Origin of the sequence: Legionella israelensis (genome assembly GCF_004571175.1) — a bacterium.
GTDB lineage: Bacteria > Pseudomonadota > Gammaproteobacteria > Legionellales > Legionellaceae > Legionella_D > Legionella_D israelensis.
The window spans coordinates 1787813-1845483 of record NZ_CP038273.1 but is presented as its reverse complement, the minus strand read 5'-3'; the positions used below and the strand labels follow the sequence as shown (position 1 = coordinate 1845483).

Here is a 57671-nt window from a genome sequence, read left to right as displayed (position 1 = left end):
ATTTCTATAGGCCCAATCGCTTATGGCATCCACCTCTTCCAGACAGCCAAAAAAATTCGGCTGGGCAATGATGATGGCAGTGATATCTTCGCCGGCAAATTGCTCCAAAGCCGATACTGAAGTTATGCCATGCGATGCATCAAAAGGAAGAGTAATGACCTCTATGTGCTGGTTTCGTACGATGGTTTCCAGCGTCGCTCGGTAATAAGGATGAACAGTTCCAGCCACTAAAATGCGATTGCTTTTGCTTTGTCGGTTAATTCTGATGGCCATTAATGCTGCCTCAGCCATGGCAGAAGCTCCATCATACAGCGATGCGTTAGCGACTTCCATACCGGTCAACTCGGCAATCATGGTCTGATATTCATACAACAATTGCAAAGTACCCTGGCTTGCCTCGGCCTGGTAAGGCGTATAAGCCGTTAAAAATTCTCCGCGAGAGGTCAAATCCCAAACTGCCGCAGGAATATGATGCTCATAACTGCCGGCTCCTGCGAAACAGAGTCCATTGCTGTTTTTATCAGCCAGAGCCTGTGCCTGCTTAAGCATATCCATTTCACTCAGCCCTTCAGGAATATGCCTAAATCCCTGATATTGCAAGGAGGCGGGAATTTCATCAAACAAATTTTCAATGTCCTTAACTCCGATGCTGTCAAGCATGGACTCTGTATCTTCTTGCGTGTGTGGAATATAAGGCATGTTAATGATCCTCAGCTATTTCATTTTGATATTGCTCCTCATTTAGCAGTGCACTGATTTCTCCTGTATCCGAAGGTTTGATTTTTACAAGCCAGCCTGCAGTGTATGGATCACTGTTTACCAAGGAAGGATTTTCCCTCACTTCCTCATTCACCGCCGTCACCACACCACTGATCGGAGCATAAAAATCAGAGGCAGCCTTGACCGATTCAACCACACCCAATTCATCACCGGCGCTCACTTCATCACCCACCTCTGGCAATTCTACAAAAACCATATCCCCTAACAACTGTTGTGCATGATCAGTAATTCCTACAGTGGCTTCTACTTCGCCAGCCTCAAGCCATTCATGCGTATCAGTGAATTTCAAATTTTTCATTCTCACATCCTCTTATTGTGTAAATTATAGTCAATTAACGGGGTGGAAAGTTATTCAATGGCCTTGCCGTATTTGACAAAACGAGGCTTTCTTACTCGAGCAGGAAAAAGCTTGCCGCGAATATCCACCATGACTTGCTCTGCTGTGCTCACAGGCACTCGTGCCAAAGCAATTGACTCTCCCAGGGTAGGAGAGTACCCACCGCTGGTAATGACACCATTAGCCTGACCATCAATGATGACCTGTTGGCCATGACGCATAATTCCCTTATCCTGAAGGACAAGACCAACCATTTTACGCTTTATGCCTTGCTGCTTCTGGGAAAGCAGAGCGCCCATACCGATAAAACCGCGATCTTCAGGTGTCCATTTCACCGTCCATCCTAGACCAACCTCAAGCGGCGTAACCGATTCATCCATATCCTGTCCATATAACAGCATTCCTGCCTCAAGACGCAATGTATCTCTCGCACCAAGCCCGCAAAGTTTCACACCGACTGATAACAGCTCAGACCATAGTTGAGTTATCGTATCATTAGGGACAATGATTTCAAGACCATCTTCTCCTGTATAACCAGTTCTTGCCACAAACCAGTTGTCAATATCCACACATTCAAAATGAGCCAATGTGGATACAGCATCCGCCTGTGCCGGATTTAATACTTCCAGTGTTTTAGCTATGGCTTCTGGGCCTTGAACAGCTATCATGGCCAGATCCTTTCTCTCCTGAAGTCCAACCGAAAAGCCTTCGCTTTTTTCACGAATCCAGGCAATATCACTATCATGAGTCGCAGAATTAAGGACGATGCGATAATTATCCGAAGCACGCTGATAGACGATTAAATCATCGATGATTCCACCGTGTTCGTTGCACATACAGCTGTATAAAGCGCGTCCAGTATGTTCCAATGTATCCACGTCATTGGTCAGTAATTTACGTAAAAACTGACGACCGCCGGCTCCTAAAACATCCACGATTGTCATATGTGAAACATCAAATACTCCGGAATGTTGGCGAACAGCGTGATGCTCCTCAATTTGGGAACCGTAGTGCAAAGGCATTTCCCAGCCATAAAAATTAACCATTTTAGCGTTACAATCCAGATGATTGGCATGAAGTGGTGTTTTTATTGTCATTGTGAATTCCTTTTATAGCGCTTTGGTTGTGAATAAGATTATACAGAGCAAATAAAATGGAGCAAGAAGCGAGCATATATTTAATTTCGCATAAAACTCTATCAATTTGCTTATTAATCAGCAAATAATTGCGGAGGCAAAAAACTCATTGTAGTTCATTAATTGAGATATTTTGCCTGGATCATTTGCCAAATCAATCGGATAGATTATATGCTTATTTTACAAAACGATTCAAAACGGTGAATCAAACATATCATCCAGAATATACCCCATATCAATCTTAGCAGTAAAAAGGCAAAAATGGGTGAGCTGGAATTATTACTGCGATCTTAACAACTCATAATGAGTTAACAACATGGATTAACAAATCAATATGCTGAAATGGTTAACCTCCTGGCAGGGTCTGCTCGATTTAAGCTGGTTGTTGTTTTTACTTCTTATCCTCAGGTATTTCTGGAAAGACCGGCAGGCTTTATTACAAACGAGAAACTGGCTTAAAACAAAAGGCAAAGTGACCCGTTGTGAATGGACACGACAGGAACATCGTGTCTGGCCTGAAATAGAATATCTTTATGAAGTCAATGAGCAGGAATTTATTGGGCAATATCTTTTTCTGGATACATCTCACAATGACCCTAACAGTGCTTATGCCAGGGGAATCGCCTATAAGGCAGCCATGTCCTATGAAAAAAATCAGGAAATTGATGTCTATTATGACCCTTTTCATCCACAGCGCTCTGCCCTGGATATTCGTATCCCCAGAAAATTAAATGTGGTGATTGCTCTTATTATAGGCTTTATCGTTTTGCATCTCTGTGTCATCGCCTATCAAATATTATTTTTGTTCGCTTCAGACTGATCCTCATCAGACTGACACACGCAGGGGTCTTTAGCCGTTTTTGCCTGCAAGCTGGTGATTACAAGTCCTCTGATCCCCTCTTTAGAAGATGCATTCTTAAACGTGACGGTCACATTTAATGTTTGTTTTTGTTTATATTGTGGATTTTCATACACAACCAAGACTGGCATTGTGGCTTGCCAGTTTTCACCATTAAGTTTTTTAACCTCTGGCGGCAAGGTGGCAACCGCACTCACATAATAGTTGTTTTTTTGTACTGTTTCCAGTAGTTTTGATGCCAGCAAAGCCTCGGAATAAGCTTTCCAAGCATCAGCTGTAAAATATCTGGCAATCTCTTTTTGCCGCTGCAGATAATTTTTATAATTAAAGGTATAAGTGGCAATGATGGCTTCATTCGCCCAGACAGACAGGCGTATATTATCTGCATCAGCCCGAATCAGCGTAGATATACATAAAAGGAATAGGAAAAGCATGGATTGACTTGTTTTTCTCATCTTTTTTCCTGTATTCATCTATTATCCATGTAACAAGTATAACGCCAAAATAGCGCAAGTCGATAAACGGGCATCATTCCCTGAAAAAGCAAAGCTTGTATGGCAAATAAAACAATGTAAAAAAAATCCCCGGCTGACAAGCCGGGGCTATGAATACCCGGATTGGGGATGTCCGGGCAAAATACCCCGTTTTTAGAGGGAATTACGGGGCAGAGCATTTGGGGAATGCTCGTTTCATTAGACACTTTCCAAGCATAAAAGTTCCATTTTACTTTATCTGCATTCCACAATCACAGCAAGCAGGCAGACTGCTTTTTTAAAGAAAAGATGTTACTATACCTTCCTTATGCTCATCTTTCTTTATGTGATTTTCTTAAGAATATCAAACACGGCTGTTTCAAATTTGACGAATGACTAACACGGGGAGGCTTTGTGCGCGAACATCGTTTTTACTTTGCCTATCGTGATGGTGTTAAGCGATATATCAATCGCTGGGATTTGCTGTTACTGCTTCTTGTTATCTCTATCCTCTTCTTTTTAGGTTGGGGCAGCAAGCAAATGGCAAGCCCTTATCAATTAGGTGAACCGCTTCCTATTTATCTGGATCCTTCCTGGCTGCCTTTTTATGCACTACGAACCGTATTAAGAATGTTCATTGCTTTAGCGATATCTCTTCTTTTCACCTTTATTGTTGGCACCCTTGCTGCAAAAAGCCGTCGTGCCGAACAAATTATCATTCCAGGCATTGATATTTTACAGTCCGTGCCGGTATTAAGTTTTTTATCCATTACCATCACAGGATTTATAGCTTTATTTCCTGGCAGTTTGTTAGGGCCTGAATGCGCTTCAATTTTTGCGATTTTTACCGCACAAGTATGGAACATCACGCTTGGGTTTTATCAATCGCTAAAGACCTTGCCGCATGACTTAATGGAAGCTGCGGCCATGTTTCAGTTATCACCCTGGCAGCGATTCTGGAAGGTTGAAGTGCCTTTTTCTATGTCCAGTTTATTATGGAACATGATGATGTCCATGTCGGCAAGCTGGTTTTTTGTGGTGTTATCGGAAGCCATCGTCGTCTCACATCAAAGCATTCGCTTGCCCGGTGTGGGTTCCTATATTGCTCTGGCAATCGCTGAGAGCAATCTTGCTGCTGTAGGTTATGCCATTCTTACCATGGTCATTGTCATTTTTCTTTATGATCAGATTCTATTTCGCCCATTAATTGCCTGGTCAGAAAAATTCAAGATGGAGCAATCTGCTGATGAAGAAGAATACCAATCCTGGTTAATTGATTTAATTCGTGGCAGTCGATTGGTAAAACGGATTGGTAATATGTTTGCCATTCTCAAGGATCAGTTTGTAAATATGCCCATTTTAATTCACTCACGGCCTAAAGCCATTAAGGAGATAAACTATAAATGGCGAAAACCGCTGGACTGGCTATGGAATACAGTTATTTTTACCTTTCTGGCTTTTGGCGGCTGGCTTTTAATTCGCTATATTCTTTCTGAAGTCAGTGCAGATGAAATTCTTCATGTCTTGTTATTGGGCAGTGCCACAGGAACAAGGGTCATCATCCTTATTATTTTAAGTTCCTTAATCTGGGTTCCCGTAGGCGTCTGGGTCGGCTTAAGGCCCAAACTTGCCCAGAAAATCCAGCCTGTTATTCAGTTTGTAGCCGCCATACCAGCTAATTTATTTTATCCTTTATTTGTTATTGCTATTGTTCATTTTCATTTAAACGTCGAAATCTGGGTCACTCCATTAATGATTTTAGGCACACAATGGTATATTTTATTTAATGTTATCGCCGGAGCCTCAACCATCCCCAGAGATCTGTACCTTGCTGCTGATAATTTTGGTGTAAAAGGCTGGCAATGGTGGAAACGTCTTGCTTTGCCCGGCATTTTCCCCTTTTACATCACAGGAGCCATCACCGCAGCGGGAGGCGCATGGAATGCAAGCATTGTAGCTGAGTGGGTCAGCTGGGGAAATGTGACACTCAGAGCTACCGGCTTAGGCGAATATATTCAGGCAAATACACTTGCCGGCGATTTTCCCAAAATTGCATTGGGGACGGCGATGATGTGTATTTATGTACTTATATTTAATCGCTTTATCTGGCGACCTTTATATCGATTGGCAGAAGAACGTTATAATATCAATTGAGAATCCTATGTCCGAAATTATTATTAATATTGAAAATCTGCGAAAATCGTTTAAAAAAGCAGCAACACAGGATCTGCTTGTCCTGGAAGATGTCAATTTTCAGCTTCATGAAGGCGAAATTGTCGCGCTTTTGGGAAAGTCCGGCTCGGGGAAATCCACTTTACTGCGCATCATCGCCGGCTTGGTTGCGCCCTCAAAAGGCAAAGTAACCTATCGCGGTAAACCTGTGACAGGACCTGTGCCAGGAATTGCTATGGTATTTCAATCCTTTGCCTTAATGCCCTGGCTAACCGTACTGGAAAATGTCGAACTGGGTTTAGAAGCACAAGGCATTGGCAGAGAAGAACGTCGCCGCAGAGCGATTGAAGCGATCGATATCATTGGTCTGGACGGTTTTGAATCCGCCTTTCCCAAAGAGCTTTCCGGTGGCATGAGGCAACGAGTGGGGTTTGCGCGGGCTTTGGTCATTAACCCTGATATTTTATTGATGGATGAGCCATTTTCGGCACTGGATGTGCTCACTGCTGAAAACCTTAAATCCGATTTACTTGAGTTATGGGGCGAGAAAAAAACCAACACCAAAGGAATTCTTCTGGTGACCCATAATATTGAAGAAGCAGCCATGCTGGCTGACCGCATCATCGTTTTTGGCAGCGATCCCGGTTATATTCGCGCTGAATTACCGGTTAATTTGAAACAGCCTCGGGCTCCTGAAACAGCAGAATTTCGCTCACTGGTAGATACCATTTACACCTTAATGACCACAGGACCGAAAGAAAAAGCAAAACGAGCTCAACGTGAACGACAGATTGGGCTGGGTTATCGTTTACCGGATGTAGAGCCTTCAGAGTTATCCGGCTTGATTGAGACCATGAAATCCTTTGAAGAACGCATTGATTTGCCGGAATTGGCCGATGAACTCATGATGAATATCGATGACTTGTTTCCTATTCTGGAAACGCTCGAAATCATGGGCTTTGCCAAGGTTTCACACGGCGATATTCAGTTAAGTGAACTGGGAAAGCAATTCTCCGAAGCCGATCTTCAGGAACGCAAACAGCTTTTCGCCCGCTGTTTGATTGAAAAAGTACCTTTAGCTCGCTACATTCTTAAAGTTCTGGACGATAAAATCAGTCATCGGGTATCTGAGGAGCGCTTTTTAAGTAAGCTTGAAGATTACTTAAGTGAAAAAGAAGCCGATCGTGTATTAAGGACGATGATTGATTGGGGACGATATGCCGAAATTTTTGCTTATGATTTTAATACAGGTATTTTAAGCCTGGAAAATCCCGGCACATCCGAGGATGAATCAGAAAATTAAGCCTTACTAAATATGACCGTTTCTCAAGCCGCTGAGCGCTTATTTAACAACTAATCGGACTTATGCAATAAATAATTTAATATCAAAAATAATCGTTCAGGACTTTTAGCCATTTGCAAATCCGTTTTATAACGCTTATCAATGACAAAGGCCGGCACGGCATTGATCTGGTATTGAGCCATAAGCTGCGTAGCGTTTTTTACATGCAAGTCAATGGATGGGGAGTGCTCAAATGCACTTTGAGCAACCTGTGGATTAACTCCATGTTTGACAAAAAAATCAATCATTTTTTGACGTGTGCTTAAATGTCTTTCCTCCTGTATAGCTTTAAACAATAAAGGGGTTAATTTATCCGTCATAGATAAAGCCTGTGCGGTATAATAGGCTTTGGCATAATTTTCCCACTCTTTATTGAAGACAACAGGTACTCGCTTGAAGGCAACCTTTTTTCCCTCACTTTTTAACCATTCATTGAGCGGTTTCTCAATGCGATAGCACCATGGACAGCCATAACTGAAAAATTCCACGACCTCAGGCTGTGCTCTCTTTCCACCGTGGCTTGAAATGACCTGATAATCCTTCCCAGCAATAAATGTTTCTGCAAATGTTAACGATGGAAATATTAGAAAAAACACTAACAATTTTTTTAGCATGATTCATCCTTATTAATGTAAACCTTGAATATAATAAGCCACAGCTTGCATATCTTCCTGGCTCATGCGAGCGCTGATGTCCTGCATGATATCGTTCAGATCATTGGTGCGTTTTTTATCTTTAAAAGCTTCTAACTGCGTCTGCGTATAAAGCGCATGCTGGCCCGATAAGAGTGGAAAATTTGCTTGTCCATTACCCAAACCCCGTGGTCCATGGCAGGCTATACAAGCGGTAATGTGATTTTTAAAATCACCACCTCGATAAAGCTGCTCGCCTCTGGAGACAAATTTTTCAGGTGTAGCAGCTTTTGCCAGAGGTTGTACAGAATAAAATGCAGCGAGATCTTCCATATCCTGTTCACTCAAGTTAGCTGCAATTGAATCCATATTAGGATCACTTCGTTTTTTTCCTTCTTTGTAGGCTTTTAACTGTTTGACCATATAATCTGCATGCTGACCGGCAAGATTAGGCCAGGCCGGATTAACGCTTATTCCTTTCGGTCCGTGGCAGGCAACACAAATGGTTGCCTTTTGCTGCCCTGCTTCAATATTTCCCGTGGCATAAACCGCAAAAGGAATACTTAACGCGAATGCCAATGCCAGTTTTTTCATTGAATCCTCACAAATTTAGTCTGATTTAATGGTACACTGCTTGCATTAAAATCCCAAAATGAAATTCACATTTATGTTAAATAACCCTTATTCTAAAACATTTTTTTTAAAAAGCGCAGCCAAGGTCAATCAATTACCGAAAGATGAAGGTTATGAAGTTGCTTTTGCCGGACGCTCCAATGCTGGTAAATCCAGCGCATTGAATGCATTAACAGGCAGCAGACAACTTGCAAGAACCAGTAAAACACCGGGGCGCACACAGCTTATGAATGTATTTTCGGTTGATGAGCATCGCCGTCTGGTGGACTTGCCAGGTTATGGTTACGCCAAAGTGGCTTTATCCATTAAACAGAACTGGCAGCGCCATCTGGCTCATTATCTTGAATGCCGGCAAAGCCTTAAGGGACTGGTATTGGTGATGGATATCCGCCATCCTTTAAAAGAATTGGATCAAATGATGATAAGCTGGGCTTTAAAGCGGGAGTTAGCCCTTCATGTTTTATTAACTAAAGCAGATAAATTAAGCCGGAGTGAGGGAAAAAATATTTGCATCAAGGCCCAGAAGCAGTATCAATCCTTTCAACACTTAGTCTCAGTACAAACATTTTCTGCCTTAAAAAAAGAAGGTCTTGAGCCCTTAATTGAACAATTAAATCAATGGTACGAGATAGAATAATCGATATTCCCGCACCACAGTATTTTTTAGCAAAAGACACCACTCGGATTTAAGCTTTGTTTTCAGACATTAATTCTTCCACCACATCGGGATTTGCCAGTGTAGACAAATCGCCAAGATCATTAAGCTCGCTGACTTCCTTGCTGGCTATTTTTCTGAGTATCCGTCGCATGATTTTTCCTGAACGTGTTTTTGGCAAATCAGCTGCGAACTGAATCACCTCAGGCTTAGCAATCGCGCCAATTTCCTTTTTCACCAATTCCGTTAATTCCTCTTTTAATTTTTCCTCAGGTTGACAACCTCTTTTAAGCTCAACAAAAGCATGAACCGCCTGTCCTTTAATATCATGGGGAATACCTACCACTGCAGCTTCAGCCACATGCGGATGACTGACCAGTGCACTTTCAATTTCGGCCGTTCCCAAGCGATGGCCTGAAACATTTAATACATCGTCTATGCGTCCTGTGATCCAATAGTCGCCATCAGCATCACGATATGCGCCATCACCAGTAATATAATAACCCTTAGAAAAATAAGTACTGAGATAGCGCTTGTGATCCCCTGCAATCGTTCGGGCAATCGATGGCCAGGGGGATTTGATAGCAAGTCTTCCTTCGCCTTCACCCAAAATTTCCTCACCTTGCTCATTTAGTAAAACAGGCTCGATGCCAGGTAGCGGCTGACTTGCCGATCCTGCCTTAAGTTGCTCACTGTTAGCCGTTGGACTAATCATTATCGCACCTGTTTCAGTCTGCCACCAGGTATCGACTATTTTGCACCGTTTCAAACCCACCTGCTCATGATACCAGTGCCAGACTTCTGGATTAATTGGTTCACCGACGCTCCCCAGCAAGCGCAAAGATTGGCGAGAACTTGTCTTAAGCCACTCATCACCTGCTCTTTGTAAAGCACGGATGGCCGTAGGGGCTGTATATAAAACATTGACCTGATGTTTATCCACAATATTCCAGATGCGGGAAGGATTAGGCCAATTGGGCACACCGGCGTACATTAAACTGGTGATGCCATTACATAAAGGTCCGTACACCACATAACTGTGCCCTGTAATCCAGCCGACATCGGCGGTACACCAAAAAATTTCATGTGAGCCGCAATCAAACACCTGTTGATGGCTGAAAGCTGTTTGCACCAGATACCCCCCCGTCGTATGCACCAGCCCTTTTGGTTTTCCTGTACTGCCGGAAGTGTAAAGAATAAAGAAAGGATCCTCTGCATCCATGATTTCAGGTGGACAGTCAGGGCTGACTTCCTGTTTTAGCTCATGCCACCAGTGATGTTTCTTCATATCAAACTGAACGGCATTATTGTTGTTTCTGACAACAAGCTGTTGGATATCCATGTTTTTTGTGGCTTCATCGGCTTTCTGCTTTAAGGCAATGGATTGTCCGCCGCGCTGATAGCCGTCAGCTGTAATCAATATTTTACATTCCGCATCATGAAGTCTTTGCTGTAAAGCGGGGGCTGAAAAGCCGGCAAAGACCACACTATGAACGGCTCCGATTCGCGCACAAGCCAGCATGGCAATAGCTGCTTCAGGAAGCATCGGTAAATAAATACCCACTTTATCGCCTTTTCCAATGCCTAGTTTTTTAAGCACATTCCCCATACGAGAGACTTCCTGGTGCAGCTCAGCAAAAGTCAGCGTCCGCTGCTGATGCTCTTCATCACCTTCCCAAAGAATGGCCGCCTGATTGGCCTTAGACGGCAAATGGCGGTCAATGCAGTTTGCGCTGACATTTAATTGTCCCCCGCAAAACCACTGTATACGGTCTTGTTCAAAATCACCTTTAAGAATAGTGTCCCAAGGTCTTATCCAGGAAACTGACTCTTTGGCTATTCTATTCCATAGCTTTATAGAATCCGCTGGTATTTCATTCATGGCAACTTCCTGTTTCGTGATATTCATTTGCTTAACTCCATGGATTGATCAATGGCTGTAATAATGGCAGAGAAATCGAGATGTCCTAGCCCTTTATCAATAAATTGTTGATAAATTTCCCTGGCTTTGGCAGCTAAAGGTGTATTTACTGTTACTGTTTGCGCTGAATCTTGGCTTAAGTTTAAATCCTTCAGCATCATCTGCGCGCTAAAACCAGGCTGATAATCTTTATTGGCGGGGACATTGTCCAAAAGATTGGGAAGCGGTGGATACTTTGACATAACCCAACATTGGCCAGAGGCATGATTTACCACCTCAAATAGTTTTTTCGCTGAAAGCCCCAGTTGTTGAGCTAAGGTAAAGGCTTCCGATACGGCGATCATCGAGATACCCAATATCATGTTATTGCAGATTTTTGCCGCCTGGCCACTTCCAGCTCCTCCGGTATGAATGATTGTTTTTCCTATTACTTTTAACCATTCTTCTGCCGTTTTAAAGGCCTCATCTTCTCCACCGACCATAAAGGTCAGCGTTGCTGCCTCTGCGCCGGCAACACCTCCAGATACCGGTGCATCAACGGCGAGCAATCCTCTTTCCCTTGCCTTAACATGAATTTCTCGCGAAGTCTGTACATCAATGGAAGAACAGTCGATATATAAAGCTGCTGTTTTAGCATGGGCAAATAAGCCTTTCTCGTCCAAACAGACTTGTTTAACTTGATGTCCAGTTTGTAACATCGTGATAAGCACATCCCTGTCACGGGCTACCTCAGCAAGGTTGTGACAAACCTCTCCCCCCGCCGCCTTAAAATGCGCCAGTGCTGGCGATTGTAAATCAAATCCGTAAACGTTATGGCCTGCTTTAAGAAGATTTCTGGCCATGGGTAAACCCATATGACCCAATCCGACAAAGGCAATTCCTGTCATAGCTTTCTCCTGAATAAATCCTTTCTGCTCCTGTTTTAATGATGAGATCAAGAAGGATGAGCAAAATTGCGTTTTCTGATTTTATTGATGCGTCGGCATGATAAAAGCGCTTTCTTCAATATCAGTGGCTGGCCATTTACTCGTTACCGTTTTACGCAAGGTGTAAAAATGAATGCTTTCTTTACCATGCATATTGGTATTTCCAAAAGAAGAGCGTTTCCAACCCCCAAAAGGATGATTGACAATAGGAACAGGAATAGGAATATTAATGCCCACCATGCCCACTTGCACACGTTGACTGTACTCTCTTGCCGTGTAACCATCGCGCGTAAAAATGGCTGTCCCATTCCCATATTGATTTCGATTGACCAGAGCCAAAGCCTCTTCAAAATGTTTGACACGGACAACAACTAATACCGGACCAAAAATTTCCTTTTGATAAATGGACATGTTTTCAGTGACTTCATCGAACAAACACGGACCAAGATAAAAACCCTGTGGCTGCTCAGTGTGTACAAACATTCTGCCGTCAATCAACAGCTTTGCACCTTCTTCCACCCCCTGATCCACATCTTTAATGACGCGTTCACGGTGGGTGCGGCTGATTAAAGGCCCCATGTCGACACCCGCTTCATCACCAGGGCCAATTTTCATGCTACGAATTTGTGGTGTCATTTTCTCAATTAAAGCATCGGCGGTTTGATCACCTACCACCACAACCACTGAAAGTGCCATACAACGCTCACCTGCAGAGCCGTAAGCAGCGCCTACAATGGCTTTTGCAGCCTGATCAAGATGAGCATCCGGCATCACGACACAATGGTTTTTCGCGCCACCAAAAGTGTGAGAACGTTTTCCATGAGCCGTCGCCGTGGTAAAAATGCGCTCGGCAACAGGCGTAGATGCAACGGCTGTAAAGGCAGCAATGTCAGGATGATGCAATAGAGTTTCCACCGTGTCGGCATCGCCTTGCAGGCAGTTAGCCACACCATCCGGAACACCGGCATCGGATAAAAGTTCCATGAGCCTTACCGACGCTGAGGGATCTTGCTCCGAAGGCTTCAGGATAAAGGTATTCCCGCAGGCAATAGCCGGTATCATCATCCACACAGGAACCATCACCGGAAAATTAAAAGGAGATACTCCCGCACAAACACCTATGGGTTGATGCAGCGTATAGCAATCAATGTGTGCAGAAACTTCTGAGGAAAAATGTCCTTGCAATTGGCTGAGAAGACCACAATGATATTCAACGACCTCAATGGCACGAGCTATCGAGCCCTTGGCATCCTCAAGTGTTTTTCCATGCTCTCTGGTCACAATTTTAGCCAGTTCAAGCTGATTCTTTTCTATCAACCCCCTGAATTTAAATAAAATTCTAGCTCTTTTAATCGCTGTGGTGTTGGCCCACTGTTGTCCAGCTTTTTTCGCAGCATTCACTGCCAGATGACATAATTTCTCAGAGGCAAAATGAACTTGTCCAATCGGCTCACCCACAGCGGGATTATAAACAGAACGGCTGATGGTTTCCGTTTCAGTCGCTATTTTCCCATCAATAAAATGTGGAACATGATATCCCATCAGTAAACTCCTTTTATAAATGATTGGCAAAAGCAGTGTGAATTAATGACACTGGCAAGAATACGGCATTTATTCCGTAAAGGTTTTTAGAGTCACCTGATAATGGCGTCGATCCATTTGATCCTGTGCGCCTAAAGTTTCTATAACCTCGAAACGTGCAGGTTCGCCGGCTTTTTCCAAGGCATTTTGGATAGCTTCCTCAATACCCGTTTCGGAGTATCCTGTATAATCACCTGTATTTTTCATAATCATCCTTAACCTCAATTCCAGAAAAACAAGTTTAGCATGAAGTCAGCTAATTAGGTATTTTTAATCAAATCCTGAGGCTGCGATCAATGACACCTCATTTTAACCTAATCATAGCGGGGAGTGTATCAATCAAAGAGGCAAAATCCGCAAAAAATTAATGCATTATTCACTCATGTTACGCACAATCGACTTTAACGAGCCATATTTTTTAACTCCTGCATAGCAATTTGGTTAGCCCTGAGTATTAATTTGTACTTGATGGCAAAGTGATTCAATTTTGTCTTTATTTTCATCATTTCCAGTTTGCAGTATGCAATGATTGCGGCAAAGATATGGTTGGATTGTGTTTTAACCGTACGGGTTGGAGACTTGTTCAGGCTTGCATTTTGTTTAATTGACTTGTGATACTCTTCAATCCGCCACCGTTTCTGGTACACTTCATAAAGACGTTCGGCACTGCTGGTCATGTCATTAGAAACGAGATAGAGAACCCCTGTAGAACCATTTTCGTTTTTGAAAATTTTCTTCAAAAGCCTCACTGGGAAGTCTAATCCCTTGAGATAGACTGTGTGGGCTATGTCCTCTTCAAGCTCTAATTCTCTGACTTTTGTGTACCGTCCGTTGTTGGCGTCGTTTTTGGATAAAGCTAAGGTTCGATTAGATTTAATCCCAATAATAAACGATTTTTGAAGGTCATTATGGATGTAAGCCATATTGGCCTTCGAGCCAAACCAATTGTCCGCAAGTACAAAGTCAAACAACACATGATTACTAACCGCTTGTGCGATAAGCTTGCGAAAAAGTTCATTTTTAGTCGTGGATGACTTTCTGCGAGCTTGCCTTGTTTCAATGTCACAAAAAGCAACGTCTTTTTTGATAACTTCATAACCAACAGGAACACTGAAGTCACCATACCGAACCATGCAGGTCAGGATATTAATCCCTTTGACCACATCACCTTTAGCATGGGAATAATGCCAACAATTAATTTCATTCTCATCCGTGTAAGGCTTCTCCTCAATCGAGTCATCCAATAAAAGAACACCGTCTGATGCTTCACTCTCCCTGACTGACTTCTTGACATAATTCCAGAGCGCTTTGGAACCAAAATCTTGTAGTCGTAAAAATCGTGTCACCTTGTCGTGAGCAAATTCACCATCCAACATCTCCGATAAACCTGTAGCTGTTGCATATTTATTCTGGCAAATCAAATAGTCACTATAAATATCAAGCATATCCATTAAATCTTCCTCCCTAAAAATCAGGGATGAAATTTTAATTAAATTTCAGGGAGCAGCAAGGTTTAGTGCGTAACATGAGTTATTCAGTAATATCAATATAATGAAAAATTGTTTCAATCCGTATTTTATTTAATAATAATGAGATAAATCTAAGGCAAGGAATTTGGCCATGGGAAAAGGAACTATAGTAAGAATTCGTGATGATATTCAGTTAGCACCCACTTTCTTTAAAAATCTTCACACCATTATCGGTGATTTTAAGATAGAAAATTACAGCGAAAAAAGGAATCTAAAAAGCATTTATCAAGATCGCATTAACAATCTTTTTGACGCTTTCTGTTTTATTCTCGAAGCATATCCTCCCAATAAATTCCCCCATGCTGCCAGTCCAGACATTTTACGACAATATGCCACACGATATAAAAATGAATGTCATTTAAGCGACGACATTGACAGCTTGCAGCAAACATTAAGCCGCTTTGCTGCAAGGCTGGTTGCTGAGTTGGTTGAAAACTGGACATGGACTGCGCCTGAAGTCAATGAAGCCATTGCCTGTCTGAATGAAGCCGATCAATACGTCTTGATGGGCAACGGCGCCGAAGATATTGCCACCATCATGCCTATGCAGTTTGGCCTGAAGACTTATCCTATTCTTCTATGGGACAAGCGCCTGCCTTCCCATAGCGAGCTCTTGGTATCTGAATTAGAAGAGATAAAAAAGCTCAACGCACCTGAAACACCTCATATAAGAGATCTTGAAGAATACCAGCAAGTCTATTTTCTCTATCTTGATAAATCACTTAACACTGGCGAAGCGATAAAAATTGACTTCAATACCTTTTATTTAAAATGGTTGGAGTTAATAAAAGAGCCGGAATTATTATCTCAGCAACTTAAGATGATAACCCAGGAAGGGATGAACGTGTCATGGTTTAGTGAGCTAAGTTTAAGCCAACAACACATGCTCTGTACTTTGGCTGATAAGCCAATAGATGAAATCAGCAGAATTTTAAAAAAATTTGACGGCTTTCTTTCTGAGCATCAAAAAAACGAGAAAACCATTCACGAGCTTCTTCAGATTGACTCACTGCCGCAATGGTATTGTCATCTTTCAGAAAGACAACAAAAATTTTTAGGGTATGTATTGAAAAAAGCGCCTTCTGTTCAGGATGCCATCTCGTTTTTACCAAGCCGGCTACGAACCTTACCTTTGTTACCTAACTTCAGGGCACACAAACTCTTGATGCTCGATAAAGAAGGACGGTTCATCAAGGATTTTGGCGGGGAACGTTATGCCTCAAGTCACATTGCTTCGAGAGAGGTGCGGCATCTGCCAGGAGAAATTCAAAAACGCCATGTCACGGAAAACCTTAAAACCGTTTTAAAATTAAAAGATAAGGAAAGTCAATTCATTCTTATTCAAACACTTATCAGTCCAGCCCCCTTGCTCAATTATATGCCACGCTCATTGGGTGAGATTCCTGATTATGAGCTTTCTGAAGCTTTGAGAGAGGCCATTGATTCAAAAGAGGATCCAAGCATTATCCATATCAATCATCCTATGAATATTGCCAAAAGGTATTATTACACTTCAAGCAATGAACCTAGATGCCTTGCTTTATTAGAAGAAGCTCAAAGTCGATTTGAGGAAAAAACTCCTGAGGGGTTTCTTGCTAAAAAATATGAAGAGGTCTTAAATTCAGGTATAGGCAGCGCCACGGTTTTTGACTGGAATGGCAGAGAGCTTTTTTTAACGTCTTATGAGCATCTGCTGATACTTGCTCTTAAGGGCAAAAGTTATGGCTCCTGCGTCAGTGCCAAGGATCGTAAAAGTATCGAGTTCATCCATACTAATGCTATGTTTCTTTACAGAGAAAAGTATGGCTGCTGGCCTGATTTCTACGATGGTTACGAAAAAAGGAAAAATTTTGTCAATATTGTCGTTGATGAATATGTAACCTGCCATTTTCATGAGCTGGCAAAACAGAACGGCGGCGGTGGTATTAAGACACCAGCCAAATACTGGCCTGCAGATATCGCTGAGGCCATTAAGGAAAGGTTAGGTGAAAATGGACTTGTTGAAGACGATAGAATGGCAACCAATGTTGAAGTCAGTCGGATAGGTTATGAACTTTATACTTATTATAAGAGCAAGGAAGCCTGCAGGGATGCCTGTAAAAACACCGCCATCCTGCTGGGTGAGAAAAACTGCCAAGATCTAATCGATACACTTGGAATATTACTCGATGAAAAAGAGCGCTTTTTGCTCAAAAAAAATCGTTATTATCTTCTTTCACCCACTCCCAACGAATCTACAGGAATAACGAATATACGTAACCTCATTAAAAATTCCAGGTTAGAAAAAACGAAATCAATTCATAGGAAAAATCATGCCTTGGAGTATCCGGTGAAAGCTTCGCCTATCGATATTACAGCCGATATTTTGTATGAGGTACGTCAACGTCCTCTTGAAAACAATATCCGAAGTGAAACCACTCAAAAGGTGTATGATTTATTACGTGATCTTTCCGATTTTCCGCATCTGGCACCTGAAAAAATAGCCAGCATCATGAAAGAGATTAAAAATTTAAGAGAAAGCTCATTTTTACTCAATCGGCGAAGCCATTCTGATCCCGAATTAACCAGTTTACCCGAGCATATAATTTAGGTGGTGCGCTTAAATCTAACCTTTACCAGATTTTAATAGGGCATCTTGAGTTATTTTATCCCGCCATATTATAAAATTGAGTAATGCCAGCTATAAATCCAGTAGCGTTTCCAATCCATAATGAAGGGTCTTTAAATCGCCCACTTTTTGACAAGCAAGAAGAAGACCAGGCATAAAAGATGTTCGATCAATACTGTCATGAGTTATGCTGAGTGTCTCTCCGGGATGGCCAAAAATTACCTGTTGTCGTGCAAGAACACCGGGTAAACGCAGAGAATGAATGTTAATATCTTCATGCCGTCCTCCGCGTACCGCAGGAATCAATTCCTTCAATGATAATTGTTTTCTAGGTGATTTTCTTGCAGCAGCAATGATCTCTGCTGTTTTAAGGGCAGTACCGGAAGGAGCATCAAGCTTTTGTTGATGATGCATCTCTATAATTTCAACTTCAGACATCCAGCTTGAAGCAATAGCAGCAAAATGCATCATTAAAACAGCGCTGATGGAAAAGTTAGGAACAACAAGCCCCCCCAGTTGCAATTGTTCGCAACGACTTTGCAATTCTTTAATCTGCTCATCCATTAGCCCGCTGGTGCCTATAACAGGATGAGCACCATGCTCTATAATGATTTTGCTGTTCACATAAACACTGTCAGCGTTTGTTAAATCGACTACAATCCCGGCTTTATTTTGCTCAATTGCTTCGCCAAGGTTATCCTCTCTACCAAGAGCTGCGACCAGGGTAAAATCAGGATGTCTGTCCAAAACATTACAAGCCAGTGAACCCATTTTACCTCTTGCTCCGTTAACAATAACGCGCATAACGCTCCTTACTTTTATCAGTAAACGACATCATTTATTTTCTTTTTTCCCAGGCTTCGGTTTTTTTTGCCGCTCCTCGCGCTCCACGCGTAACGCCCAGGCACTGGCAAAAGGCCATCCTATAATGGTAGCCTGCATAATTAAAGCAACGATTGCACCGCCAGGGTTATCATGAATCAATAAAGTCAGCCAGGGTATAAAAATAGCAAGAATGGATTTGAGTAAACGTATCATCAGTTCTTGTTTTAAGTTATTGTCAATATTGTTATTATAGCAAGCCGACCAATGTATAATAAATAGGGTAATTTCCAAAGAATTTTGAGGCTTCAGCCTTTATTTGTAGGCGAACAATATCAAGAGTATAATTCTTTACATATCTCTTGCAAAGCATCTCAAAACATTGTACATTGTGTACCCATTTTGTATGACAACAAATAATCTTTCAGATTTAAATGCCCAGGTATGGTAACCAACATCGCATCAGATTATTATATTCTGACTTCTTAAGATGGGTGCCTTTATTTGCAAATATGATGAGCTATAAAAAAAGGTAACAGCATGAGAAAACAGGAACTGCACCCCCGAACTGCAGTGATCAACCGAAGCCAAAAAAATAAATCAAAACAGGCTCGTTTAAACGCCTTGCGATGGCTTGCCGATCGGTTTCCCGAAGCATTTAACAATAAACTACGCATTCGCCCTCTTAAAAAAGGCATAATGAATGATCTGCTGGAATATGCAGAAGAAGCCGCTGAGGCGGGAATTTCCAAGAGCAAGTTACGCGAAGCGGTGATTCTTTTCACCCGCCGAATCGACTACTTAGCTTGCCTTAAAGCCCAAGAAACCCGTATTGATCTACATGGCAACGCTATAGATAAGGTGTCCAGTGAAGAAGCAGAACGTGCGGCGATAAAAATCAAAAGGCGTGTGGAGAAAAGTGCCAGAAATGCACGAAAAACAAATGCAAAAGCCCCAATGGAACCCTATTATTATAATAATTCCACAGACCATCACGACAGTTACAGATCTTCTGCTGAAGAACATGAATTTCCTGTCTATCCATCCCGTTCTTCCTACAACAACGCAGGACAAAACAGCAAAAACCCATCTGTTGTAATTAAACATAAAGCCAGCAAGTCATATGATCCTGAAGCCGTAGCAAGGCTTAAGGAAAAGTTGGGTTTATCAAAACGGGAATCCACCACCAAGTAGCTAAGGTGATTACTCAATTCCTGCTCCAAAAGCCAGGCTCTGTACACTTAGAACTTAGTGATGATTTTTAAAGACGAGGCGATATTAATAACTCCCTCCATGTGGAAGATTTCTCTAATCATCATAGAAGTGCAGGCAATGACCCCTGTATTTCTGAGCCGCAACATTTTAAAAATGTGGTGATTTATGAAGTGCTGCAGGTTTCCTATCAAATGTAGGCTTACACAACACACTTCAAAGCAATCTCCTTTTCTATTCTCAGATTTTGGTTCAGCCAGGTTAGCCATTACCTATATGTAATATAATAGACCAGACTGTGTATTTTTTACAGGACAGGCACTCTTAAAGCCAAATTTAATGCTATATATCTGCTGCCTTGAGGCCACATTCCAGGAATTTAGCAACCCCCGGGTTCGGGGCTTAGCAGGAATTAATCACGAAAATTTTCAAACTGTAAAGGTAAATCAATGGAAGCGTCTTTCACGAATGAAATGGTCTCTTGAAGATCATCGCGCTTTTTACCACTCACACGAATTTTATCCCCCTGAATTGAAGCCTGTACTTTAAGTTTACTGTCTTTAATCAGTTTGACAATTTTTTTGGCCGTTGGCTGATCAATACCTTGCTTAAAACGCATGTTTAAAATATAAAACTTTCCGCTGTGAATAGGTTTATCTTCCACTTCAGCTCCGGAAGCATCGAGATTGCGTTTGGTGCAATGATTGCGAAATAAATCTTCGAGCTGCCTCACCTGAAATTCTGATTCCGAACGCAGCGTTACGGTTAAATCATCCAGCTCAATGGAAGCTTCTACATTACGAAAATCAAAACGGCTTCTCACTTCACGTATGGCATTGTCTACAGCGTTGCGTAACTCAGATTCATTAATTTCTGAAACAATATCAAAAGACGGCATTTTCAAACCTCTTGTTCACTCTTATCGGATAAAGTTTAATAGAAAGAGACCATTATGGCAAAACAGATATAAGGCTCTGTGCAATTAGTCTTTATCTGAGCGGTATAGATGATTGGCAGAAGCCTGTGCTGTCGGCATAATGGTCATTTCAGCAATATCAACATGCTGAGGCCGGGTGGCACAATAGACAGCCGCATCGGCAATATCTTTGGCCACTAAAGACACAAAATCCTTATAAAATGCATGTGCTCTTTTTACATCTTTAAAACGGACAATACTAAATTCTGTCTCAACCGCACCGGGAGCAATTTCCGTGACTCTTATAGCCGTACCCAGTAAATCGAGACGAAGTGATTTGCTGATGGCCCTGACCGCATGTTTTGTAGCACTGTACACATTTCCGCCAGGGTAACATTCCTCACCCGCAATAGAACCAATATTAATAATATGTCCGCTATTTCTTGCCACCATCCCAGGTAAAACCTGGCGAGTTACGTATAAAAGGCCTTTGATGTTAGTGTCAATCATGGTATCCCAATTATCGACATCACCTTCTTGCAGAACATCTGTAGACAAAGCAAGTCCGGCGTTATTTATCAGGACATCAATGTTTTGCCCATCCGCCAGTAAATGATTTAATTCCCTGGCTACTTGCTCCTTATCGCGAACATCTAATACCAGCACACAACTTTCCGTTTCATAGCGTTGGTTTAATTCGCTGGCTATTTTTTCCAACTTGTCTTTGCGTCTTGCAGCAAGAATAAGTCTCGCACCTATTGCGGCGAATTCTTGCGCACAAGCTTCGCCGATTCCGCTGGAAGCACCAGTAATGAATACGGTTTTATTTTTAAAATTCATCATTATTTACTCATTTAATCGTTTAACATTTTTCAAAAATATGACAATCTAAAATCATTTATTCCCAAAAGAGGCACATATGAAAGTCATTATTATAGGAGGAACCGGAACCATTGGCCAGGCTGTCGCTGCTGAACTTAAGGGAAGACATGAAATCATTCTCGCCGGGCATCACAGCGGTGATATACGTGTGGATATAAGCGATAAGAACTCCATTGAAAAGATGTATAAAAAGATCAAAGACATCGATGCGGTGGTAATGACCGTCGGTAAAGTGCACTTTGCTTCCTTTGAAGACATGCACCAGGAACATTATGAAATCGGCCTTAAAAACAAACTTATGGGACAAGTCAATGTAGTCTTGCAAGGCAGACATATATTAAAACAACATGGCTCTTTTACTCTGACCAGCGGCATTTTAAATATAGATCCTATCCGCTACGGCAGTTCAGCAGCCATGGTGAACGGTGCCATTGATGGCTTTGTAAAAAGTGCGGCCCTGGAAATGCCCAATGCCCTTCGCATTAATAGCGTGAGCCCCACAGTCATAAAAGAATCCATGGAAAATTACGCAGCTTATTTTCGTGGCTACAAACCCGTCACGGCTGCGGAGGCAGCTTTAGCTTATAGTAAAAGTGTTGAAGGCTTACAGACGGGTCAAATCTACAAAGTCGGCTATTGAAGCTTTTTGTAAAACTTTCGCCCGTCAAGCAGCGGGCGGAAAGTCTGTTCGATAACAAATTGAAGAAAAATTATTTACAAATGAATTTAAGCTCAACCCGGTAATCATCGCTGGATGAGGCAGGGTTTGCCCGATCCGTTAAAATGGAACTTGCTAAACCTATAAGGGCTTTTTGTGACTTGTCGACACCTTGGTACAGGGATTTATGTTTCAGAACAACGAGTTCTTTTCCCTGCTTGCTACAATATTCACTGGCTTTTTTCTTTGCTGCGCTTTCCGCCATTCCTTCAGAGCTGGAAGTAGCTACCAGAGAAAACTTATTACCCCCTTCCGGAAAAACCGTGGTGCTGGCACAACTGGCGAGCAATAAAAAAGATAAGCTCATGATTAATATCTTAAAAATTTGGTTCATTTTTATTATTCCTTGAATAAAGTTTAAGCGAAGTGATTCTATTGTATTTTGTTGACCACTTCAATCAATAACTCATGTTACGCAGCACAGTATTTTTTAGAACATTTGGACGCATTTTGAAGTTTAAAAGCGCAGTTTACATGGAGTAAATGAGCACTTGAAATTCCAAAAAGCGTCCAAAGAGGCAAAAAAGACGAAGCTGCGTTACATGGGCCAATAATCTTTATGTATTTTGCTCGCTTCATTATTTCCATTGAACACTTAAAAATGACGTTTCTCTTTCCCCTGAGGAAAAATAAAAAATCAGGAAAAATGACAGGGTGTATTTTTAGGCTTCAAGATAATCAAGTTCTGGACCAACAGGAACAATCTGAGTAGGATTAATATGCTTGTGACTGAAATAATAATGTCGTTTGATATGATTCATATTCACCGTTTGACGAATACCAGGATAAAGATATAGTTTTTTTAAATATTGCGACAAATGCGAATAATCCTTAATGCGTTTTAAATTGGCTTTAAAATGCCCAAAGTAAACAGCGTCAAAACGAATCAATGTAGTAAACAGCCGCCAGTCAGCTTCTGTTAACTGTTTATCGATCAGATAAGGCTGTCGACCTAAACGCATCTCCACTTCATTCAATGCGTTAAACAGATTGGCAAAGGCTTCCTCATAGGCTTTCTGGGTAGTGGCAAAACCACATTTATAAACACCGTTGTTGATGTTGTGATACACGAGCTCATTGATCTCATCAATTTCCGATTGCAAGGCCTTGGGGTAAAAATCCTGTCTGTCTCCCGTCAGTTCATTAAATGCTTTATTAAACATTCTGATGATATAAGCAGAGTCATTATTAACGATCGTCTCCTGTTTTTTATCCCATAAAACAGGAACCGTCACTCGGCCTGAATAACTTGGGTCAGCCTTGCTGTAAAGCTGATGCAAATATTGAAATCCATATAGAGAATCTGTGCTTCTGCCCTTTTCATCCTTGAGCTCCCAGCCCTTTTCCAGCATATCTGTATGAACAATACTTACCGAAATAATATTTTGTAACCCTTTCAGTTCTCTGAAAATCAAAGTGCGGTGTGCCCACGGGCAGGCGAGAGAAACATAAAGATGATAACGATCTTTTTCGGCGGGGAATTGTTCATCTTCTCCAATCATGTTTTTAAATTGAGTCCCGCTTCTGACAAATCGTCCTTCCGAATCTCGTTCAAAATCCTTATCTTCTTTCCATTCTCCATTCACCAATATTCCCATAACACACTCCCAAAATGTCTCCATTCAAAATTTCAGCACTAAGAATGTAATTTTTTAGTAATTTTCGCCACGTGCTCGCCCTGAAAACGGGCAATGTCCAACTCCAAATCGGAAGGCATGCGTTTACCATCAACGCCTGCCACAGTCCCCGCGCCATAGGGAGAGCCGCCACGAAACTCCGATATGTTCTGCAAGGTTTCACAGGAATAAGGAACACCAACAATGATCATTCCCTGATGAGCCAAGGTATTCCAAAAAGAAGTGATGGTCGTTTCGTTTCCCCCTCCTGTCCCTGTGGAGGTAAAAACGCTGGCTACTTTCCCTATCAGTTTTCCTTGCAGCCACATTTGACCGGTCTGATCAAGAAAATTTCGCATTTGAGAGCACATATTACCAAAGCGGGTTGGTGTACCAAAAATAATGCCATGATAATCCATGAGATCTTCTGGGGAGGCAATTTCTGCATCCTGATCCAGCTTAAAATTTGACTTTTTGGCCACATCTTCAGGAACAAGCTCAGGTACTCTTTTTATTGCCGCCTCCACGCCGTCAATTTTTTTAACGCCTTTCATCACTTCATAAGCCATTTTTTCTATATGTCCATAACTGGAATAGTAAAGAAGAAGTATTTTTATGCTCATCATTGCATCTCCATTTGCAACCTTTATGGGCCGTCTTTTATAAAATACAAACGACGGCTTCTAAAAATCAACGACTTTTGGATAATATTAAATTAATAGTCTTAACAAATCATTTTTGCAAAATACTCATTAAAAAATAATTCTCGACTTTTGTGAAAAATATACGAATCCCCGTGGTTTGACCTCGGGGCCTATAAAAAGCCAATGCTATTTATCAAAGTCTTGGAAAACGCTGGATTTTGATAAATATACTGGTGATGGACATTGCGTCGATGCCGCGGTGATTCGTAAGCCGAAAAAATTCATAAAGTCGAGTGATTAATTCTTGGCTAAACAGCAAAATTATGGTTTAATTATGATCGCTTTGAGTTTATAGAGATCAATTATGAAAAAAATAGGTTTAATGATCATCCTGGTTTCTTTAGCAATGTCTTTCTCATACGCAAGTAAACTCAGTCGTTTTTTTCACGAGCATAAAGAACGAGAAAGAGCCAGAGAGCAGCAGCAATTGCGCCAGGATATGAATTTTGCGGATTTTTCTTTCCGTTTTGAAAAACGTTATGTTGACGAAAGAGGCGAGCAATGCCGTGATTATGTTTTCCGTAGCCGCAGCAATCCATATCGTCATGGTTATTTTACAGTATGTGAAGAACGATAAGCGCTCAGAAAGCTATAACTCATCTTCTGCAAAACTCACATATTGATGAATGCTGCCATCTGGGCAGCATTCTTTTTTGCGCAGCCTGGTATACACTCTGCAACTTCATTTGTTTTTAACTGTAGACTTTCATTCCTTTACCAAAAGGGCACTGAAACATATGGCTGGTTATTAAAGCATAATTTTCAGCATGCATGATATCCACTCTTAAAGAACCGTGGCCTTCTGCATCCAGATTCATTTTTGCATAACTGTAAATCGGAACACCTTTATAAGCGGGTTCGTCCATTGTAAAATGACGATCAGAAGCCGTAATTTTACTGTTACCCATTAATAATACTGCATTAGGTTTAACCGAGACCACATTACGGGGTAAAGTATAATCTGCCGTACATTGGTTTAGATGAAAAATAAAATGAATGGACTTACCTTTGGCAACCGCATTAGCGACCTGCGGAAAGCTGGTCAACTCATCTGCCTGAACAGATGATAAGGCCAGTGTAGCAAAAACAGAAAAGACAAGTCTTCTCATTACAGAACACTCCTTATGAAGAAAATAAAAAGAGAATTCCAGAGCATAAATCATTTGTCAATCAATAAATTGAAGGATAAAACAATGGGCTTTTGTGAATGGAGTTGAAATAGCCACAAAAATTTCATACATATAATTTATAATCAAACAAAAACATCCTTGAAGAAGGAATTTGTTTAATGCCAATAAATAAAGGCTACATCATCACAGAAAAAGAAGTGGAAAAATCTCTGTCCAAGCATGTTATTCGAATTGAAGACTCTAAGGAATTGCCTGACGATGGCTGTTTTTTTGTTGTTATCGATATTGAATATGTTTCTATAAATTGTCTTTATCAGCTAAGAGAAAAAATAAATTACCAACTGTTGCCCATTTTCTATATTGGTCATCCACCACAACATCATGAACAGATTCTTGATGGCTATTTTGATGAAGCAGCTGTTGAACGTGCAAAAAGTCTCCAATCACGTATGGAGTTGATTCAGGCAGAAAAAGGAAGAAAGATAGAAGATTTTGAAAAATTGCTCAGTCAATACCTATTTGTCAGGGATCCTTTTATACTGAAAGGATTTCTGGATTACCATTCTCATACAGGCATACAATATCCTTTGTTAGAAGTCATAGATTACCATAATGATCCCCAGCATTATGAGTATATGCTACACGGTATGGAAACCCGTAAATTACTTAAACATGAAAAATTGATTGATGAAATCCAGGCTTGTCCTTTCTGTAGTTCAGGATTGCTCAATTTTAAAAATTGCTGTCCAAACTGCCAATCCATACGTATCACGACACAATCTTTTATTCATTGTTTTACTTGTGGAAACGTCGGTCCTTTGCCGGAATTTCTGCAAGGAGAAGAACTCATTTGCAGCCGTTGCCGAACAAGGCTACGTCACGTGGGTATTGATTACGATAAGCCTATAGAAGATAAGATATGCCAAGAATGTCATCATTTTTTCTTTGAACCAGAGGTCAATGCGGTCTGCATGGTCTGCAACAAATTATCTGATCCAGCTGATTTACCCGCAAAAAAACTATATGAGTATCGACTGGCAAGACGTGGTGAGTCACTGGCCCAAGGCATTGATCAATATTTTATCGTTGAGCTGAGCCAGTTTTTAAAATTGATTGATTTGAGTATTTTTATGATGATTGTGCACTGGCAGACCTTATTAGCCAGACGTTATGAACAACTTTCATTTAGCTTGATGGCTTTAAGCATTCAAAACGAAGATGAATTGGTTGCCACTCATGGTGCACTGAAAACGGAAAGATTGTTTGCGGAATTTTTTGAACGAATCAGAACCCTTTTAAGAAGTACAGATCTGGTCTCCAGAGATAACAAAACCATTTTATTTTTCTTGCCCATGACACCTCTCGAAGGAACCACGACACTTTCTACGCGCATCAAAGCTTTTACTGAAGAACAGTCCATCAATGACAGTAAAATCAAACTTCGCACAGCAATGATGACTTCTTCGGAAATTCTTGAAAAGAGCATTGAAGAAGATTTGCTATTAGCCGAACTTTATAACCGGATTAAGGAAAATGACTGATTTTATATATCAGATTATTTATTATCTGATGTCCATCTTTGCATCCAACGATGTCATGATGTTTATTTTTATCTTTTTTCCTTTTATTGTACTCATAGAGCTGCCTTTTCATGCGCTAACCTTACTTTTTGCTATTAAAGGTTGGCTCAAGATGCAATACTCTCCCCCTTCGTTAAGAGTAAATTATTACCCTATCGTCACGGTGGTTATTACCGCTTACAATGAAACCTGGGAAGAATTATATATTTCAATGCAAGCAGTAGCCGAACAGCTCTATCCCGGCAAAATAGAAACACTGCTTATCATCGATAATGCTGTTGAAAATATGCAAACCGTAGCAAGTGCTCATCAAATTGCCAAAATATTTGACTCCATTCCTAATCGAACGTGCAAAGTCATTGAAAAAAAAGCGCGTGGTGGGCATGCCAGCTCAATGAATCTTGGTCTGAAATTAGCGAAGGGGGAAGTTTTAATCATGCTCGATGCCGATACTTCTATTGATAATCAGACCGTTACGAAAGCGGCAGCCCATTTCCGCAATCCAAACGTGATCGCTGTATCTGGAGCACTTCGAGTCAGAAACATCAGGTCTTCCATTCTTACCCGTCTTCAGTCTATTGAATACATGATTGGTATTCAGCTGGGACGATTTGGCTTAACGGAACTGCATGTAACCAACAATATTTCGGGTGCTTTCGGTATATTCAGAACCGGTTTTTTAAAACAAATTGGTGGATGGTTGAACGGTACGGCGGAAGATCTCGACCTTACTTTGCGTATTCATGTTTACGCCAGTCGTTACCCACATCTTAAAATCATTCATGAGCCATATGCTATTGCCTGGACCACAGTACCTGTCAGTCTACGACGATTATTGAAACAACGACTGCGTTGGGATGGCGATTTATTTTATATCTATGTGAGAAGGCACTGGCGAAAATTCAGCTCCTCGCTGATGAGCCGAGCCAGATTGTTCTTTTTCAGTTGGTATGGTTTATATTATCAACTGGTCTTACCGTTTGTTCTCGTTTTTTATACGGTTTTACTCATTTTCACCATAGATCTGGCTAAAATCATTGCCGTGTTTTTGTTGGTTTACAGTTATTATCTGATCATGAGTGGTTTATTGTATATCTTTTTCCTGCTTTTAGTCTCTGAGCGCTCGCGACAGGACTTTACACTCATAGGCTGGCTATTATTAATGCCTTTATATCAGTTGTTTTTACGGTTTATGGCCATGTTTTTTATCCTGAATGAGATCATGTTCAAAGGTCATCAGGAAACCAGCATGGCCCCGTGGTGGGTCATTCGAAAAACAAAATAGATGATATACTAACAACATGGGAATTCAACTGACAAAAAAACGGACAAAGGACACTTTGCCCGTCAAATACCATCCAAGTCTACGAACACCACCCAAACTTCGTTGGATTATGCTCGTTCTGCTTTTGAGTATTCCTTTGCTTATTCTTATTTACCAGGTAGTGAATGAATACATCCTGGTTCGGTTTTCAGGTTTGATCACTTATGACACGATAACTCTGAGGGCACCTGATGACGGTTATATTAAAAGCCTGAATGTGCAGGCAGGTGAAAACATAAGAGCCCATCAAGTCATATTGATATTTAATTCCCCTACCACACAAGCGCAATTACAATATCTTAGAGCGGAAAAAAAACGGCTTATTGATTTAATGAATTCACTGCAGCAAAGTCAAATCACTCCCAACCTGGAACATTTGCTTGACGTAACAAATCTTATTTTAATCACGATATTCGCGGGCTTTTTTACTGGCTTGATATGAGCCATCGAATAAATGTGGCAGAAATATTTGAAGAAAATCTCGCCTACGGCGATATTAATCAGCAGACATCCTTTCCTTCAAGCTTAAGAACATTAGAAGCATGCCAGCTTTGTTATTTAGATGATCCGGTAAGCCCCGAGGCTCTATTAGCGTTGCCTGATGCCAATGAGGCTTATATAGCAGCCAGTAACTACAGACTGTATTATATCAATAAGAACAATCAGACCTGTGTTTTAATTTATCAAGGTTGCTCCACTCTTTTTGATATTTTTCCTCAGTTCTACAACAGTGACAAAATCAAATCCGCAACTTCAAGAGATATAGAAAGAATCATCCAAGCCCTACAGAAACCGATTCATCCTTTACCAGTTAAAAATGCCACTGATTATCATCCTAGATATATTGTCAATGTAAGCAATTGCACCGTTTTACACCATGCGGTGCTTATCAACGGCATTCAACAAGTCAAATCCTTGTTAAAATATCAGCCTCAGCTCGAATTAAAAGCCAGATATCAAATTCAACCCACAGGAGAAATTTTAGAATTAACGGCCAAGGAGCTGGCAGATTATTTAAAACATGATGAAATTGCGGCTTTATTAGCCAGTCTTACCGAAACAAAAGAAAAAAATAGCAGCTTGATTAAAGCAAACCGCCATGTCATTTGGTTTGCATCCAGCAAGGATAACACGACCATCGATACACAGAATAAAGCAGCCAAAGCTTCAAAAGAAGTCGATGAACCTTGCTCTGAAAAAAGCCATCCCATTGGTTCTGGCCCTGCTAAGGAGTGTGATTTCATTCCAAGAGATAAAGCATTATCAACGCAAATGTGAAAGAGAACGTTTAATAAAATTGTTTTTATTGGAGATTAATGATTCATTTTGATGACATTACCAGCAAGACGGTAGATTTATACTCTATTTTATCCAAATCACTGCGAAAATCTTTAGCTAGAACGGAGTTTACCATTCAAGTCATAGAGGAAGCAGACAGTGAAATCCAGGAAGCTAATCTATTGATTGAGGAGGTATTCCCTTCGGGGGAAGCAGAGGAGTATAAACCCAGTTATGTGCTTGGCAGCAATGAAAATGGATTGTGTCTTGCCTGTTTAAAACGAGGCTTCCTTCTTGGTTGTATTTCAGTCAGCTTTGATTTAGAAGAAAAGGCTGTTGCTATACATTCATTGGCCATCGATCCCAAATATCGTGCGCAGAAACTGGGCTCTGCGCTCCTCTTATCATTGCATGATGTATGTCACGAATTAGGCATTCAATCCATGTCTTTGATTTCCTCTGAGCAAGGGAAAGGATTTTATCAAAGCTTTGGATTTAAAGAAATGGCCCTTCAGTCTTATGAGACCCAGTTACCTTTTTCCAAAAGAGTCGTTCGCAAAAAAATATCGGATTTTAACCATATTCATGGAAAAGACAAAGCTCTTCCCGAGGATGAAAGAATCCGCAAAAAACATACAAGAGAGGACAAGTCTGAGTATTCAACCACCTTTTTTAACCGCCATAAACGACACAAACAAAGCAAAAAGGAAGCTAATACATCCTCTGCCGTTGAAATTGTAAATCCGTTTTACTGACAAACCTATCATCCGTTGCTTATAAAATGGTTTAACATTTCTTTCTTAACAACAAGCCTGCTACAATATTTGTGTTAACAACACTTCTTTTTCAGTCTTGATAGGTTTTTCATGTCAGAGGCATTAACGCACTATTATCTGCAAGCCATGGGAATTGATGTCTGGATGGAACGCCAGCCTGTTTTATCCTGTGAAAAGCATTTGTCCGCCTTAGCGACCGAAGTGGCATCCTGTACACGCTGTTCGCTGCATAAAGCACGTCGGCAAACCGTTTTTTCTCGCGGCAATCCAAAAGCAAAACTCATGATCATCGGCGAGGCTCCTGGTTTTTATGAGGATCAACAAGGAAAACCTTTTGTGGGTAAGGCGGGAATCCTGCTAAACAAAATGTTGCAGAGCATTGGAATGACAGAAGATGATTTTTACATTGCCAATGTTTTAAAATGCAGACCTCCAAATAACCGTGATCCTGACATGGAAGAAATTTCCCAATGCAGCCCTTTTTTAATTTGTCAAATCCAGCTGGTTAAACCCCGGCTAATTCTTGCTTTAGGGCGTTTTGCCGGACAATTTTTACTGGATAAGCCGCTTCCGCTTAAGCAGTTGCGTAATCATCTTCATCACTATGAAGAAATTCCTTTTATGGTCAGTTATCATCCAGCTTATCTCTTGCGAAACCCAGCTGACAAAAAAAAGGCTTACATTGATCTATTGGCCGTAAAAGATTTTTTGCAAACTTCCAAAGTTTTGAATGTTTGAGGTTATTAAATTAAACGACGGACAAAACAACAAATTTTTATGACAAAAGGATTAAAAGGTTTTCCAACGGCTCATTTAGGCGTAAAATTCCTTCTTCTGAAAATCACAAGAGTTTAAGAAATAATGCGAATAAAAAAGATCAATATTCTATATGCTGGATTATTCTTTTTGATTTTTAATCATGCCTTAGCTGCTGGTTCCGCTCAGGAAGCCTCAACAGATCCCTTTATTCAAGTTTGGAAATATTTTGACGGCGTTAATACCTACACTTTAAATATTACCAACAGCCATGCTCCAGGACAGGACTACTATATTAACTATACTTTTCCTGGTGGAAGTGCATCTACGGACATGTGTCAAGTTTCCTCCAATACCTCATTTACCTGTATGAGCGGTGAAACCGTGACCCGCAATGATGCCACTCATTCAGTGACTTTGACCACTCGCAACACCTCTTATGTGTTTTATGATCCAGCGCACATGCCGACGCCCGGCAAGCTTCTTGGTAACTGGAGCATGGTGCGTTCCGGTGGAGCCCGTTTCAATATTTCCATCATGCGTGGACCAGGCGAGAACGATTACAATGTTATTACAAGTTATAATGATGACAGGGGAAATAAATGCTATATTGGCGTGCCTGATGTTTACCATGCAAGCATCCATACGGATGGCAGCCAAATTCTTTCTTATTATAGATACAGTTTTAAGTATGATCCAAAGAAGAATCAAATTGTTAATCCAAATCCCGGTAAAGATTTTCATGCAGGACTCTGTATTCAGTTGATGGATGACGGCGATATCGCCTTCACAAAAAATTAAAATGTTCTGATGCTGGAAAATGAATATTAAAAAGGATGTATTCTGTATCAGAATGAAGTTACCCTGAAAAGTATATTTTATTACTTCCTTAAGGAAAAAAATGGAATCATTTTTAGCTTTTATCCTGGCCAATTTTACCTTGACGTTATTTGCCTTAAGTATCATTTTTGCCGGTATCTCCCTGGCTCTGCAAGCAAAACCGATATCGAAGGCAAAGTGCATCGATATTTTGTTTTCTTACTTTTTAATATTTAATATCGGCATCAGCTATATTTACAATTTTGTCGTACATGTTTTCTTTGGTGACATGGCTGCAGCCTTTATCGGCTGGAGCCAAAGCCCCTTCCAACTTGAAGTCGGCTTTGCCAGTTTAGGGTTTGGGGTATTAGGGATTTTAAGTTTTTGGTCGGGTTTAGGTTTTCGCACTGCCACAATGATAGCCCCCTCGATGTTCTTATGGGGCGCAGCAGGAGGCCATATCTATCAAATGATCGTTGCCGGGAATTTTGCCCCTGGAAATGCCGGTATTATTTTTTGGTCTGATATCTTCATTCCTGTGATTGGGCTTAGCCTGTTATATCTGCAATATAAACATCCTCCCAATGATAGGGATTAAATTTTCATAGACAAGAGTCGCGCCACCTCATGAAAGATTTTGGGACATCCAAGTCCCCAAAATCGACTCGCCAACGCGCGAAGTGTTTGTGCCGCGAGCGTCCTGTTTACGGCACGTTTGCTCTGAACGAGCAAAGCGTACGCCTTCACCAATGACTTAACGGCTGCAGAAAGATTTTTTTAACATCCCTTCGGGCTGTTTAAAAAAATCGCAGCCTATCGCGGACTACGCGCCTCGGCTTTCAGCCTTCCATGGCGCGTAGTGGAAGATTTTATTTGAAGAGAACAGCATACCAGATACGGTTACATTCTATGGCGCTGATATCACTCTTGATTTCATAAAAGACATTGCTGCAAAAAACCATCTTGATGACGAAGCAGCCGCTCTTGTCATGACGCTTTTAGCTCATAATTTCAACAATAATTCACAACACTTTATCAAAAATGGGGTTAGTATTACTCACCCAGATATATTTATTTTAGCCTTACTCAAAGTCGTGGCTTCTGGATATAAAAAATGTCAGGACAAGTATGTTTTTTCAGGTTCATTAAAAACTTTTAATTTCGATTCAGCAGACTATAAAGAGCTGCATAAAAAATTTATTATGGACATACAATATATACTCAATTTCGGGAATGACACAAATGCAGAACGTCAATCAGACACGAGGACAACGCTTTTTAAAAGGGCGTTTGCATGGAGTGTTATCATGTTTTTTAAAAGTAAAAGCGTTGACGGATTTCCTCTTGAGTTTTATAAGCCAACCCTGACCGAAGCGAATAAATCATTTGACAAGCTTTTACGAAAAGCTGAGACTCTTTTTAAAGAAACAAAAAAACCTAATACAAAGCTGACTCCGCCGGATATAAGCGATATCGAGACATATACAGAACCAACTTCCCCAACTAATTTTCATGCTTCTCCAGCGGGCCAAAAAACATCGGGTTTTTTCACTACAGACCAACGTAGTGCTACAGCTAAAGAAAAATACTCTCCAAAAGACAGATGGCAAAAAGCCCCGCAACATTTTACCATATGGCTTAGTAAGGAAATTGAGCTTGATAAAAATCTGCAACCTTCTGACATCAAGAGAGCCCTTTCAAGAAACGCATTCGTTTGCCAACTCGACCCATATTGCGTCATAGAAGCAGCCAATCTATTAGTAAAAAACGGATATGTTTCTTCAGTAAAAAGGATATTCGATCCTATTGGCGGCTGGGGCGATCGTTTAGTGGGGGCATTAGCTTACTTTCTTGGAAATGGCAGCCCAAACCCCTCCGTTATTGTTTCTAATGATGCTAATCCTGTATTGAAAGAAAATTATGTACAGATATTTGAGCATATGAAAAACCAATATCCTTTAGACAAGGTTACCTTCAAAGCATTTAATTCAGCGATTGAAAATTTAGACCTGGACGATATATTTAAAATCACCGGGAATATGCGTTTCGATATGGCGATTACATCACCTCCATATTATGATACCGATAAAGGATGTGTAATCGAAAATTACCCACGACATGACAGTGAATCAAAAACACAACAATCATCGCAGTATCCCAATGCGACTGATTGGACTAATAAGTTTTATCATCCGTTCATTCGGAAAGTCTTGGCAAGTTCATGGCATTTCTTTTTAAATGTACCTATGGATTCAGATCTTCATAAACAATATGGTTTTTTAGCGGATTCAATTGGAGCTAAACCGAAAAAACAGAAAAACCCGGAAAAACCAGAAAAATCTCATGACAATCACAAACCAGATAAATACTTCTATTTTAAGGAAACGACAAAAGCGATGGAGGGATATGAAACCCAGACAGGATATATGCCTCGTATAATTTTTATTGGTAGTTATCCCGTTGGGACGACATATCATGAAGCCATGTATGGTATAAAAGTTTACGTACCTTTGACTTTACCAAGACAGCCGCAGCTCCAGGATTCATCAGAAGAGCAGCATACGGATGATTCAAAGAAAAAGACCACTGGACCTCATGCAAACGGATTTTTTAATAGAAGAGATATAAATAATAACAATTCTAATAATCATGAGAAATCATATAAAACCAGTTTTATCTAATGTGATGATGAACTTTTAATAACTCGTGTTACGCGGCACAGTATAGTGACCTTGGCTTTAGCCAGTTTAGTGCGCGAGATTGCATCGTACGCTTCTGGCTCAATATTTGACAATAATGATAGAATTTTAAACGCCAATGATTCGCCCACATAAAAAATTTATACTTAATTTTATCTTAATGTAAAGCAGGTAAAGTATGTTCTGCTCTCTAATGATAAGTACAAAAAGGTGATTCAAATCATGCCAAAATTTAAGCCCATTCATCTTCTACCACAATCTGATTTTTATACCATTATCAGCAATCAAGTGAAAGCGCATGGTAAAAAAGAGCATGGCGGTCATTTTTTCACCAAGCAAGATAATATGATTAAGGCGGTGACACAACTTAAGAAACATAAGAATCCCGCCCTGGAGGCCCAATTACGTGACATGCTGCTGGCCCGGGCAAATTATTATCTGGCCGTTTTTAATTATTCAGGCCAAAGCATTTCCAGCGATCAACAAATTCAAACCTACAAAGAAAACTATCTGAGGCAACAGAGAGCGTTTTTAATTTATTTAAAAAGCCTTGATGCAGAATTAGCAAGCACCATTAAAAGAGCTCTGTCGGAAGGTAATATCGCTCTGGATAATTACAAAAATTTAAATAATGAATACCTGACCACCTTGTTAACCTTCGGCATGACAACGGGTCATAAGGACAAGCCAAATATCATCCATTTATCCCATGAAGCGGTTAAGATACAGGAGGAAAAGCCTCTCGTAACAACACCTCTACAGCCTAAAGAACAGGTTATTGCTCAATTAAGACAAATGAACATTGAACCCAAAGAAACCTACACTGATCCTTTTCAGAATAAAATAATAGAATTGAATGAAGATGAATTGGAAAACCTAAAAAAAGTTACGAAAACAAGTAAGTCTTCCTCTCTTGTTGAGGAAACAAAACCTGATTCAGTCCTATTAAAAGAAACATTGCTCAAGAGCGACTCTGAAAATAAGCGTACATCCCCCTCTACTCAGGAAGCGCAAAAAATTATTTCAGATAGTCATGTCAATGTAAAAGGGCGCATCAGACAATTTGAAGTCGCCAAAGAATTACAAGATGCCAATGTGAATGTAAAAAAGCGCATCCAGGATTTCGAAAAAAAGACTGATGAAACAAGGAGCAATGTTCAAGCTCGTAAAAGAGCCATTGAAGCTCAGGAGATGATACGTGCCAATCGTGGTGAAGGTTTCGTTAAAAAGATAGCGGAGCAGTTTCCTCTTTCAAATTCAAAGAAGCCAGCCGCCTCAACTCGCGAGACTGAAGCACAACCCCTTAAACTGCATGTTAGTGAAAACGATAAAGCCCTGGCCATACGTCTTCAAATCGAAGAAGCGGCAGGGAATTTGGGCATTCATGTTAATGAGCTTAAAGAGATTTATTATCCCGGATTAACGGAGGCTGAAATCGCCAAACATATTCAAGAACAAAAATTGCAGGAAAACGATTATCATCTTGCCCTTCGTTTGCAAGCCAATGAACTACCAAAGCCTGAAATGAAGACAAGCCCAAAGACAGATGAGGAGCTTGCGAAAGAGTTACAGGAGCAAGAATTTGATGCTCAACAAAAACATGAAAAGGTGCATATGCACTTTTATGCTTTTCACGCCTTACAACGGATCAATCAAGTCTCCATTCAAATGATGTATGATGCTGCATCAAACCGGTTCTTGTTCAATTTTGCGATAAGCCAAAGTATAAATGTATTACAATGCTATGGGATGTCCATTAACGGACAAATATTAGGCAGCACCTATCAACAATACAACGAAGTGAGCTCAGTGCATGGCAGCATAACGGGAACTTTGACTCAAAAAGATCTTGAAGTGGATGGCTTACAAATTGGCGCTTTGACCGCCGGTTTAGCTGACACAAACGGCCTGCTTAAAGGTTATGGTCAATTGGGATTGTTTGCTGCGAAAGCAGAGTTTGACTTATCTGCCAAATCCTCTGTTCAGCAATCACCTACAGAACCTGTAAGAAGGGTTCCCGTCAAATAATTTAAGTTGCAGCCGGTTGCTTACCTGAATTTAATTTTATATATAATTTTTTGCTCAAACCGTACGGGAATTTTTTATGCCGATAGATAAGAACAAACCTTCAATGGAAATTTTGCCTGAGGAAACTATCTTACATATAACCTCATTTATTCCATTTCAATTTTTCAAAAAAACGGCCCAGGTAAATGCCTCGCTTGATCGATGTATACATACAACCACTCAACAATTAGCCAAAACCAATAGGGATGTGAAAGATAAATTAACACTGTCTCTTCAGAGCTCTTTCAATCAAAATAATGTGAAGTCAATACAAACGGCTATCATCAAGGGCGCTGATATTAATACTGAGATAACCTATCAAGAAAAAGAAGAAGCACAAACCACGGAAATTAAAGGCACCATTGTGTCTTTTGCAACAAAAATCGTCTGCACTTCCTCGGATAATAGTCAAATGGATAGACTTGATTTCTTGTTAGCCCATGGAGCAAATCTGGATATTTTTGATAGCGAAAACGAATCACCGTTAATGATTGCCATTAGATTAGAGCGGTTAGACATAGCCCGACAATTGATTCAGGCCGGCGCAACTATAGATATAGCGAATAAAGATGGGTTTACAGCTTTTCATATGGCGGCTTACGTTGGTATAGACTATGTAAAATTGCTTTATGAAGAGAAACAAAAGCAAGGTCAATGTATCGATATCCATAAACAAGGTAAAGACAATGGGTTCACTCCTTTACATGCTGCTGTTGAAGGTGATCAAATAGAAGTGGTTCAATTTTTGTTAGGTTTAAACTGTGATACAAGTATAACGAACAGTAAGGGTCAAACTGCTTTACAACTGGCTGAAGAAAAAGGTTTACATCATATCGTTGAACTTCTGCCAACTTCTCCATTAACCATTAAATTTTAAAAACTTTAGATGTAAGGTTTTTTACAAGAACAATTTGTTTGTTTTTAAATCTATGTGTATAATTAAGTCGTAGCCACTAACGCAAGGAAGCTATAAATGGGAACAAACCAGTTTGTATTCCTGGTTCTGCAACCATAACTTGTCGTTGGGGTCTGAGATGTACTGAAAATGACTAACTACAATTTAAAATAAGGAAGGCTATTATGAAAACAATAGCATTATTATTAGTACTTGTTGGTTCCACTGCTATGGTAACCAGTTGTGGTTTGTTTTGTCCGGAGTGTCCTAGCTACACTAGCACCAAATAAGTAAGAAACCTGATATAACCACAGCTCTTTTGCAAAGCTGTGGTTATGATAGACAGCATTTTTTCATTTATTACTTCAGATAAAATTTTATCAAACATATAGGTGGTTTTATTTTGTTCCACTTAGTGTCTTTTATTACTCTCATATTACTTAAAAGAGCTCGTGACTTATTCCTTGATTGTTTTTATTATTGCTCGTGATCAAAGTCAGATTTTCCAAGGAGCAAATGTGATAATCAATGCAAAAGAATTAATTGAATTTAGTTTTAGACTGATTGATATACAGATTAAAAAATATAAACAATTGGCCACAGCTGGCGTTGGCCCGGACGCAAAAATTAGTGCGGCGTTAATTCAGGCGCAAGTAGGCGAGCTTTTAACTCACTTAAATCATGTGTTGTCGTTAGACGAAGTGGATGATAAAGAATTGCTGGCTTTTGCACAAAACCTTAAATTTTATTTAAATTGTGAATATTTACGTGGACGTGCCGGATGGTTATTGGATGATAATAAAATTCATAATACCGTTTATGAGCGAGTCTCCAGCCAGTTGGAGGAGTTGAAAGGGATTTGCAGCAATGAACCTTTGCCTGACATTAATGAAACATTACTTTCCCCATTTCAGAAACAATACTTGCAGGATAGTCATGAAATTGCATTTCTTATTTTAGATTTAGCGACCAAGCTTAAAGAAAACCCAAACAGAAAGGATTTTGGCTCAAATTACAACTTAGGTCATGGTTTAAAAATTATGCAAACACATGCCGCTCCCAATGGAAGATACCACAACCCAGAAATTGGAAATGAAATTAAGCAGAAATATGAATTGTCAAAAGATTTTTTAGAAAACTCTCCACTGCAAAAAAGTACCAGGCAATTGAATAAAGATACAGCAAGAGAATATGAGAAAAAAGATAAAAAGGAATTTAAGCAATTATTAGAACAATTCTTGCAAAAATACCCTGAGAGTAAGCTTGCAAAGGAGGATTTTAAATGGTTCAACGTAGCGACTTTAGATAAAACGAACAAAGCCAACTCCTCAAAAGCACTGCGCAATTGGGGTATATTTACCATCGGGGTGATAACAACAGGAATTGCAGCAACGTGGGCGATGCAAAACATGTGTGCCCAAGAAGAAAGCAGCCAAAACTCTTGGTGGTCTGGCTTGTAAATAACACAATACGGACAAATTTTTGTAATAGCTCAACCCGCTATGTTGGCGACGACACAAACAGATAATTCAAGTTATGGCCGTTCCCCGAAACAGGGCTGAGCACTTATCTTATTTCAGCAATTTACACTCGAAGGGAATTGTCTTCCTCTTCTGTTTCCTCCTCATCTTCGTCTTGGCTTTTATCTGCCATTTTTTCACCATGTTTTGCCTCGGGAGTTAAATAAGGATCTTTCGAGAATTCGCTGGGCACCCAGCCTGTTGCGAGAGTACCGGCATACAGGAGATCCATTAAAAATGCTGCGGTGCAGATAAATTCCTCCTCTTCATTACAATCCAAATCTTGAAATAACAAAATAGCGGCAAGACTCAGCTGTGTTAATGCAATTAGTCCTTGCAAAACATGTAATGTTTTTTCACTTGCATGCGTATCACTCCGAAAAATGGTATAAAAAGAGATTAAGCTCTGGGCAAATTTGGCCGGAACGAGTGTGGCTGGTGAAAGGGATTGAACGCTGGAAGCAATAACCTGGGTAGCACCACAGGCACGCTCAGCATTGCGATGCGGGCTTGATGAAGAAAATGCTCGGATAGAAAGATGTTTGGAAATGGTTTCAAAAAAACCGGTCATGAAAAACTCCTTTTAAGAAAATTACCTCGGTTGTTTCCAAGTCTATGACAAACACTTAAATAACTCATGTTACGCAGCTTCGTCTTTTTTGCCTTTTTGGACGCATTTTGGAATTTCAAATGCTCATTTACTCCATGTAAATTGCGCTTTAAAATTCCAAAAAGCGTCCAAATGTTCTAAAAAATGCTGTGCGCATAACATGAGTTAAAAAAGTAAAAAATTATGTATCATGAAAGCGTCCTCAAGGTCAATTTGAGACAAAAATCAACCACAACCTTGTTATCTTGAAAAAGCTAACTGCTCCTATGACAAAATCCGCTCCAGCACCTGAGCGACCCATAATCAAATTTATCAAAAGACAGTTCACAAATATCTTCTGTTGCATAATAAAATCACTCATCGAGAACGGCAGTTAACATGACTCTCTATTTTTGTGGATAAGTGTATTCATCATTCATCCTGATTTTCATTGAACCATGCTTAAAGCTCAGGGCCACCATGGCCTTACTTTTCATTTTAATTGCCCTTTGTTATTCACAAATTCAGTGGATAACTCTGTGAATATTTCGTGAAATGAACATTGCTTTTACATCACCAGACTGCTTTTTATACCCCACTCGGGAAAAAAAGAAATATGCGGCAATAAGGATTCTAGTTCCTCATCCTGTAAATATTCTGATCGTTAGGCTAGGCAGCGAAAAAGGTGGAAACAGAGTCCTGTACTGCCATTGTATCGTTAAAGCCCAGTTTGATTAGCTCGCGGGTGAATTCTTTTTCAAATAAGAGAAAACTCAGTAAATCACCGGAATGACGTTTAGCACCAAGAAAATTAAGCAAAAGACGTAATAACATTGGAATACTGTTGTAATGCGACTGAGCAATGGCCGCTATATCCACACTTGGCCGTAAATGTAAAATTTCAACGATTCGCCAGGGCGATTGCTGTTGTTTTTCCCTCGGTAACAAGCGGGCAATATTGTTCATGTGGTTAATCATCTCAATGTCTCGATCGAGATTATCTAAAAACAAGCCGTTTATCATGCCACTTAAAACACGTGAAAAATCAATGTCACCGTCGCGTAATTTGTCTGCTTCATCTTTCTTTAATTGCCGATTTCCAATAACTAAAACTTTATCAACTTGACAATGGATTGCTCCACGAAGTGGCGCCTCTAACCCTAAATGACCATCTCCATAATGAAAACCATCTATTTTTGAAGGCGGAAAGAACAAAGGCAAAGCAGTAGAGGCCAGAAAATACTCCATTTCCAGGTTAACCCGTTGACTACTATGAAGTGGATGGTTCCAATCCGCAAAATCTTCTGCATGATGTTGGTAGAAGGATATGGTTTTTTGAGTTTCATAACAACTGCTGATGATTTCAATCATTTCTAAGTGCTTATTTTTAATGGCACTTCCCACATTCACAAAATCAATGACGTTATTAAGAAATACACGTAAAGGCGAGGTATCAAGAATATGCCCTAATAACCGTTGCTTAAAAAGCATACTGCTCATGTTACGTATGACCGTCTTACTGAGTGCATAATTACTGGTCTTAAAAATTTGCGGACAAGTAATATCACCCCATAACTCAGTTAACTTATTAACACCGGCGAAAAAATCCAGTGCATTTTCAGCTAACACGGCGGTATTAATGCTGCCGACACTGGCTCCTGTGAGTATATTAAAAGGAATTTGCTTTGAGCTTAGAATTGTACTGATTGCTTTAAGAACCCCAGCCTGATAGGCTCCTCGGGCTCCACCTCCAGCCAGGTAAAGCGCTATTTTAGTCATTTCTAATATTTTAGAGTGGAAGATTAAGAATATAATCTGCTTGCAGGCCATTGGCAAGCAACGGCTTAACTTAAGAAACATGAAAGGCTTGTCGAAAATCCACCGCTATTTGCCATTTGAAAAAAGTCTTTTGATAAGCTACGTTCAGAATGGACGGTTTGATAATCCGTTTTAATTAATCAAAAATATTAAGGAAAACAATTCATGAAAAAAATAATACTGCTTTTATCATTTATAACAGGATTTTCATTTTCAATATTGGCTGCTGCTGATACCAACACCATGCAGCAAACTGCGCCATCCAATCCATCTGCTACAAAAATCAGTGAAGGAGATCTGAACAAATTTGTTAAAACTTATAAAGAGCTCGTGCAAATTCAACAAAAATATCAGCAAAAACTTCAAGCTAATCAAGGAAAAGATGCTCAACAGCTGGAGCAAAAAGCTTATAAAGAGATGAATGAAGCCGTTAAAAACAATGGGTTAACCCCTCAACAATACAATCAAATTGCACAACAGATACAACAAAATCCCCAGTTACGGAAAAAAATTCAAAGCATGCAATAAATGCTCTCCTCTGACCGGTCTTATGACGGCTTCAAAACCTCGTAAGGCCATAGGCGAAAACAAATGGATGCGATAGATAGGCATTCTTTATGTGATATCTCATATATCGACATGCATCCCCTGGCATCAGGGTAAACGCATCCAGTGGCACAATATAAAATCAACATGTTCAATTCATCGCTTTATGCAAGGAATCCAACACAGCACTTGATATGAGTTCGTTTGGATGTCGCGCATAAAGCACAGCAGATAGGGCTTTTTGTGATCAAAAATTAGATGCGCTTGTTCTGCCCTAGCCTTAGTTTTAGTTTTAGTCAAATTGATATATTTGCAGCACCAAGATTCATATACACAATGTTCGAATAATAAGAGAAACCAAGGAAAATACATAGGGCAATGAAAAATTTTATAGCCATATTTCTCTAATGAAGTTCAAACCATCAATAAAGCGATGTTACGTAAAATTATTCCAAGAGCGATTGGGTCTTTATCTTGGAATAATGTATTACAAAGAAGATGATTATAAGGTGTTAAGTATCTGTATCGATGGTGTTATTCGATATCTATTATTGGTACCAATACAAGTTAACTTATCTGATAGAGAAATTTGGCAGAGAAAAATTGAAACATTTAATAAAAAGACTGCAATTCAATCTTTTTTATTGAAAACTCACATTGAAATTAAAGGCAAGATCAATAATAAATTAGGGGCATTGCTTTGATCACTTTTAGCCTTTGTTTAATTTTCGTTGGCGTCCTTTTTTCATCGAATAATACACAACCATTAAAAATGTAATAATAACAGCAATTCCATAGCTATAAAGACGTCGAGGAGAAGTAATCGGCATCACATCCTGGAAAATTATAGAAAAGATGATTGGTCCAATTAATACAAGATCATAAGCAATTAGCGCTCCAAATAGCGGCCAGACATTTTCCCAACAAGAGTCGCGCTACCTCATGAAAGATTTTGGGACATCCAAGTCACCAAAATCGACTCGCCAACGCGCGAAGTGTTTGGGCCGCGAGCGTCCTGTTACGGCACGTTTGCTCTGAACGAGCAAAGCGTACGCCTTCACCAATGACTTAACGGCTGCAGAAAGATTTTTTTAACATCCCTTCGGGCTGTTTAAAAAAATCGCAGCCTATCGCGGACTACGCGCCTCGGCTTTCAGCCTTCCATGGCGCGCAGCGTTTGAAAAAAATGCTCAACAATGTTTCACTCTTTATAAGTATGATAATCATATATACTATAAACTATTGGAAAAATTTCAATGAAAAAAATTCTGTTTGGATGTCGGCTCGTTTCTTGTTTAATGGTTTTAACACTGGTCATTCACTGGAAAGTACCTGTAATACCATTTCAGCTGATACTTCAGCAGCCTGATATATTGAACGGATGGATGGGTTGGACCCTATATTTTGTTATAATGGGTGCTTTATTTTTCATCTTAAATCTGATAGCAGCAATCGGACTATTTGCAGTTAGGAAATGGGGTTTTAAAATTGGTTATTTAGCTATCATTTGTTCGAATCTTTCTGGAATTAGTTACCTGCCCATTAAGTTTTTTCTATCACAACCATCTATTATCCCAATGATTATTATAAACTTAGTCCTTTTATCGTATGTCATATATTTAGATATTTCATCCCGAAAATTTCTCAGATCATCTCAATCTCCGAAAAAATATTTTAAAAAAATAGCTTGTTAGGAACATTCGGGATAAAGTATCAATTGACAATTGCTCTTGCCATATCCTATAAAAACTAATGGACATTTGAAGTTATGGATAGCTCAGAACAGGTTGATTTTCCTGGAGCTCCTTTACTTTTTTTTCATTTTTCTTTAATTGTTTCTCTGAGAAATTATCTAAAGGCCGCAGAAGATATTCATACGCACAAGCCAGGCAAAACATAAACAATACCCCTCCCCCACAGCCGCCAAAAGCACCCACCAGTGAGAATAAAACAGCGGATTCCACTCCCCCAAGGGCACCTCCTGTCGCTGCACCGGTGCATCCACCAACCACGCTGAATCACCCAATGATAACTCCTGGGGCAGGATTGCAATTTTCTGGTTCTTCGTTATAAAAAAGACTTTCACAACAAGTGTCTGTTCTGTCAATGCCGTTTGCCAGAGGTTTCCAACATGTTTTTTCGGCGGAGTCGAGTGTTTCCTGGTACTGTCGAAACTGAGCAATTACTTGCTTATAAGTGCTTTTCTCAGGGTTTTTTCCTTTAAATTGGAATGCAAATTGCCTGTTGCTTTCTTTAAAAAAACGATTCAATGTCGAATTGCATTGAGCAAGTCTGCCTATATCTTTCAGATTCAGATAATCAAAAATCTGATCTCTTATCGGCAAGCCAAGATCATCAAACAAGGGATCGGACGGTAGTTTTTCTTGTTCTGAATTAAACAGGATATAGAGCCATTCAAACATCTTCCCCGCCCCTTCTTTATCTCAGCAAAATGGTGGTTCAGAGTATACAAAAATAATTTGGCATAGCATAATAAAAAAGCCCGTTCGGAGTTTTAATGCTTTATAAACGAGTAAAATCGAGAAGTACGAGGCAAAATCAAACAAAAAGCGTAATACTAGCAGCCTATTTCTTTGGCTGAGATGATATGAACTCTTTTTTCTGCATATTTTCGTGTTTTTTGGCCTCCTGAGGTATTCTTATCTATCCTAGCGCCTTCTAAAAAATTAATCCATTTTTTTCGTATTAGTATCCTCATATGTCTGCTCAATATCCTCTTTGAGACTTTGGGACTTTGTCTCTGCAAAAAATAAAAAATTATTGAAAGAGGGTTGTTTATTCTCTTTCACCGCACAATGCTTAAATTTAATATAAAATTTAATGAGAAAATTATCCATCAAAAGCTATTTTGCTGATTGTTTTCATGGTGATGAAAAGCTTGTCTTTTTTATCTACATACGGGATAAAACCCAACTTTTCATAAAATGATTTTGCTTTATCATTTTTAGCCTCAACCACAACAGCCATTGAGGCGATTTCCTTGCTCTTGATAAAACATTTTTTTAAAGCATTTACCAATAAAATTTGCCCCAAACCTTTAAACTGATATTTTTTATCCAAAGCTAAACGACCTATTAAAGTAGCAGGAATTAGAGGGTAGCCTGGCAACTTTCTCGATATACTTCCTGGCAGCTCATCTAATGGAATAATTGTGGACGAAAGAGTATAAAATCCTAATACAACATCCGATTGCTCCTCAGTTAAAACATAGACAGCCGCTATCCTTCGTTTTATATCCTGGCTTGCTGTATGTTTTAAATAGTTATCCAGCTCTTCTATACCACAAGAAAAATCAGATTTTATATGACTTTTCTCTAAGAGAGTTATCTTATAAACTTGCATTATGACGCATTTATTCTTTGACTATTTTGTTGTGATGTTTTACTGCAGTTATTAACCTGCTATTTGGTTTTGAATCCTCAATTAAGCTTTTCACGAAAAGATCCTGATCCGTTTTGGTTAGCTCGATAATCTTATGCTCTTTGATAATTTTTTGTGCCGCATCCTTTAGTGTTTGAATAACAAAATCTGATAAACTACTACGCCCTGATAAGGTGGCTGCTTTTCTAAATAGCTGCTTATCTTCGGGAAGGACCCGCGCTTCAATTCTTGCTGTTTTGTTTAATTCCATATCTGAATATTTCATAATACTTTCCAAATCTATCTATTTAATAAATTGTACGTCATTATTCCGTACAAATCAAATGCATCTATTAATTCACTCATGTTACACACAGTATTTCTTAGAAGACTTGAACGCAAGCTATGTAACATGAATAATTCATAGAATTGTAGATATACAAATAGATAGTCACACCTGGTGTTAAATATCGTTTTAGTAGATGGGTAGGCAAAATCACCTGTTCATCAATAAAAGATAAATTTTAAAAGAAGGCTTTCTAAGTCTTAGCAGCGTTAGATTGGAGCAAAGAAAATGGGGCAGGCTTTAAACAGACATGATTTCCATACAATTGGTGCCACCAGATTTGCCGATAGTTGTTCCTCTGGTTACCAGCACCTGACTATCTTTTTTTAATCGCCCACTTTCCACCAAATATTGAATGACATCCTGATTGAGTTGTGCAAGCTTAAATGAACGAAAATCAAGATAAATAGGAAAAACATTGTTTACCAGGCTTAAGCGGGCGACGGTCCTTTCATTGGCGGTTATGGCAAAAATAGGTATGGCACTTTGTAGCCTTGACATCCACACGGCTGTTGCGCCAGATTCGGTTAAAGCAATAATGGCGTTCACCGGAAAATGATTAGCGGTGTACATGGCTGCCATGGCAATGGCATGATCAGTACTCTGGTAATGAAAGGAATCCATGTTCGCCTGATAAAGAAATTCGGCATGTTTTTCCGCGCTCATGCAAATTTTGTCCACCATTTGAATAACTTTAACGGGGTATTCGCCGGTTGCTGTTTCAGCCGAAAGCATGACCGCATCTGTGCCATCAAGGATGGCATTCGCTACATCCGAAGCTTCGGCGCGAGTAGGCTGTGGGCTATGTATCATTGACTCCATCATTTGAGTGGCAGTAATGACCACTTTGTCCATTTGCCGTGTTTGGCTGATGATTCGCTTCTGAATAGCCGGCACTTCTGCAGCTCCAATTTCCACACCTAAATCACCCCTTGCTACCATGATGGCATCGGCTTCCTGAATAATTTCATTTAAGTGTTCCAGCGCTTCACTGCGTTCAATTTTGGCAATGATGAGTGTTGGCTCCGCCTGTAGTTGACATAAAAGCTCACGGGCATGGCGAATATCCTGAGCATCCTTCACAAAGGATAATCCTAAATAATCGACTTTGGCATTCACGGCAATTTCCATGTCAGCCTTGTCCTTATCGGTTAAGGTTCGAGCGGCCAGGCCACCCCCTTTACGGTTTAATCCTTTCAAATCCGATAAAACGCCGCCGTCTATGACACGGCAATGGACTTCAGTCTGCTGAACCGACTCTACTTCCAGCTCGATCAATCCATCACTCAGTAATAGCCGATCGCCAATATTGACCTCCTGACAGAGGTCGGGATAAGTCACAAACACCTGTTTGCTGTCTCCTAACAGGTGCTTATTCTGGCAATTGAGGGTGAATTTTTGTCCGTTGACCAAGGTTACTGATTGGTGTTTAAATCGGCCGATTCGGATTTTTGGACCCTGCAAATCAGCCATGACAGCTAAAGGATGCTTCAGTTCTTTAGCTATTTTGCGGGCAGATTGGATTAAACCGAGAGCCGATTCGCTGGCATGAGAAAAGTTAATGCGCAGTACATCCACGCCGGCTGACAGCATTTCGCGCAAAATCGACTCTGATGCTGATGAAGGGCCAACGGTAGCAATGATTTTAGTTCGACGAAGCATATTCCTGTGCTCTTTCTTGTAAAATGGCCACAGCGGGTAAAGTCTTTCCTTCGAGATAACTTAAAAAAGCCCCGCCGCCAGTAGATATATAGGAAATTTGTTGATTAAGATCATAAAGATCAATGGCTGCCAGCGTATCTCCTCCACCGGCGATGGAGAAAGCATTACTTTGAGCAATAGAGATGGCCAGCGCGCGTGTTCCATAGGCAAACTGCGGGTATTCAAACACCCCCACCGGACCATTCCAAATAATGGTTTTTGCTTCATTGATGAGATCTATATAATGACTGACAGTATCTGGGCCTATATCCAATATCATGTCATCCGAAGCTACATTGGCAAGTGATTTATTAAAGGCAGGGCAGCTTTCGCTGACTGTTTTACCCACCACCACATCGGTAGGCAGATAGATTTGGCATCCATTGCGCTCAGCTATCGACAGAATCTCTCGTGCTTCCTCAAGTAAATCTTCTTCGCAGAGGGAGTTGCCGATTTCATGTCCTTTGGCTTTAAGAAAAGTATTGGCAATACCTCCACCAGGAATTAAATAGTCCACCATACTGACCATTTGTTTTAGCAGGCTGAGTTTCGATGAGACTTTGGCTCCACCTACAACGGCAACAATTGGTTTTTCCGGATCTTTAAGTACATGCTGTAAAGCTTCGATCTCGCGCAATAACAACGGGCCGGCAACGGCAATAGGCGCATATTTAGCCACACCATAGGTCGAGGCTTGTTTTCTGTGGGCGGTTCCAAAAGCATCCATGACAAAAACATCACAAAGATTAGCCAATTGCCTGGCTAAAATTTCATTGTTTTCCTTTTCTCCCCGATTAAAGCGAACGTTTTCGCAAACCACTAGTTCTCCTGGATTGACATCCAGCCCCTGTATATATTCACTCACAAAGCGAACGGGATAATCAAGATGAGATTGTAGGTAATCTGCAACAGCTTGCAAGCTGAATCGTTTTTCAAACTTGCCTTCCTCCGGTCGCCCCAGATGGGATAAAACCATAACCGCAGCCCCTGCATCCAAGGCTGTTTTTAAAGTAGGAAGAGCGGCTTGTAAGCGCTGATCGCTGGTGATGAAGCCATCTTTAACCGGAACATTCAAATCTTCACGAATCAAGACTCGCTTATCCGTCAGATCAATATCGCTCATTTTTATTAAATTCATGCCTTATCCTTAACAGTGCATTATGTATTTGGCAGTATCAAGCATTCGGTTTGAAAAACCCCATTCATTATCATACCAGGCGACCACTTTCACCAGATTAGCCAATACTTTGGTCTGTGTACAATCAAAAATCGCAGAAGCCGGATTATGATTAAAATCGCAGGACACCAAAGGGTCTTCATTGATTTTCAATATATCGCTCTGCGCCTGCCTGATAATATCATTGACTTCTGAAACAGAAGTTTCACGTTTTGCCACAAATGTTAAATCCACGACAGAAACATTCAAGGTAGGGACACGCATGGCAAAGCCATCCAATTTGCCGGCAAGTTCAGGCAGAACAAGGCCGACTGCCGCAGCAGCACCAGTTTTGGTGGGAATGATGGATTGCGTGGCAGAACGAGCACGTCTTAAATCACTATGACTTCCATCCAGCAACATTTGATCCTTGGTATAGGCGTGAACCGTGTTGACTAGACCGTGCTCAATCCCCAGTGAATCCGCCAAAGGTTTCACAATCGGTGCCAGACAATTGGTCGTGCAGGAAGCATTGGAGACGATTAGATCCGATGCACTCAGAGTCTGGTGGTTAACTCCGTAGACGATGGTGGCATCGGTATTTTTAGCCGGAGCCGAAACCAATACTTTTTTAGCGCCCGCACGAATATGCTTCATGGCCTGTTCTTTTTGGGTAAAAAATCCTGTGCATTCAAGAACAATGTCTATATCCAAATCTTTCCAGGGTAATTGTTCGGGGTCACGCTCAGCAATAATTTCAATGGATTGACCGTCCACTATCATCTTAGAGTCAGCTACCTCAACCTGGCTGGTAAAAGGACCATGTGTGCTGTCATAACGCGTTAAATGGGCTGCAACTTCTACACCTGACAAGTCATTAATTGCGACTATTTTAAAATCATTTTGGCGCTTGTACTCAAACAGAGCACGTAAAATACAACGTCCAATTCGCCCATATCCGTTTATTGCCACTCGTATTGCCATAGCTACTTCTCCGAATTACATAAAAAATTATCTGCTTTTTTAAATAAATATAGTCAATTCTTCATTTCCTCGACTTTGTGAATTTTTTCCGCTTACGAATCACCGTGACATCGACCGCGGTCCATCACCAGTATATTTATCAAATATCCAGTATTTTCCAAGACTTGATAGGATTGGCCTTTTTACGGAGCTCATATCAAGCCACGGGGATTGGTAAATTTTTCACAAAGTTAACATTGCAACATTTGATTTAATTGTTCAACGATGTGCTCCGTCGTCAAGCCTAGAAATTCATAGGCTTTATCTCCTGGAGCAGAAACCCCAAACCGATCCAGGCCAATGACGGCACCATCCAGGCCAACAAATCGATACCAATATGCACTGCTACCGGCTTCTATAGCTACCCGCTTACGAACGGTTTTAGGCAGCAGTTGTTCCTGATATAGTTCATCTTGTGTGAGAAAGCGTTCAGCACAAGGCATGGAAATGACCCTGATTTGCTTGCTTTTCTCCTTTTCCAGCTGAGTGGCTGCTTTAATGGCTAAATGAACTTCTGAACCAGTGGCAATCAAAATGGCATCAGGTTGTCCTTTGCATTCCTTAATGACATAGCCTCCTTTTTTAATTTTCTCTGCTGAATCAGAAAGATGGGATAAGGCAGGCAGAGTCTGACGCGACAGCAGGAGTGAGGAAGGTCCGTTGTGATGCTCCAGTGCCTGTTGCCAGGCAACGGCCGTTTCCACTAAATCCGCCGGACGCCATACTTGCATGTGCGGGGTCATACGCAGCATGGAGGCATGTTCAATCGGTTGATGGGTAGGACCATCTTCACCTAATCCAATAGAATCGTGAGAAAAAACATAAATTACCCGTTGTTTCATCAAGGCACTAAGTCTTACGGCATTACGTGCATAGTCAGCAAACACCAGAAACGTGCCCCCATAAGGAATAAAACCACCGTGTAAGGCAAATCCGTTCATGATGGCCGCCATGGCAAATTCTCTTACGCCATAGTATAAATAATTTCCAGAGAAATTCTGATGATTGACAGATTGACTTCCAGACCAGTCTGTATTGTTAGAACCGGTAAGATCAGCTGAGCCGCCCAGCATTTCCGGTAAGGTATCCGCATAAAAATTAAGACAATGCTGAGAGGCTTTACGAGTTGCCATGTCTTTATTATCGGTTCGGCATTGTTCAATAAACTGGCTTGAAGAACTGAGCCAGCCATCCGGTAAATCACCGTTGATCCGCCTTAAAAATTCATTGTATTCTTCAGGATAATATTCTTTATATTGCTGATTTTTCACCAGCCACTCCTGTTCATCTTTTCTTCCTTGTTCAATATGATTCCATTGAGCATAAATTGAATCTGGAATAACAAAAGGCTCATAAGACCAATTCAGGTATTCGCGTACTTTTTGTACGTCTTCTGCACCTAAAGGAGCGCCGTGTGATTTTTCACTTCCAGCCTTTGAAGAACCAAGACCAATAATGGTTTTACAGATGATAAGAGTGGGTTGATGTGGGTTGCTTCTTGCAGCAAGAATCGCTTTCTCAATGGCTTCCATATCATGACCGTCCACAGCATCTATGACTTGCCAATTGTAGGCTTCAAAGCGTTTGGCCGTATTGTCGGTAAACCAGTTTTCCACTTTTCCGTCAATGGAAATGCCATTATCATCATAAAAAACAATGAGCTTTCCTAATTTTAAAGTACCTGCCAATGAACAAGCCTCATGAGAAATGCCTTCCATCAGACAGCCGTCACCAGCAAAAGCATAGGTGTAGTGGTTCACAAGTTCACATTTATCACGATTGAATTGATGAGCCAGTACTTTTTCAGCAATGGCCATGCCCACGGCATTGGCGAGGCCCTGGCCCAGAGGACCTGTGGTGGTTTCTACGCCTGGCGTATGATCATGTTCGGGATGGCCGGGGGTTTTTGAATGGAGTTGACGAAAATGTTTTAGCTCATTGAGTTCAAGTGAATAGCCGGTAAGATGAAGCAGAGAATAAAGCAGCATTGAGCCATGGCCATTGGACAGAACAAAACGGTCCCTGTCAAACCACAAGGGGTTTTCAGGATTATGTCTTAAGAATTTTTTCCACAACACAGTAGCGATATCCGCCATCCCCAAAGGCATGCCGGGATGTCCTGACTGAGCTTTTTCTACTGCATCGATACTTAATATGCGAATGGCATTGGCTAATTCTCTTGAAAAACTCATGCGATCTCTTCTTGTATTTAACAGAGGCACTATTGTCTCTCAGAAGACAGAAATCAGCAAGTTTATCCGAAACACGATCTTATTCAATTTTTATAGCCCCCGTTCAGAGTTTTTATATATCAAAACTCATTGTGGCTATTATTTGATGTGGAGCAAAAGCAGGAAGCAGCAGGTTGTTAAACCAACAGGAACATGCTATTGATAAGAGCACAAAAATACTGACCAGGTTAGGGCCTGCTTTTTTATTATTTTATGTCGGCGGCGTATCATGATTGATGCATTTTTACAAGGAAGCCCGAAAGCCTGCCAGGGCAAGATCACGAGTGCCTTTAAATTAAACTGATTATGTGATCTCATAGCTCCTTTATTTATAAAGGAGCAAAAATGTCATCATTAGTAGAATGTTTTTCAATAATTCGCGATCCACGTCAAGAAAGCAAAATTGATCATGAACTGATCGATATCCTTATTCTGTGTGTTTTAGCAGTTATTTGTGGAGCTGAAGGCTGGCAGGATATAGAAGAAGTTGGACATGCTCGTTTAAATTGGCTTCAAGAACGCGGTTTTTTTAAGAAAGGCATTCCAGTTGATGACACGATCGCCAGGATAGTGTCCAGTCTCAATCCAGAAGAATTACAAAGCTGCTTCATTAAATGGATGGCAGCAGTTGAAGAAGCAACCGACGGTAAAATTATAGCAGTTGATGGAAAAACCCTGCGTCATTCATATGACAAGAAAAAACGTAAGTCTGCGATTCACATGGTGAGTGCATATGCTGCTGAAAATGGCGTTGTTCTCGGTCAAAAAAAGACAGATGATAAATCAAATGAGATTACGGCTATCCCAGCTTTACTTGATTTATTGGATATCAAGGGTTGCATTGTGACCATTGATGCCATGGGTTGCCAAGAGAAAATTGCGGAAAAAATAGTTAACAAAGAAGCAGACTATGTACTGGCTGTAAAAGATAACCAAAAACAACTTCACGAAGAAATAATCGATTTTTTTGAAACATCTCGCCGATTTGAATTTAAGAATGTCCGGTATGATTATTTTGAGGAAGCTCATAAAGGCCATGGTCGTGTCGAGCTGCGCCGATATTGGATTAGCGACATGTTGGATACTATTAGCAATCCTGGACGATGGGCTTCTTTGCAAGGCATTGGAATGGTTGAATCAGAACGTTATATCGATGGTAAAACAACTTCTGAAACCCGATATTTTATTGTATCAATAGCTCCAGACGCTAAAATATTTGCTAATGCAGTTAGAAAGCATTGGGCTGTCGAGAATCAGTTACACTGGGTGCTCGATGTGTCATTTAGAGAAGACGATTCTAGAGTCAGGCGAGACAATGCCTCGGAAAATTTCGGTGTGTTTAGACATGTTGCAGTTAATGCGTTACGTAACGAAAAATCATGTAAAAAAGGGATAAAAGCCAAGCGGTACAAAGCAACCTTGCAATCTGATTATGCACAGAAAGTACTAAATGGTATTTTTTGAGCACTCATGCGTTTGCCCTGGAAAGCCTGCTAGCTTCTAAAAAGGAATTTAACGGTATGCGGTATTTTTTATTGTTGGTCTTTATATTGACGGGTTGCCAGGGGGGATATTATACAGGCCCCGTATCGGATCATTTCGATGGTAAAAAATTTTACTACCCGGGTGAAAGAGAAAAGCCAAGAAGTTTTACCCGCGATATTTATAATATTTGGACCGCTGTTTTCCAGCCTCTCTGGTATCTTCCCAAAGATGTTAAGCCATATTCTATTTGTCCTTCTCAAATTAAGGGAATAAAAATCAGTTTTATTAATCACTCAACGGTATTAATTCAGTCCAAAAAAATCAATGTTTTGCTTGATCCTATTTATTCCTATCGGGCCAGTCCTTTCTCATGGATTGGGCCAGCCAGAGCACATAAGCCTGGCATCCATTTTCAGAATCTTCCGAAAATTGATGTCGTACTGATTTCTCATAATCATTATGATCATATGGATGTATCTACCCTTAAGCGTCTTGATAAAGCCTTGCATCCTTTGTTTATTGTGCCCTTGGGTAATAAGATTTTCCTAAAGCGATTTGCTATAAAGAATGTGAAAGAGCTGGACTGGTGGCAGGAGATAAAGATAAAAAATACCCGCATTCATTTTTTACCGGCTCACCACAGCACTCAACGCTGGTTGCATGATTATAACTACACGCTTTGGGGCTCCTACGGTCTGCAGATGGGAGATAAAAAAATTTATTATGCTGGTGATACAGGTTATGCCAATCATTTTAAAATGATTCGTCAACATTGGGGACGTCCTGATTTTGCCTTGATACCTATTGGAGCTTATAAGCCGCGTTCCTTGTTAAGAGTCAATCATATTGATCCATTTGAAGCGGTGAAATGTCATCTGGAACTGGGAAGTCGTTTATCCATGGGAATTCATTGGGGTACTTTTAAACTCAGTGAGGAAAGTGTTAATCAACCGGCAAAAGATTTGATTTTAGCCCGCGAAAAATTAGGGGTGTCGCCAAAAGCATTTATTTTGCCCACTGAGATTTTTTTTAAACCATGAACACAGTTTTTTTTCGTTTTTATGCCGCCTTAAATGATTTTTTGCCAGAGCACAAACGCCAGAAGGAATTTGCCTATGAATTTGCCGGCAATCCGGGCATTAAAGATGCTATTGAGGCTATTGGCGTGCCTCATCCTGAAGTCGAATTGATCCTTGTCAATGGAGGAGAAGTTGATTTTGATTATCAATTGTTGCCCAATGACCGAATTTCAGTCTATCCAACTTATGAACAACTTAAGCTTTCTGCCGGATTGTTGGCAAAATCCATCGAGCCTAAATTTATTTTAGATGTGCATCTCGGACGATTAGCCAAATATTTACGCTTGATAGGTTTTGACTGTCACTATGATAATAACCTATCTGATGCAGAAATTGTTGACCTGGCTCAAGAAGAAAAACGTATCATTCTAACTCGCGATAAAGGTCTTTTGAAACATAAAAAAGTAAGTCTTGGTTATTGGATAAGAAACACGAATTCAAGAAAACAGTTGGCTGAAGTGGCCATGAAATTTGATTTATTGGCTTTAATGGCTCCTTTTTCGCGCTGCCTTGAATGTAATAGCAAGTTAAAAGAAATTCCTTTGGTCAGGGTAAAGCATTTATTGCCTGAAAAAACTCAGCGCTATTATAAAACCATTGCACATTGCAGCAATTGTGGCAAATATTACTGGCAAGGCTCTCATTATCAACGTTTAAGCCGCCTCATTGATGCGCTTAAAAATCATCAGATTTAAATTTGCCTCGCGACATCCTCCATGCTCGTTTTTTATGCTGCTAAACGAACATTATTCCTAAAAAAATCAAAGCTTTTATGCGGGAGCAAGGCGGGCTACCATTAACTAAATGGCATCTACGAGATTTCCTTTCCGCCAGTATTGTATAACATTTTACTTTCTGCTTTTTTTTTGGGAATATGCTTCTCTATTTGATCTTTAAATAGAGTATATGGATTTATTAATTAATCGTTTGAAAAATTTAGGTCTTACAGATATCCCTGCTTGCAAAAGCAAAAATCTGGATGCATATTTTTGTCAGTGGGAAGAACAACAAACGCCTCTATTTTATCGTCGGTTAGTGGATCAGAATCACGTCATCAGCCTGGAATATAGCGTTTTAAAAAGCCAACTCACTTCCGAGCTTAAAAGTGCGGTCAACAAGGAATCCATTGCTCATCAATTGATGTTTGTTTTCATTCTTGCGCAGCTATTGGAATATATCAATTATTTCTATCTTAAGACACCGAAAGAAGTTCGTCGTTTCCGCCAGGATCAGGACTGTTATTTAAGCTGGCTGAAAAAATGGGACTATGGTTGGGAGGAGCCGGAGAAAAAGAAAAAGCTTAAAGGAGGAAAGCTTGCAGTCAGCAGCAAAATACGAGAGCTAACCTCCACTGTTAACTGGCCAAGACTTTTACTCATTCGCATCAAGCGAGTTCTCGATGTCTTGACCACGGTTATTGAGAGCAACAAAGCGTTTACTCGTTTTGTGTTTATAATGGATAAATTTTCCAATCCTGTGCTTCCTTATCTTGCCTGGGCTTTTTATGTTCCACGACTCATGACCAATCTATTTTTATGCTTCAAACATGTTTTTCCGGGATTCTGGATGAGCGAGGAAGAAAAATCCCTGGGGTGGGCATTTCGTTTAAAAACACAGCTAAAGCGTCGTTGGTTTGAACTTGCCAATGACTCAGTCTGGCTGACAATTGGGGTTATCAATTGTTTTATCCTTGTGGGTGCTCTTGCTCCGGTTGCCGCCTATTTAACGGTTGCTTTATATACGTTTGATGTTTTACTGGCCGGTATTCGCGCCTATATTGAAATGAGCAGGCTCAAACATTTAAAAAGCCAATATGCAGAGATAATAAAAGCAACAGCTTCTGAGGATCAACACGAAATAAAAGCTTATCAAGCGTCTCTTAATGCAAGAATTAAGTATGAACGTTTACGACTTGGTTTGAGCGTGGCAACCACCAGTTCTTTATTGCTGACCATGTGTTTGACGCTGCCCTTTTTTGCCGCCATTAATCCTGTCATTCCCTTAATTGGTGTCATTCTGGTGGTCGCAGTCTCTATCGTCAGTTATGCACTGGGAAAATACTTTGAGCGATACAAGCCGGATGACAAAATTTCGGCATTTAAGAAAAGCAAGGAAGTTGGCCGGGTATCCCAAAAAGGCATCTTCGCTCGCTCGCCCAAACACCAGCCGCTTTTACGCTCCCGCTCAGAAAATGATCTGAAGACAGAGACAGATATAGAGGTCCGTTGGGGCATGGAGTAGTGTTTGTTTAAATGTTATTCTTAAAAATTTTATCACACAAGGAACAAGATACATGTCCGCTATATTGCCGCGATTTACCATTGATACAGCGCAGTTCCCCAAGTCACTGAAGACCAAATTGCAAGATAATCTGCAGCAGATTTCCTCTTTGCTGGAAAACGACCAGCATTTTACCTGGGATAATTTAATGCGCCCTCTAGAGGACATGGATGATGAGCTGGAACGGTTCTGGACGCCCCTGTCTCATTTGCGTGCTGTTGTTGATACTGTGCCCCTGCGCAAGTGTTTTCAGGAATGTCTGCCCTTACTGTCTTCTTATGAGGCAGCTATTGGTCATAATGAAGCCTTATATAGAGCCATCAAATCCCTTGACCGTACAGCCCTGGATAAAGCGCAAAACAAGATCATTGATGACTGCTTGCGAGATTTTGAGTTATCCGGTGTTGCCTTGCCCACTGAAGATAAAAAGCGCTTTGAAGCCATTCAAAGTCGTTTATCCGAGTTATCCAATCAGTTTGAAAACAACATTCTGGATGCAGAAAACAGTTTTCAGTTACATATCAAAGAAGCTTCACGCTTGAAAGGTCTGCCCGAGCATGCCATGCATACAGCAGAGGAAACGGCAAGGGAAAATAAAATGGAAGGTTGGGTTTTAACGCTGCAATTTCCTTGTTATTTAGCGGTAATGACCTATGCACAAGATCGTAAACTGCGTGAAGAAATGTATTTTGCTTATGTGACCCGCGCCTCTGATGAAGGACCGGATGCGAATAGATT

55 protein-coding genes (2 of these 55 running past the window's edge) are annotated in these 57671 nt (G+C 40.4%); 26 read left to right on the top strand and 29 right to left on the bottom strand.

All coding sequences use genetic code 11. From position 1 onward, the window contains the following. The 3 genes in view from gcvPA to gcvT are tightly spaced (at most 50 nt apart) and all read right to left on the bottom strand, a layout consistent with a single transcriptional unit that may run on beyond the window. Nucleotides 1–699: the 5' portion of an aminomethyl-transferring glycine dehydrogenase subunit GcvPA gene (gene gcvPA / locus E4T55_RS08320; protein WP_058500792.1), read on the bottom strand. It extends 669 nt beyond the left edge of the window; 699 of the gene's 1368 nt are visible here — the first part of the coding sequence; the start codon lies at nucleotides 697–699; the stop codon falls past the left edge of the window. Nucleotide 700: 1 nt separating this feature from the next. After that, the gene (gene gcvH, locus E4T55_RS08315) at nucleotides 701–1078 is read right to left on the bottom strand and encodes a glycine cleavage system protein GcvH (RefSeq protein WP_058500793.1); all 378 of its coding nucleotides are present in this window, start codon (nucleotides 1076–1078) and stop codon (nucleotides 701–703) included. A gap of 50 nt (nucleotides 1079–1128) precedes the next feature. Next, nucleotides 1129–2214 carry a glycine cleavage system aminomethyltransferase GcvT gene (gene gcvT / locus E4T55_RS08310; RefSeq protein ID WP_058500794.1) on the bottom strand — a complete coding sequence of 362 codons (1086 nt, stop codon included), beginning with the start codon at nucleotides 2212–2214 and terminating at the stop codon, nucleotides 1129–1131. A gap of 373 nt (nucleotides 2215–2587) precedes the next feature. Between gcvT and E4T55_RS08305 the strand changes: the two genes are divergently transcribed. Further along, on the top strand, nucleotides 2588–3073 hold the full coding sequence (locus E4T55_RS08305; RefSeq protein WP_058500795.1) for a DUF3592 domain-containing protein: 486 nt from the start codon (nucleotides 2588–2590) through the stop codon (nucleotides 3071–3073). Here E4T55_RS08305 and E4T55_RS08300 read toward each other — a convergent pair. Next, a complete protein-coding gene (locus E4T55_RS08300; RefSeq protein WP_058500806.1) occupies nucleotides 3043–3567 on the bottom strand; it encodes a DotI/IcmL family type IV secretion protein in 525 nt (174 codons plus the stop codon). The genes E4T55_RS08305 and E4T55_RS08300 overlap by 31 nt on opposite strands. A 432-nt stretch (nucleotides 3568–3999) precedes the next feature. Here E4T55_RS08300 and E4T55_RS08295 point away from each other — a divergent pair, with 432 nt between their 5' ends. After that, nucleotides 4000–5739, top strand: coding sequence for an ABC transporter permease (locus E4T55_RS08295; RefSeq protein WP_058500797.1), 1740 nt, complete (start codon nucleotides 4000–4002; stop codon nucleotides 5737–5739). 7 nt (nucleotides 5740–5746) lie between these two features. Continuing rightward, nucleotides 5747–7060 carry an ABC transporter ATP-binding protein gene (locus E4T55_RS08290; RefSeq protein WP_058500798.1) on the top strand — a complete coding sequence of 438 codons (1314 nt, stop codon included), beginning with the start codon at nucleotides 5747–5749 and terminating at the stop codon, nucleotides 7058–7060. 50 nt (nucleotides 7061–7110) lie between these two features. Here the strand turns inward: E4T55_RS08290 and E4T55_RS08285 are convergent, their stop codons facing one another. Then, entirely contained in the window at nucleotides 7111–7713 is a 603-nt protein-coding gene (locus E4T55_RS08285) for a thiol:disulfide interchange protein DsbA/DsbL (protein WP_058500799.1), read from the bottom strand. Nucleotides 7714–7725: 12 nt separating this feature from the next. Further along, on the bottom strand, nucleotides 7726–8325 hold the full coding sequence (locus tag E4T55_RS08280; protein ID WP_058500800.1) for a c-type cytochrome: 600 nt from the start codon (nucleotides 8323–8325) through the stop codon (nucleotides 7726–7728). 73 nt (nucleotides 8326–8398) lie between these two features. On the opposite strand from E4T55_RS08280, the gene yihA reads away from it, so the two are divergent. After that, complete coding sequence (gene yihA / locus E4T55_RS08275) at nucleotides 8399–9001, top strand: ribosome biogenesis GTP-binding protein YihA/YsxC (RefSeq protein WP_058500801.1); 603 nt, start codon at nucleotides 8399–8401, stop codon at nucleotides 8999–9001. A 49-nt stretch (nucleotides 9002–9050) separates the two neighbouring features. Here yihA and acs read toward each other — a convergent pair whose 3' ends face one another. The 5 genes from acs to E4T55_RS08250 all read right to left on the bottom strand — a co-directional run bounded on the left by acs (nucleotide 9051) and on the right by E4T55_RS08250 (nucleotide 14898). Then, nucleotides 9051–10928, bottom strand: coding sequence for an acetate--CoA ligase (gene acs / locus E4T55_RS08270; protein WP_058500802.1), 1878 nt, complete (start codon nucleotides 10926–10928; stop codon nucleotides 9051–9053). Continuing rightward, complete coding sequence (gene mmsB / locus E4T55_RS08265) at nucleotides 10925–11827, bottom strand: 3-hydroxyisobutyrate dehydrogenase (protein ID WP_058500803.1); 903 nt, start codon at nucleotides 11825–11827, stop codon at nucleotides 10925–10927. Before mmsB ends, acs begins: the two co-directional genes overlap by 4 nt. An 81-nt stretch (nucleotides 11828–11908) precedes the next feature. Further along, nucleotides 11909–13408 (bottom strand): CoA-acylating methylmalonate-semialdehyde dehydrogenase, encoded by a 1500-nt coding sequence (locus E4T55_RS08260; RefSeq protein ID WP_058500804.1) that lies wholly within the window; start codon nucleotides 13406–13408, stop codon nucleotides 11909–11911. A 69-nt stretch (nucleotides 13409–13477) separates the two neighbouring features. Then, entirely contained in the window at nucleotides 13478–13654 is a 177-nt protein-coding gene (locus E4T55_RS08255; protein ID WP_082636463.1) for a dodecin family protein, read from the bottom strand. A 194-nt stretch (nucleotides 13655–13848) separates the two neighbouring features. Continuing rightward, nucleotides 13849–14898, bottom strand: a complete 1050-nt coding sequence (locus E4T55_RS08250; protein WP_115325247.1) for an IS701 family transposase — start codon at nucleotides 14896–14898, stop codon at nucleotides 13849–13851. 169 nt (nucleotides 14899–15067) lie between these two features. Here E4T55_RS08250 and E4T55_RS08245 point away from each other — a divergent pair, with 169 nt between their 5' ends. Continuing rightward, entirely contained in the window at nucleotides 15068–17566 is a 2499-nt protein-coding gene (locus E4T55_RS08245; protein WP_058501053.1) for a hypothetical protein, read from the top strand. A 90-nt stretch (nucleotides 17567–17656) separates the two neighbouring features. On the opposite strand, the gene dapB is transcribed toward E4T55_RS08245, so the two are convergent. Then, nucleotides 17657–18388 carry a 4-hydroxy-tetrahydrodipicolinate reductase gene (gene dapB, locus E4T55_RS08240; RefSeq protein ID WP_058501052.1) on the bottom strand — a complete coding sequence of 244 codons (732 nt, stop codon included), beginning with the start codon at nucleotides 18386–18388 and terminating at the stop codon, nucleotides 17657–17659. 30 nt (nucleotides 18389–18418) lie between these two features. Then, nucleotides 18419–18619 carry a hypothetical protein gene (locus E4T55_RS08235; protein WP_082636480.1) on the bottom strand — a complete coding sequence of 67 codons (201 nt, stop codon included), beginning with the start codon at nucleotides 18617–18619 and terminating at the stop codon, nucleotides 18419–18421. 327 nt (nucleotides 18620–18946) lie between these two features. Here E4T55_RS08235 and E4T55_RS08230 point away from each other — a divergent pair, with 327 nt between their 5' ends. Beyond that, the gene (locus tag E4T55_RS08230) at nucleotides 18947–19600 is read left to right on the top strand and encodes a ProQ/FinO family protein (RefSeq protein WP_058501051.1); all 654 of its coding nucleotides are present in this window, start codon (nucleotides 18947–18949) and stop codon (nucleotides 19598–19600) included. Nucleotides 19601–20030: 430 nt separating this feature from the next. On the opposite strand, the gene E4T55_RS08225 is transcribed toward E4T55_RS08230, so the two are convergent. Further along, nucleotides 20031–20516 carry a YajQ family cyclic di-GMP-binding protein gene (locus E4T55_RS08225; RefSeq protein WP_058501050.1) on the bottom strand — a complete coding sequence of 162 codons (486 nt, stop codon included), beginning with the start codon at nucleotides 20514–20516 and terminating at the stop codon, nucleotides 20031–20033. A gap of 84 nt (nucleotides 20517–20600) precedes the next feature. Next, nucleotides 20601–21374, bottom strand: a complete 774-nt coding sequence (locus E4T55_RS08220; protein ID WP_172461019.1) for an SDR family NAD(P)-dependent oxidoreductase — start codon at nucleotides 21372–21374, stop codon at nucleotides 20601–20603. 79 nt (nucleotides 21375–21453) lie between these two features. Here E4T55_RS08220 and E4T55_RS08215 point away from each other — a divergent pair, with 79 nt between their 5' ends. Next, nucleotides 21454–22056 carry a short chain dehydrogenase gene (locus E4T55_RS08215; protein ID WP_058501048.1) on the top strand — a complete coding sequence of 201 codons (603 nt, stop codon included), beginning with the start codon at nucleotides 21454–21456 and terminating at the stop codon, nucleotides 22054–22056. Between the two features lie 70 nt (nucleotides 22057–22126). Here the strand turns inward: E4T55_RS08215 and E4T55_RS08210 are convergent, their stop codons facing one another. From E4T55_RS08210 to wrbA, 3 genes are all read right to left on the bottom strand, one after another. After that, nucleotides 22127–22468: a hypothetical protein gene (locus E4T55_RS08210; RefSeq protein WP_058501047.1), complete on the bottom strand. Its 342-nt coding sequence runs from the start codon at nucleotides 22466–22468 to the stop codon at nucleotides 22127–22129. Nucleotides 22469–22796: 328 nt separating this feature from the next. Beyond that, complete coding sequence (locus E4T55_RS08205; protein WP_058501046.1) at nucleotides 22797–23732, bottom strand: glutathione S-transferase family protein; 936 nt, start codon at nucleotides 23730–23732, stop codon at nucleotides 22797–22799. A gap of 38 nt (nucleotides 23733–23770) precedes the next feature. Next, nucleotides 23771–24376 carry an NAD(P)H:quinone oxidoreductase gene (gene wrbA, locus E4T55_RS08200; RefSeq protein ID WP_316409766.1) on the bottom strand — a complete coding sequence of 202 codons (606 nt, stop codon included), beginning with the start codon at nucleotides 24374–24376 and terminating at the stop codon, nucleotides 23771–23773. A gap of 382 nt (nucleotides 24377–24758) precedes the next feature. Between wrbA and E4T55_RS08195 the strand changes: the two genes are divergently transcribed. Beyond that, nucleotides 24759–25031 carry a hypothetical protein gene (locus E4T55_RS08195; protein WP_058501044.1) on the top strand — a complete coding sequence of 91 codons (273 nt, stop codon included), beginning with the start codon at nucleotides 24759–24761 and terminating at the stop codon, nucleotides 25029–25031. A 115-nt stretch (nucleotides 25032–25146) separates the two neighbouring features. Here E4T55_RS08195 and E4T55_RS08190 read toward each other — a convergent pair whose 3' ends face one another. After that, a complete protein-coding gene (locus E4T55_RS08190) occupies nucleotides 25147–25563 on the bottom strand; it encodes a VirK family protein (RefSeq protein ID WP_058501043.1) in 417 nt (138 codons plus the stop codon). 179 nt (nucleotides 25564–25742) lie between these two features. Here E4T55_RS08190 and E4T55_RS08185 point away from each other — a divergent pair, with 179 nt between their 5' ends. The 12 genes from E4T55_RS08185 to E4T55_RS08130 all read left to right on the top strand — a co-directional run bounded on the left by E4T55_RS08185 (nucleotide 25743) and on the right by E4T55_RS08130 (nucleotide 39238). Continuing rightward, a complete protein-coding gene (locus E4T55_RS08185; protein ID WP_058501042.1) occupies nucleotides 25743–27125 on the top strand; it encodes a TackOD1 domain-containing metal-binding protein in 1383 nt (460 codons plus the stop codon). Next, entirely contained in the window at nucleotides 27118–28449 is a 1332-nt protein-coding gene (locus tag E4T55_RS08180) for a glycosyltransferase family 2 protein (RefSeq protein ID WP_058501041.1), read from the top strand. The genes E4T55_RS08185 and E4T55_RS08180 overlap by 8 nt, the downstream gene beginning before the upstream one ends. Before the next feature lie 16 nt (nucleotides 28450–28465). After that, nucleotides 28466–28930, top strand: a complete 465-nt coding sequence (locus tag E4T55_RS08175) for a hypothetical protein (protein WP_058501040.1) — start codon at nucleotides 28466–28468, stop codon at nucleotides 28928–28930. Then, nucleotides 28927–29766: a hypothetical protein gene (locus E4T55_RS08170; RefSeq protein WP_058501039.1), complete on the top strand. Its 840-nt coding sequence runs from the start codon at nucleotides 28927–28929 to the stop codon at nucleotides 29764–29766. Before E4T55_RS08175 ends, E4T55_RS08170 begins: the two co-directional genes overlap by 4 nt. 38 nt (nucleotides 29767–29804) lie before the next feature. Next, the gene (locus E4T55_RS08165) at nucleotides 29805–30521 is read left to right on the top strand and encodes a GNAT family N-acetyltransferase (RefSeq protein WP_058501038.1); all 717 of its coding nucleotides are present in this window, start codon (nucleotides 29805–29807) and stop codon (nucleotides 30519–30521) included. Between the two features lie 111 nt (nucleotides 30522–30632). Beyond that, nucleotides 30633–31280: a uracil-DNA glycosylase gene (locus E4T55_RS08160; RefSeq protein ID WP_058501037.1), complete on the top strand. Its 648-nt coding sequence runs from the start codon at nucleotides 30633–30635 to the stop codon at nucleotides 31278–31280. A gap of 123 nt (nucleotides 31281–31403) precedes the next feature. After that, on the top strand, nucleotides 31404–32099 hold the full coding sequence (locus tag E4T55_RS08155) for a hypothetical protein (RefSeq protein WP_058501036.1): 696 nt from the start codon (nucleotides 31404–31406) through the stop codon (nucleotides 32097–32099). 100 nt (nucleotides 32100–32199) lie between these two features. After that, nucleotides 32200–32715: a DUF6790 family protein gene (locus E4T55_RS08150; protein WP_058501035.1), complete on the top strand. Its 516-nt coding sequence runs from the start codon at nucleotides 32200–32202 to the stop codon at nucleotides 32713–32715. Between the two features lie 391 nt (nucleotides 32716–33106). Then, nucleotides 33107–34798: a hypothetical protein gene (locus E4T55_RS08145; protein WP_058501060.1), complete on the top strand. Its 1692-nt coding sequence runs from the start codon at nucleotides 33107–33109 to the stop codon at nucleotides 34796–34798. 240 nt (nucleotides 34799–35038) lie between these two features. After that, a complete protein-coding gene (locus E4T55_RS08140) occupies nucleotides 35039–36844 on the top strand; it encodes a hypothetical protein (RefSeq protein ID WP_058501061.1) in 1806 nt (601 codons plus the stop codon). A gap of 76 nt (nucleotides 36845–36920) precedes the next feature. Then, the gene (locus tag E4T55_RS08135) at nucleotides 36921–37760 is read left to right on the top strand and encodes an ankyrin repeat domain-containing protein (protein ID WP_058501062.1); all 840 of its coding nucleotides are present in this window, start codon (nucleotides 36921–36923) and stop codon (nucleotides 37758–37760) included. Nucleotides 37761–38230: 470 nt separating this feature from the next. After that, nucleotides 38231–39238 (top strand): hypothetical protein, encoded by a 1008-nt coding sequence (locus E4T55_RS08130; RefSeq protein ID WP_058501063.1) that lies wholly within the window; start codon nucleotides 38231–38233, stop codon nucleotides 39236–39238. Between the two features lie 124 nt (nucleotides 39239–39362). Here the strand turns inward: E4T55_RS08130 and E4T55_RS08125 are convergent, their stop codons facing one another. After that, nucleotides 39363–39869 carry a hypothetical protein gene (locus E4T55_RS08125; protein WP_065235971.1) on the bottom strand — a complete coding sequence of 169 codons (507 nt, stop codon included), beginning with the start codon at nucleotides 39867–39869 and terminating at the stop codon, nucleotides 39363–39365. Nucleotides 39870–40556: 687 nt separating this feature from the next. Continuing rightward, entirely contained in the window at nucleotides 40557–41666 is a 1110-nt protein-coding gene (locus E4T55_RS08120; protein WP_058501066.1) for a patatin-like phospholipase family protein, read from the bottom strand. A gap of 204 nt (nucleotides 41667–41870) precedes the next feature. Here E4T55_RS08120 and E4T55_RS08115 point away from each other — a divergent pair, with 204 nt between their 5' ends. Further along, the gene (locus E4T55_RS08115) at nucleotides 41871–42233 is read left to right on the top strand and encodes a DUF4168 domain-containing protein (RefSeq protein ID WP_058501064.1); all 363 of its coding nucleotides are present in this window, start codon (nucleotides 41871–41873) and stop codon (nucleotides 42231–42233) included. 1784 nt (nucleotides 42234–44017) lie between these two features. Here E4T55_RS08115 and E4T55_RS08110 read toward each other — a convergent pair. The 8 genes from E4T55_RS08110 to tkt form a co-directional block, all read right to left on the bottom strand. Then, nucleotides 44018–44263 (bottom strand): hypothetical protein, encoded by a 246-nt coding sequence (locus E4T55_RS08110; RefSeq protein WP_058502043.1) that lies wholly within the window; start codon nucleotides 44261–44263, stop codon nucleotides 44018–44020. 6 nt (nucleotides 44264–44269) lie between these two features. Continuing rightward, nucleotides 44270–44674, bottom strand: a complete 405-nt coding sequence (locus E4T55_RS08105) for a hypothetical protein (protein WP_058502042.1) — start codon at nucleotides 44672–44674, stop codon at nucleotides 44270–44272. A 427-nt stretch (nucleotides 44675–45101) separates the two neighbouring features. After that, on the bottom strand, nucleotides 45102–45614 hold the full coding sequence (locus tag E4T55_RS08100) for a GNAT family N-acetyltransferase (protein WP_058502041.1): 513 nt from the start codon (nucleotides 45612–45614) through the stop codon (nucleotides 45102–45104). Nucleotides 45615–45624: 10 nt separating this feature from the next. Then, nucleotides 45625–45918: a type II toxin-antitoxin system TacA family antitoxin gene (locus tag E4T55_RS08095; RefSeq protein WP_058502040.1), complete on the bottom strand. Its 294-nt coding sequence runs from the start codon at nucleotides 45916–45918 to the stop codon at nucleotides 45625–45627. Nucleotides 45919–46218: 300 nt separating this feature from the next. After that, nucleotides 46219–47640, bottom strand: coding sequence for a pyruvate kinase (gene pyk, locus E4T55_RS08090; RefSeq protein ID WP_058502039.1), 1422 nt, complete (start codon nucleotides 47638–47640; stop codon nucleotides 46219–46221). Continuing rightward, a complete protein-coding gene (locus tag E4T55_RS08085; RefSeq protein WP_058502038.1) occupies nucleotides 47624–48817 on the bottom strand; it encodes a phosphoglycerate kinase in 1194 nt (397 codons plus the stop codon). The genes pyk and E4T55_RS08085 overlap by 17 nt, the downstream gene beginning before the upstream one ends. Nucleotides 48818–48826: 9 nt before the next feature. After that, nucleotides 48827–49819: a type I glyceraldehyde-3-phosphate dehydrogenase gene (gene gap / locus E4T55_RS08080; RefSeq protein ID WP_058502037.1), complete on the bottom strand. Its 993-nt coding sequence runs from the start codon at nucleotides 49817–49819 to the stop codon at nucleotides 48827–48829. Between the two features lie 230 nt (nucleotides 49820–50049). Continuing rightward, nucleotides 50050–52050 (bottom strand): transketolase, encoded by a 2001-nt coding sequence (gene tkt, locus E4T55_RS08075; RefSeq protein WP_058502036.1) that lies wholly within the window; start codon nucleotides 52048–52050, stop codon nucleotides 50050–50052. Between the two features lie 384 nt (nucleotides 52051–52434). On the opposite strand from tkt, the gene E4T55_RS08070 reads away from it, so the two are divergent. From E4T55_RS08070 to E4T55_RS08050, 5 genes are all read left to right on the top strand, one after another. Further along, the gene (locus E4T55_RS08070) at nucleotides 52435–53553 is read left to right on the top strand and encodes an ISAs1 family transposase (RefSeq protein ID WP_058500405.1); all 1119 of its coding nucleotides are present in this window, start codon (nucleotides 52435–52437) and stop codon (nucleotides 53551–53553) included. A gap of 56 nt (nucleotides 53554–53609) precedes the next feature. After that, on the top strand, nucleotides 53610–54614 hold the full coding sequence (locus E4T55_RS08065) for an MBL fold metallo-hydrolase (RefSeq protein WP_058501865.1): 1005 nt from the start codon (nucleotides 53610–53612) through the stop codon (nucleotides 54612–54614). Continuing rightward, complete coding sequence (locus E4T55_RS08060) at nucleotides 54611–55348, top strand: Mut7-C RNAse domain-containing protein (protein WP_058501866.1); 738 nt, start codon at nucleotides 54611–54613, stop codon at nucleotides 55346–55348. The genes E4T55_RS08065 and E4T55_RS08060 overlap by 4 nt, the downstream gene beginning before the upstream one ends. 211 nt (nucleotides 55349–55559) lie before the next feature. Beyond that, the gene (locus tag E4T55_RS08055) at nucleotides 55560–56894 is read left to right on the top strand and encodes a hypothetical protein (protein ID WP_058501867.1); all 1335 of its coding nucleotides are present in this window, start codon (nucleotides 55560–55562) and stop codon (nucleotides 56892–56894) included. A gap of 52 nt (nucleotides 56895–56946) precedes the next feature. Continuing rightward, a protein-coding gene (locus E4T55_RS08050; protein WP_058501868.1) for a M3 family metallopeptidase crosses the window boundary here: on the top strand, nucleotides 56947–57671 show its beginning. Its footprint extends 1291 nt past the window's final position; the window shows 725 of its 2016 coding nt (coding positions 1–725); the start codon lies at nucleotides 56947–56949; its stop codon lies beyond the right edge, outside the window.

Bases quoted from the DNA above. Each gene is read 5' to 3' on its own strand.
- gcvH (WP_058500793.1), bottom strand. From the start codon at position 1,078: ATGAAAAATTTGAAATTCACTGATACGCATGAATGGCTTGAGGCTGGC.
- gcvT (WP_058500794.1), bottom strand. From the start codon at position 2,214: ATGACAATAAAAACACCACTTCATGCCAATCATCTGGATTGTAACGCT.
- E4T55_RS08305 (WP_058500795.1), top strand. From the start codon at position 2,588: ATGCTGAAATGGTTAACCTCCTGGCAGGGTCTGCTCGATTTAAGCTGG.
- E4T55_RS08300 (WP_058500806.1), bottom strand. From the start codon at position 3,567: ATGAGAAAAACAAGTCAATCCATGCTTTTCCTATTCCTTTTATGTATA.
- E4T55_RS08290 (WP_058500798.1), top strand. From the start codon at position 5,747: ATGTCCGAAATTATTATTAATATTGAAAATCTGCGAAAATCGTTTAAA.
- E4T55_RS08285 (WP_058500799.1), bottom strand. From the start codon at position 7,713: ATGCTAAAAAAATTGTTAGTGTTTTTTCTAATATTTCCATCGTTAACA.
- E4T55_RS08280 (WP_058500800.1), bottom strand. From the start codon at position 8,325: ATGAAAAAACTGGCATTGGCATTCGCGTTAAGTATTCCTTTTGCGGTT.
- yihA (WP_058500801.1), top strand. From the start codon at position 8,399: ATGTTAAATAACCCTTATTCTAAAACATTTTTTTTAAAAAGCGCAGCC.
- acs (WP_058500802.1), bottom strand. From the start codon at position 10,928: ATGAATATCACGAAACAGGAAGTTGCCATGAATGAAATACCAGCGGAT.
- mmsB (WP_058500803.1), bottom strand. From the start codon at position 11,827: ATGACAGGAATTGCCTTTGTCGGATTGGGTCATATGGGTTTACCCATG.
- E4T55_RS08260 (WP_058500804.1), bottom strand. From the start codon at position 13,408: ATGGGATATCATGTTCCACATTTTATTGATGGGAAAATAGCGACTGAA.
- E4T55_RS08255 (WP_082636463.1), bottom strand. From the start codon at position 13,654: ATGAAAAATACAGGTGATTATACAGGATACTCCGAAACGGGTATTGAG.
- E4T55_RS08250 (WP_115325247.1), bottom strand. From the start codon at position 14,898: ATGGATATGCTTGATATTTATAGTGACTATTTGATTTGCCAGAATAAA.
- E4T55_RS08245 (WP_058501053.1), top strand. From the start codon at position 15,068: ATGGGAAAAGGAACTATAGTAAGAATTCGTGATGATATTCAGTTAGCA.
- dapB (WP_058501052.1), bottom strand. From the start codon at position 18,388: ATGCGCGTTATTGTTAACGGAGCAAGAGGTAAAATGGGTTCACTGGCT.
- E4T55_RS08230 (WP_058501051.1), top strand. From the start codon at position 18,947: ATGAGAAAACAGGAACTGCACCCCCGAACTGCAGTGATCAACCGAAGC.
- E4T55_RS08225 (WP_058501050.1), bottom strand. From the start codon at position 20,516: ATGCCGTCTTTTGATATTGTTTCAGAAATTAATGAATCTGAGTTACGC.
- E4T55_RS08220 (WP_172461019.1), bottom strand. From the start codon at position 21,374: ATGAATTTTAAAAATAAAACCGTATTCATTACTGGTGCTTCCAGCGGA.
- E4T55_RS08215 (WP_058501048.1), top strand. From the start codon at position 21,454: ATGAAAGTCATTATTATAGGAGGAACCGGAACCATTGGCCAGGCTGTC.
- E4T55_RS08210 (WP_058501047.1), bottom strand. From the start codon at position 22,468: ATGAACCAAATTTTTAAGATATTAATCATGAGCTTATCTTTTTTATTG.
- E4T55_RS08205 (WP_058501046.1), bottom strand. From the start codon at position 23,732: ATGGGAATATTGGTGAATGGAGAATGGAAAGAAGATAAGGATTTTGAA.
- wrbA (WP_316409766.1), bottom strand. From the start codon at position 24,376: ATGATGAGCATAAAAATACTTCTTCTTTACTATTCCAGTTATGGACAT.
- E4T55_RS08195 (WP_058501044.1), top strand. From the start codon at position 24,759: ATGAAAAAAATAGGTTTAATGATCATCCTGGTTTCTTTAGCAATGTCT.
- E4T55_RS08190 (WP_058501043.1), bottom strand. From the start codon at position 25,563: ATGAGAAGACTTGTCTTTTCTGTTTTTGCTACACTGGCCTTATCATCT.
- E4T55_RS08185 (WP_058501042.1), top strand. From the start codon at position 25,743: ATGCCAATAAATAAAGGCTACATCATCACAGAAAAAGAAGTGGAAAAA.
- E4T55_RS08180 (WP_058501041.1), top strand. From the start codon at position 27,118: ATGACTGATTTTATATATCAGATTATTTATTATCTGATGTCCATCTTT.
- E4T55_RS08175 (WP_058501040.1), top strand. From the start codon at position 28,466: ATGGGAATTCAACTGACAAAAAAACGGACAAAGGACACTTTGCCCGTC.
- E4T55_RS08170 (WP_058501039.1), top strand. From the start codon at position 28,927: ATGAGCCATCGAATAAATGTGGCAGAAATATTTGAAGAAAATCTCGCC.
- E4T55_RS08165 (WP_058501038.1), top strand. From the start codon at position 29,805: ATGATTCATTTTGATGACATTACCAGCAAGACGGTAGATTTATACTCT.
- E4T55_RS08160 (WP_058501037.1), top strand. From the start codon at position 30,633: ATGTCAGAGGCATTAACGCACTATTATCTGCAAGCCATGGGAATTGAT.
- E4T55_RS08155 (WP_058501036.1), top strand. From the start codon at position 31,404: ATGCGAATAAAAAAGATCAATATTCTATATGCTGGATTATTCTTTTTG.
- E4T55_RS08150 (WP_058501035.1), top strand. From the start codon at position 32,200: ATGGAATCATTTTTAGCTTTTATCCTGGCCAATTTTACCTTGACGTTA.
- E4T55_RS08145 (WP_058501060.1), top strand. From the start codon at position 33,107: ATGACGCTTTTAGCTCATAATTTCAACAATAATTCACAACACTTTATC.
- E4T55_RS08140 (WP_058501061.1), top strand. From the start codon at position 35,039: ATGCCAAAATTTAAGCCCATTCATCTTCTACCACAATCTGATTTTTAT.
- E4T55_RS08135 (WP_058501062.1), top strand. From the start codon at position 36,921: ATGCCGATAGATAAGAACAAACCTTCAATGGAAATTTTGCCTGAGGAA.
- E4T55_RS08125 (WP_065235971.1), bottom strand. From the start codon at position 39,869: ATGACCGGTTTTTTTGAAACCATTTCCAAACATCTTTCTATCCGAGCA.
- E4T55_RS08120 (WP_058501066.1), bottom strand. From the start codon at position 41,666: ATGACTAAAATAGCGCTTTACCTGGCTGGAGGTGGAGCCCGAGGAGCC.
- E4T55_RS08115 (WP_058501064.1), top strand. From the start codon at position 41,871: ATGAAAAAAATAATACTGCTTTTATCATTTATAACAGGATTTTCATTT.
- E4T55_RS08105 (WP_058502042.1), bottom strand. From the start codon at position 44,674: ATGTTTGAATGGCTCTATATCCTGTTTAATTCAGAACAAGAAAAACTA.
- E4T55_RS08100 (WP_058502041.1), bottom strand. From the start codon at position 45,614: ATGCAAGTTTATAAGATAACTCTCTTAGAGAAAAGTCATATAAAATCT.
- E4T55_RS08095 (WP_058502040.1), bottom strand. From the start codon at position 45,918: ATGAAATATTCAGATATGGAATTAAACAAAACAGCAAGAATTGAAGCG.
- pyk (WP_058502039.1), bottom strand. From the start codon at position 47,640: ATGCTTCGTCGAACTAAAATCATTGCTACCGTTGGCCCTTCATCAGCA.
- E4T55_RS08085 (WP_058502038.1), bottom strand. From the start codon at position 48,817: ATGAATTTAATAAAAATGAGCGATATTGATCTGACGGATAAGCGAGTC.
- gap (WP_058502037.1), bottom strand. From the start codon at position 49,819: ATGGCAATACGAGTGGCAATAAACGGATATGGGCGAATTGGACGTTGT.
- tkt (WP_058502036.1), bottom strand. From the start codon at position 52,050: ATGAGTTTTTCAAGAGAATTAGCCAATGCCATTCGCATATTAAGTATC.
- E4T55_RS08070 (WP_058500405.1), top strand. From the start codon at position 52,435: ATGTCATCATTAGTAGAATGTTTTTCAATAATTCGCGATCCACGTCAA.
- E4T55_RS08065 (WP_058501865.1), top strand. From the start codon at position 53,610: ATGCGGTATTTTTTATTGTTGGTCTTTATATTGACGGGTTGCCAGGGG.
- E4T55_RS08060 (WP_058501866.1), top strand. From the start codon at position 54,611: ATGAACACAGTTTTTTTTCGTTTTTATGCCGCCTTAAATGATTTTTTG.
- E4T55_RS08055 (WP_058501867.1), top strand. From the start codon at position 55,560: ATGGATTTATTAATTAATCGTTTGAAAAATTTAGGTCTTACAGATATC.